Source organism: Delftia sp. WSY_22, from assembly GCF_043104185.1.
Taxonomy (GTDB): domain Bacteria; phylum Pseudomonadota; class Gammaproteobacteria; order Burkholderiales; family Burkholderiaceae_C; genus Comamonas; species Comamonas tsuruhatensis.
Map to the genome: position 1 here is coordinate 168,958 of NZ_JBICKN010000059.1, position 56,285 is coordinate 225,242.

At 69.3% G+C, this 56,285-nt stretch carries 48 protein-coding genes (2 of these 48 only partly in view); 23 read left to right on the forward strand and 25 right to left on the reverse strand.

The genetic code is table 11. The features are described from left to right. The 5 genes from ACF8NF_RS26465 to ACF8NF_RS26485 all read right to left on the reverse strand — a co-directional run. On the reverse strand, positions 1 to 150 hold the beginning of the coding sequence (locus ACF8NF_RS26465) for a PepSY-associated TM helix domain-containing protein (protein ID WP_392451581.1). Its footprint begins 1,524 nt before the window's first position; only the first 150 of its 1,674 coding nucleotides appear in the window; the start codon lies at positions 148 to 150; its stop codon lies off the left edge, out of view. Between the two features lie 17 nt (positions 151 to 167). Further along, complete coding sequence (locus ACF8NF_RS26470; RefSeq protein ID WP_013802944.1) at positions 168 to 446, reverse strand: hypothetical protein; 279 nt, start codon at positions 444 to 446, stop codon at positions 168 to 170. 88 nt (positions 447 to 534) lie between these two features. Continuing rightward, on the reverse strand, positions 535 to 2,253 hold the full coding sequence (locus ACF8NF_RS26475) for an FMN-binding glutamate synthase family protein (protein WP_392451582.1): 1,719 nt from the start codon (positions 2,251 to 2,253) through the stop codon (positions 535 to 537). 87 nt (positions 2,254 to 2,340) lie between these two features. Continuing rightward, complete coding sequence (locus ACF8NF_RS26480) at positions 2,341 to 3,846, reverse strand: HAMP domain-containing sensor histidine kinase (protein ID WP_074923442.1); 1,506 nt, start codon at positions 3,844 to 3,846, stop codon at positions 2,341 to 2,343. A 2-nt stretch (positions 3,847 to 3,848) separates the two neighbouring features. Next, complete coding sequence (locus ACF8NF_RS26485) at positions 3,849 to 4,565, reverse strand: response regulator transcription factor (RefSeq protein ID WP_016448168.1); 717 nt, start codon at positions 4,563 to 4,565, stop codon at positions 3,849 to 3,851. A 168-nt stretch (positions 4,566 to 4,733) separates the two neighbouring features. Between ACF8NF_RS26485 and msrB the strand changes: the two genes are divergently transcribed. The 7 genes from msrB to ACF8NF_RS26520 all read left to right on the forward strand — a co-directional run bounded on the left by msrB (position 4,734) and on the right by ACF8NF_RS26520 (position 13,393). Then, on the forward strand, positions 4,734 to 5,234 hold the full coding sequence (gene msrB / locus ACF8NF_RS26490; protein WP_016448169.1) for a peptide-methionine (R)-S-oxide reductase MsrB: 501 nt from the start codon (positions 4,734 to 4,736) through the stop codon (positions 5,232 to 5,234). A gap of 16 nt (positions 5,235 to 5,250) precedes the next feature. Then, positions 5,251 to 7,080 carry a cytochrome c biogenesis protein DipZ gene (locus ACF8NF_RS26495; RefSeq protein WP_392451583.1) on the forward strand — a complete coding sequence of 610 codons (1,830 nt, stop codon included), beginning with the start codon at positions 5,251 to 5,253 and terminating at the stop codon, positions 7,078 to 7,080. Between the two features lie 34 nt (positions 7,081 to 7,114). After that, positions 7,115 to 7,864: a peptide-methionine (S)-S-oxide reductase MsrA gene (msrA, locus tag ACF8NF_RS26500; RefSeq protein ID WP_209800427.1), complete on the forward strand. Its 750-nt coding sequence runs from the start codon at positions 7,115 to 7,117 to the stop codon at positions 7,862 to 7,864. 62 nt (positions 7,865 to 7,926) lie between these two features. Next, positions 7,927 to 9,300 (forward strand): chromate efflux transporter, encoded by a 1,374-nt coding sequence (gene chrA, locus ACF8NF_RS26505; protein WP_392451584.1) that lies wholly within the window; start codon positions 7,927 to 7,929, stop codon positions 9,298 to 9,300. Between the two features lie 13 nt (positions 9,301 to 9,313). After that, positions 9,314 to 10,141 (forward strand): AraC family transcriptional regulator, encoded by an 828-nt coding sequence (locus tag ACF8NF_RS26510; protein ID WP_392451585.1) that lies wholly within the window; start codon positions 9,314 to 9,316, stop codon positions 10,139 to 10,141. A gap of 84 nt (positions 10,142 to 10,225) precedes the next feature. Next, positions 10,226 to 10,912, forward strand: a complete 687-nt coding sequence (locus tag ACF8NF_RS26515) for a phenylalanine--tRNA ligase beta subunit-related protein (protein ID WP_338496640.1) — start codon at positions 10,226 to 10,228, stop codon at positions 10,910 to 10,912. 321 nt (positions 10,913 to 11,233) lie between these two features. Then, positions 11,234 to 13,393 (forward strand): TonB-dependent siderophore receptor, encoded by a 2,160-nt coding sequence (locus tag ACF8NF_RS26520; RefSeq protein ID WP_392451586.1) that lies wholly within the window; start codon positions 11,234 to 11,236, stop codon positions 13,391 to 13,393. 36 nt (positions 13,394 to 13,429) lie between these two features. Here the strand turns inward: ACF8NF_RS26520 and ACF8NF_RS26525 are convergent, their stop codons facing one another. Beyond that, positions 13,430 to 14,380 (reverse strand): transglutaminase family protein, encoded by a 951-nt coding sequence (locus tag ACF8NF_RS26525; protein WP_016448176.1) that lies wholly within the window; start codon positions 14,378 to 14,380, stop codon positions 13,430 to 13,432. Between the two features lie 228 nt (positions 14,381 to 14,608). On the opposite strand from ACF8NF_RS26525, the gene ACF8NF_RS26530 reads away from it, so the two are divergent. Continuing rightward, a complete protein-coding gene (locus ACF8NF_RS26530; protein WP_013802958.1) occupies positions 14,609 to 15,295 on the forward strand; it encodes a GntR family transcriptional regulator in 687 nt (228 codons plus the stop codon). A 12-nt stretch (positions 15,296 to 15,307) separates the two neighbouring features. Here ACF8NF_RS26530 and ACF8NF_RS26535 read toward each other — a convergent pair whose 3' ends face one another. Genes ACF8NF_RS26535 through ACF8NF_RS26545 form a run of 3 tightly spaced genes read right to left on the reverse strand, consistent with a single transcriptional unit; the run spans position 15,308 to position 19,572 of the window. Further along, positions 15,308 to 15,727, reverse strand: a complete 420-nt coding sequence (locus ACF8NF_RS26535) for a heme-binding protein (protein ID WP_133073030.1) — start codon at positions 15,725 to 15,727, stop codon at positions 15,308 to 15,310. Between the two features lie 60 nt (positions 15,728 to 15,787). Next, complete coding sequence (locus tag ACF8NF_RS26540) at positions 15,788 to 18,874, reverse strand: FAD-binding and (Fe-S)-binding domain-containing protein (RefSeq protein ID WP_392451587.1); 3,087 nt, start codon at positions 18,872 to 18,874, stop codon at positions 15,788 to 15,790. Positions 18,875 to 18,882: 8 nt separating this feature from the next. Further along, positions 18,883 to 19,572, reverse strand: a complete 690-nt coding sequence (locus tag ACF8NF_RS26545; protein WP_392451588.1) for a GntR family transcriptional regulator — start codon at positions 19,570 to 19,572, stop codon at positions 18,883 to 18,885. A 158-nt stretch (positions 19,573 to 19,730) separates the two neighbouring features. Between ACF8NF_RS26545 and ACF8NF_RS26550 the strand changes: the two genes are divergently transcribed. The 4 genes from ACF8NF_RS26550 to ACF8NF_RS26565 all read left to right on the forward strand — a co-directional run bounded on the left by ACF8NF_RS26550 (position 19,731) and on the right by ACF8NF_RS26565 (position 24,265). Further along, on the forward strand, positions 19,731 to 20,972 hold the full coding sequence (locus ACF8NF_RS26550) for an alanine--glyoxylate aminotransferase family protein (RefSeq protein WP_088165147.1): 1,242 nt from the start codon (positions 19,731 to 19,733) through the stop codon (positions 20,970 to 20,972). 105 nt (positions 20,973 to 21,077) lie between these two features. Further along, positions 21,078 to 22,115 carry a tripartite tricarboxylate transporter substrate binding protein gene (locus tag ACF8NF_RS26555; protein ID WP_071955152.1) on the forward strand — a complete coding sequence of 346 codons (1,038 nt, stop codon included), beginning with the start codon at positions 21,078 to 21,080 and terminating at the stop codon, positions 22,113 to 22,115. Positions 22,116 to 22,126: 11 nt separating this feature from the next. Beyond that, positions 22,127 to 22,723 carry a tripartite tricarboxylate transporter TctB family protein gene (locus tag ACF8NF_RS26560; RefSeq protein WP_392451589.1) on the forward strand — a complete coding sequence of 199 codons (597 nt, stop codon included), beginning with the start codon at positions 22,127 to 22,129 and terminating at the stop codon, positions 22,721 to 22,723. Between the two features lie 27 nt (positions 22,724 to 22,750). Further along, positions 22,751 to 24,265, forward strand: coding sequence for a tripartite tricarboxylate transporter permease (locus ACF8NF_RS26565; RefSeq protein WP_392451590.1), 1,515 nt, complete (start codon positions 22,751 to 22,753; stop codon positions 24,263 to 24,265). Positions 24,266 to 24,268: 3 nt separating this feature from the next. Here the strand turns inward: ACF8NF_RS26565 and ACF8NF_RS26570 are convergent, their stop codons facing one another. The 6 genes from ACF8NF_RS26570 to ACF8NF_RS26595 form a co-directional block, all read right to left on the reverse strand. Next, on the reverse strand, positions 24,269 to 25,312 hold the full coding sequence (locus ACF8NF_RS26570) for a transporter (RefSeq protein WP_016448182.1): 1,044 nt from the start codon (positions 25,310 to 25,312) through the stop codon (positions 24,269 to 24,271). Between the two features lie 178 nt (positions 25,313 to 25,490). Continuing rightward, positions 25,491 to 26,108, reverse strand: a complete 618-nt coding sequence (locus ACF8NF_RS26575; protein WP_016448183.1) for a hypothetical protein — start codon at positions 26,106 to 26,108, stop codon at positions 25,491 to 25,493. Positions 26,109 to 26,241: 133 nt separating this feature from the next. Then, positions 26,242 to 26,973: a ligase-associated DNA damage response endonuclease PdeM gene (gene pdeM, locus ACF8NF_RS26580; RefSeq protein ID WP_034347934.1), complete on the reverse strand. Its 732-nt coding sequence runs from the start codon at positions 26,971 to 26,973 to the stop codon at positions 26,242 to 26,244. 16 nt (positions 26,974 to 26,989) lie between these two features. Beyond that, on the reverse strand, positions 26,990 to 29,866 hold the full coding sequence (locus ACF8NF_RS26585) for a ligase-associated DNA damage response DEXH box helicase (RefSeq protein WP_279492736.1): 2,877 nt from the start codon (positions 29,864 to 29,866) through the stop codon (positions 26,990 to 26,992). A 22-nt stretch (positions 29,867 to 29,888) separates the two neighbouring features. Then, positions 29,889 to 31,580, reverse strand: a complete 1,692-nt coding sequence (locus ACF8NF_RS26590) for an ATP-dependent DNA ligase (RefSeq protein WP_047217255.1) — start codon at positions 31,578 to 31,580, stop codon at positions 29,889 to 29,891. Then, a complete protein-coding gene (locus ACF8NF_RS26595; RefSeq protein ID WP_392451591.1) occupies positions 31,577 to 32,617 on the reverse strand; it encodes a ligase-associated DNA damage response exonuclease in 1,041 nt (346 codons plus the stop codon). The genes ACF8NF_RS26590 and ACF8NF_RS26595 overlap by 4 nt, the downstream gene beginning before the upstream one ends. Before the next feature lie 189 nt (positions 32,618 to 32,806). On the opposite strand from ACF8NF_RS26595, the gene ACF8NF_RS26600 reads away from it, so the two are divergent. The 6 genes from ACF8NF_RS26600 to ACF8NF_RS26625 all read left to right on the forward strand — a co-directional run bounded on the left by ACF8NF_RS26600 (position 32,807) and on the right by ACF8NF_RS26625 (position 38,627). Beyond that, positions 32,807 to 33,070 carry a DUF2789 domain-containing protein gene (locus ACF8NF_RS26600; protein ID WP_017404395.1) on the forward strand — a complete coding sequence of 88 codons (264 nt, stop codon included), beginning with the start codon at positions 32,807 to 32,809 and terminating at the stop codon, positions 33,068 to 33,070. A 193-nt stretch (positions 33,071 to 33,263) separates the two neighbouring features. Further along, the gene (locus tag ACF8NF_RS26605) at positions 33,264 to 34,496 is read left to right on the forward strand and encodes a SpoIIE family protein phosphatase (protein ID WP_016448189.1); all 1,233 of its coding nucleotides are present in this window, start codon (positions 33,264 to 33,266) and stop codon (positions 34,494 to 34,496) included. 9 nt (positions 34,497 to 34,505) lie between these two features. Continuing rightward, on the forward strand, positions 34,506 to 35,078 hold the full coding sequence (locus tag ACF8NF_RS26610) for a SiaB family protein kinase (protein ID WP_016448190.1): 573 nt from the start codon (positions 34,506 to 34,508) through the stop codon (positions 35,076 to 35,078). A gap of 84 nt (positions 35,079 to 35,162) precedes the next feature. After that, entirely contained in the window at positions 35,163 to 35,564 is a 402-nt protein-coding gene (locus ACF8NF_RS26615) for a DUF1987 domain-containing protein (protein WP_016448191.1), read from the forward strand. Further along, complete coding sequence (locus ACF8NF_RS26620) at positions 35,564 to 36,322, forward strand: GGDEF domain-containing protein (RefSeq protein WP_047327234.1); 759 nt, start codon at positions 35,564 to 35,566, stop codon at positions 36,320 to 36,322. The genes ACF8NF_RS26615 and ACF8NF_RS26620 overlap by 1 nt, the downstream gene beginning before the upstream one ends. Before the next feature lie 28 nt (positions 36,323 to 36,350). After that, positions 36,351 to 38,627 carry a putative bifunctional diguanylate cyclase/phosphodiesterase gene (locus ACF8NF_RS26625; RefSeq protein WP_392451592.1) on the forward strand — a complete coding sequence of 759 codons (2,277 nt, stop codon included), beginning with the start codon at positions 36,351 to 36,353 and terminating at the stop codon, positions 38,625 to 38,627. A gap of 32 nt (positions 38,628 to 38,659) precedes the next feature. Here ACF8NF_RS26625 and ACF8NF_RS26630 read toward each other — a convergent pair whose 3' ends face one another. Both ACF8NF_RS26630 and ACF8NF_RS26635 read right to left on the reverse strand, forming a co-directional pair. Next, a complete protein-coding gene (locus ACF8NF_RS26630) occupies positions 38,660 to 39,832 on the reverse strand; it encodes an MFS transporter (protein ID WP_047327232.1) in 1,173 nt (390 codons plus the stop codon). Next, positions 39,829 to 41,070 (reverse strand): serine hydrolase, encoded by a 1,242-nt coding sequence (locus tag ACF8NF_RS26635; RefSeq protein ID WP_061287790.1) that lies wholly within the window; start codon positions 41,068 to 41,070, stop codon positions 39,829 to 39,831. The genes ACF8NF_RS26630 and ACF8NF_RS26635 overlap by 4 nt, the downstream gene beginning before the upstream one ends. 116 nt (positions 41,071 to 41,186) lie before the next feature. Between ACF8NF_RS26635 and ACF8NF_RS26640 the strand changes: the two genes are divergently transcribed. Both ACF8NF_RS26640 and ACF8NF_RS26645 read left to right on the forward strand, forming a co-directional pair. Further along, on the forward strand, positions 41,187 to 42,158 hold the full coding sequence (locus ACF8NF_RS26640; protein WP_280047780.1) for a LysR family transcriptional regulator: 972 nt from the start codon (positions 41,187 to 41,189) through the stop codon (positions 42,156 to 42,158). A 317-nt stretch (positions 42,159 to 42,475) separates the two neighbouring features. Beyond that, a complete protein-coding gene (locus ACF8NF_RS26645; protein WP_252651618.1) occupies positions 42,476 to 45,445 on the forward strand; it encodes a diguanylate cyclase in 2,970 nt (989 codons plus the stop codon). A gap of 67 nt (positions 45,446 to 45,512) precedes the next feature. Here the strand turns inward: ACF8NF_RS26645 and ACF8NF_RS26650 are convergent, their stop codons facing one another. The 7 genes from ACF8NF_RS26650 to ACF8NF_RS26680 all read right to left on the reverse strand — a co-directional run bounded on the left by ACF8NF_RS26650 (position 45,513) and on the right by ACF8NF_RS26680 (position 51,737). Next, positions 45,513 to 46,190: a DUF1028 domain-containing protein gene (locus ACF8NF_RS26650; RefSeq protein ID WP_017406790.1), complete on the reverse strand. Its 678-nt coding sequence runs from the start codon at positions 46,188 to 46,190 to the stop codon at positions 45,513 to 45,515. Positions 46,191 to 46,243: 53 nt separating this feature from the next. Beyond that, complete coding sequence (locus tag ACF8NF_RS26655) at positions 46,244 to 46,678, reverse strand: RidA family protein (RefSeq protein ID WP_012204875.1); 435 nt, start codon at positions 46,676 to 46,678, stop codon at positions 46,244 to 46,246. Positions 46,679 to 46,731: 53 nt separating this feature from the next. Further along, entirely contained in the window at positions 46,732 to 48,015 is a 1,284-nt protein-coding gene (locus tag ACF8NF_RS26660) for a flavin-containing monooxygenase (protein WP_392451593.1), read from the reverse strand. A 115-nt stretch (positions 48,016 to 48,130) separates the two neighbouring features. Further along, on the reverse strand, positions 48,131 to 48,829 hold the full coding sequence (locus ACF8NF_RS26665; protein WP_016448200.1) for an ABC transporter ATP-binding protein: 699 nt from the start codon (positions 48,827 to 48,829) through the stop codon (positions 48,131 to 48,133). After that, positions 48,822 to 49,649 carry an ABC transporter ATP-binding protein gene (locus tag ACF8NF_RS26670; RefSeq protein WP_034364433.1) on the reverse strand — a complete coding sequence of 276 codons (828 nt, stop codon included), beginning with the start codon at positions 49,647 to 49,649 and terminating at the stop codon, positions 48,822 to 48,824. Before ACF8NF_RS26670 ends, ACF8NF_RS26665 begins: the two co-directional genes overlap by 8 nt. Beyond that, the gene (locus ACF8NF_RS26675; RefSeq protein ID WP_016452302.1) at positions 49,639 to 50,820 is read right to left on the reverse strand and encodes a branched-chain amino acid ABC transporter permease; all 1,182 of its coding nucleotides are present in this window, start codon (positions 50,818 to 50,820) and stop codon (positions 49,639 to 49,641) included. The genes ACF8NF_RS26670 and ACF8NF_RS26675 overlap by 11 nt, the downstream gene beginning before the upstream one ends. Beyond that, positions 50,820 to 51,737: a branched-chain amino acid ABC transporter permease gene (locus tag ACF8NF_RS26680; protein ID WP_034364375.1), complete on the reverse strand. Its 918-nt coding sequence runs from the start codon at positions 51,735 to 51,737 to the stop codon at positions 50,820 to 50,822. Before ACF8NF_RS26680 ends, ACF8NF_RS26675 begins: the two co-directional genes overlap by 1 nt. 289 nt (positions 51,738 to 52,026) lie before the next feature. On the opposite strand from ACF8NF_RS26680, the gene ACF8NF_RS26685 reads away from it, so the two are divergent. The 3 genes from ACF8NF_RS26685 (at position 52,027) to ACF8NF_RS26695 (ending at position 55,773) form a co-directional block, all read left to right on the forward strand. After that, positions 52,027 to 53,175 carry a branched-chain amino acid ABC transporter substrate-binding protein gene (locus ACF8NF_RS26685; RefSeq protein WP_034364373.1) on the forward strand — a complete coding sequence of 383 codons (1,149 nt, stop codon included), beginning with the start codon at positions 52,027 to 52,029 and terminating at the stop codon, positions 53,173 to 53,175. Continuing rightward, positions 53,175 to 54,689, forward strand: a complete 1,515-nt coding sequence (locus ACF8NF_RS26690) for a 4-hydroxyphenylacetate 3-hydroxylase family protein (protein ID WP_034364430.1) — start codon at positions 53,175 to 53,177, stop codon at positions 54,687 to 54,689. Before ACF8NF_RS26685 ends, ACF8NF_RS26690 begins: the two co-directional genes overlap by 1 nt. A 133-nt stretch (positions 54,690 to 54,822) precedes the next feature. Further along, positions 54,823 to 55,773 (forward strand): LysR family transcriptional regulator, encoded by a 951-nt coding sequence (locus tag ACF8NF_RS26695; protein ID WP_244386300.1) that lies wholly within the window; start codon positions 54,823 to 54,825, stop codon positions 55,771 to 55,773. 29 nt (positions 55,774 to 55,802) lie between these two features. Here ACF8NF_RS26695 and ACF8NF_RS26700 read toward each other — a convergent pair whose 3' ends face one another. Continuing rightward, positions 55,803 to 56,285: the 3' portion of a dihydrofolate reductase family protein gene (locus ACF8NF_RS26700; RefSeq protein WP_034364371.1), read on the reverse strand. It continues 78 nt past the right edge of the window; 483 of the gene's 561 nt are visible here — the last part of the coding sequence; the start codon falls outside the window, past its right edge — the gene reads right to left on this strand; the stop codon is at positions 55,803 to 55,805.

Below are 56,285 nucleotides of genomic sequence, written 5' to 3' on the forward strand. Positions count from 1 at the left end.
GAAGCGCGAGGCCGGAATGGCCCAGCGGTCGATCTCGCGGTCGAACACCGACAGCGCGCCAAAGAAGAAGGCGGCCATGAGCACGAAGCCGAGCACCAGCCCGAACCAAGTGTGCAGCCAGGCCATGGAAAGGCGGAAATTCTGGAACATGGGAAGCGATCTCCGGATCAGGGCAGCAGCATCTGCTGGAGCAGCGATGCGCAGCCGGTCATGACAATGCCGCCACCGGCCAGCACGGCCCAGACGCGCGGGAGGCTCTGCGCCGCAAAGGCCCAGAGGAACACCGTCAGAAACACCAGGAAGCCGAGGATGTAGCCCAGATGCTCGGCATCGTGGAACTCCATTCCGGCAGCAAACATCAGCACCACGCCCAGGGCGATGAAGCCCCAGGTGAAGGCATAGCCGCCGAAGACCGCAGCTGCAATGCGAACCAAAATAGTTTTCATTTACAAAGAAAAATACAGTCGTGGACCAAAGGGCTCGGGGCGCATTATCCCCGAGCGCCGTCAAAACCCGTGATCGGCCGTGGTGTCCCTATGCGGGCTGGCCTGCCGCCTGCGCCTTGGCCTGCGGCGCAGAAGGCTTGAGCGTGGGCGGCGCGAACTGGAAGGTATCCGCGCGCGCCCCTGGCCAGTAGAGCTTGAACACGTTGTGCTGCTTGTCCAGCGGCCCCAGCAGAGCGCCGGGCTCCACGCGCAGGACCAGGTTGGCGAGCTGGCGCACCTCGGTGTCGGAGATGCGCCGCACGATGTGGTGGGCCGTGATGTCGCAGGGGTGCTCCAGGCCCGCCGCCTGCACCAGCTCCTGCAGCGCATGCAGGGTCTTGTCATGGAAGTTGGCCACGCGCGTGGCCTTGTCGGGCACGACCAGGGCCTTCTGGCGCGCCACGTCCTGCGTGGCCACGCCCGTGGGGCAGTGGCCGGTGTGGCAGTTCTGCGCCTGGATGCAGCCCAGGGCCATCATGAAGCCGCGCCCGGCGTTGCACCAGTCGGCGCCCAGCGCCATCATGCGCGCGATGTCGAAGGCCGTGATCACCTTGCCGGCCGCGCCGATCTTGATGCGGTGGCGCAGGCCCACGCCGATCAGCGTGTTGTGCACCAGCAGCAGGCCTTCCTGCAGCGGCACGCCCACGTGGTCGGTGAACTCCACGGGCGCCGCGCCCGTGCCGCCCTCGGCGCCATCGACCACGATGAAGTCCGGCGTGATGTCCGTCTCCTGCATGGCCTTGACGATGGCGAACCACTCCCAGGGATGGCCCACGCAGAACTTGAAGCCCGTGGGCTTGCCGCCCGACTTCTCGCGCAGGCGGGCGATGAAATGCATCATCTCCACCGGCGTCCTGAAGGCGCTGTGGCTGGAGGGGCTGATGCAGTCCACGCCCACGGGCACGCCGCGCGCGGCGGCGATCTCGGGGGTGACCTTGGCGCCCAGCAGCATGCCGCCGTGGCCGGGCTTGGCGCCCTGGCTGAGCTTGATCTCGATGAGCTTGACCTGCGGGTCGGTGGCATTGGCGATGAACTTCTCCTCGCTGAACGTGCCATCGTCGTTGCGGCAGCCGAAGTAGCCCGAGGCCACCTCCCAGATCAGGTCGCCGCCGTGCACGCGGTGGTGCTGGCTGATGGAGCCCTCGCCCGTGTCGTGCGCAAAGCCGCCCATCTTCGCGCCCTTGTTCAGCGCCAGGATGGCATTGGCCGACAGCGCGCCGAAGCTCATGGCCGAGATGTTGAAGATGCTGGCGCTGTAGGGCTGGGTGCAGGGCGAGGCACCTTCATCGGCGCAGCCGATGGTGATGCGGAAATCATGCGAGGCCAGCCTGGTGGGCTGCATGGAATGGTTCACCCATTCATAGCCCTGGGCCGTGACATTGAGCTGCGTGCCCAGCGGGCGGCTGTCCGGGTCGCCCTTGGCGCGCTGGTACACCAGGGAGCGCTGGGCGCGCGAGAACGGCAGCGCCTCATGGTCGGACTCGATGAAGTACTGCCGCATCTCGGGCCGGATGAACTCCAGCAGAAACCGCAGGTGGCCGATGATGGGGTAGTTGCGCAGCACCGAATGGCGCACCTGGGTCATGTCGCGCACGCCCAGCAGCGCCAGCGCGGCGCACACGCCAAAGCCCAGCCACCACCACATCCCTCCCCACACCAGCGCCGCCACCAGCAGCCCCGCGCTGCCGACCAGGCTCAGGCAGAACGTGGTGTAGCGCAGCGGCACCCATGCGGGCAGGCGATGAACGGGAGAGGCAGACGTTGACATGGCGTGGGTCCTCGGAACGAGTTGACGATCTTGTGCATGCCGCGCCTTCGAGGGCGCGCTGTGCACAAGGGTAACCCACGATCCGCGTCAGCCCTGGCGCGGCCGGGCGCCGGCGCCCGTTGCCTGCGCGGCCGCAGGCAGCACGAACCGGAAGCTCGCCCCCTGCCCCGGCGGGTCCACCAGCTCGATGCGGCAGCCGTGCAGCTCCAGCATGCGGTGGACGATGCGCAGGCCCAGGCCGCCGCCGCGGCGGGCGCCGCCCACGGTGAAGGGCCGCTCGAACAGGCCTTCGCGCAGATCGGCCGGGATGCCGGGGCCGGTGTCGGCCACGGTGACTTCGACGGCGTTGCCCGCCGCCGCCAGCGCCACCAGGATGCTGCCGCCTTCGGGGGTGTGGCGCAGCGCGTTGTCCAGCAGGTTGCCCAGCACGCGCTCGATCATCCCCAGGTCGGCCTGGACGACGGGCAGGCGGGCTGGGAAGTCGGCCCGCAGCGCCACCTGTCGCGCCTCGGCACGCAGCTCGAATTTCTGGAACACGTCCTGCACCAGGTCGGGCATGGAAAACGGCTCCGGCTCGGGCTGGACAAAGCCGTATTCCAGGCGCGCCAGCTCGAACAGGCTTTGCGCCAGCTCGCCCACCTTCTGGCTCTGTGCCAGGGCAATGCCCAGGTAGCGGCGGCGTTCGGTGGTGTCGAGCACGGCGTCCTTGAGCAGCAGCGTTTCCAGGTAGCCGTGCAGGGACGACAGCGGCGTGCGCAGGTCGTGCGAGACGTTGGCGATGAGCTCGCGCCGCTCCTGGTCCTGGCGCGTGAGGGCGCGCCACTGCTCGCCGATGCGCGCCACCATGCGGCGGTAGGCCGCGTCCAGCACGGCGATCTCGTCGCGGCTGTCCTGCGCGGCACCGGGCTGGGGGGCCGGCAGGTCCGGGGGGGTGCCATGGATGTCGAAGCCGGCCACCTCTTCGGTGAGCCGGCGCAGCGGCCGCGTGATCAGCGCAAAGGCCACCAGGCCGGCCACCAGGCACAGCAGCGCCACCAGGCCGATGGACCACAGCGCCGTGCTGAGCACCGAGTTGGCCGAGCCCTGCGCCACCAGTTGGTCATGCGCCTCGCCCTGCAGCACCACGTAGATGAAGCCCACTTCCTTGCCGTTGACGCGCAGCGGCGCCGCACTGAAGACCTTGCGCCCTTCGGTGCTGCGCGGGTCGTCACCCAGGATGGGCAGGGTGCCGCCTTCCAGCAGCCGGTGCACGGGCGCCAGGTCCACGCGCTCGCGGCGCACGCGGCCGTCGGGGGCGGCATGGCCGGCAATGCGGCCGTCGGCGTCCAGCAGGTAGACCTCCACGCTGGGGTTGACCAGCATGAGCTGGTTGAAGAAGCTGCGCACGGCGCCGGGCATGAGGCCGTTGGCGTCGGTCAGCTGGGCGTCGCGCGCAATGCTTTCGGCCACGTCGCGCGACAGGCCCTGCACCACTTCCAGCTCGTGCATGCGGCTGGCGCGCAGCTGCATCCAGGCCGAGGTGCCGCTGCACACCAGCAGCAGCACGGCAAAGACCAGGGAAAGGCGCTGGGTCAGTGTCAGGCGCAGTTTCATGGTCATGCGCCCTCGCCCGCTTCGGCGAACTTGTAGCCGCGCCCCCAGACGGTGAGGATGCGCGCGGGCTGGGCCGGGTCGGCCTCGATCTTGGCACGCAGGCGGTTGATGTGGGTGTTGACGGTGTGCTCGTAGCCTTCGTGCTGGTAGCCCCAGACGGCATTGAGCAGGTCCATGCGCGAGAACACCTTGCCGGGCTGGCGCGCAAAGAAGTACAGCAGGTCGAACTCGCGCGGGGTCAGGTCCAGCCGGGCACCATGAAGCCGGGCATCGCGCGCCACGGGGTCCATGGCCAGGCCGTCAATGGACAGGCTGCCGGACTCCAGCCGCGCGTTCTGGGCCAGCGCCTCCACGCGGCGCAGCAGCGCCTTGACGCGCGCCACCAGCTCCAGCACCGAAAACGGCTTGGCCAGGTAGTCGTCCGCGCCGATCTCCAGGCCCAGGATGCGCTGCACCTCGCTGGAGCGCGCGCTGATGATGATGATGGGCGTGTAGCGCGCCATGGCGCGGGCGCGGCGGCAGATCTCCAGGCCGTCCACGCCGGGCAGCATGATGTCCAGCACCAGCGCGTCCCAGCCGCCGCGCTCCAGTTGGCGCAGGCCGTCGTCGCCGCGCGCGCAGTGCATGACTTCCAGGCCCTCGTCGCGCAGGTGCAGCGTGAGCAGGTCGGCGATATGGGCGTCGTCCTCGACGAGAAGTACGCGGCGCGTGGCGGTCATCGGATGCGGTTTCCTGGAAGTGGCGGGAGTGGCTGCCATTGTGCGCAATACCGGGGCCGGGAGTTATCACGAATCTTTGAACTCTGCGTGAGGACTTCGGGAGGCCGGCGCCCTAACCTGACTGGCATCGCATCGTTTTCAGACGCACGCAACCTTCAGGAGCACACCATGACCACCAGACGCCATCTTCTGTGGACCGCAGGCGCCGGCACCACCGCCGTGCTGGCGGCCAGCCTGTTCCCGCGCCGCGCGCCAGCGGCCGCCTCCAGCGAGGTCTTCGAGGTCAGCTACACGGATGCCGAGTGGCGCGCCCGCCTCACGCCCGAGCAGTACCGGATCCTGCGCAAGGAAGGCACGGAGCGTGCAGGCTCCAGCCCGCTGAACAAGGAGCACCGCGCGGGCACCTTTGCCTGCGCAGGCTGCGCGCTGCCCCTGTTCTCGTCCAAGACCAAGTTCGACAGCGGCACGGGCTGGCCCAGCTTCTGGCAGCCGCTGGACAAGGCCGTGGCCACGCGCCAGGACCGCACCTACGGCATGCTGCGCACCGAGGTGCATTGCCGCCGCTGCGGCGGCCACCTGGGCCATGTCTTCGACGACGGCCCCAGGCCCACGGGCCTGCGCTACTGCATGAACGGGCTGTCCCTGACGTTCACGCCCCAGCCTGCCTGAACCCGGGAGCCACGCCATGCTGCTGATCGTCCTGGCCTATCTGGGCGGGGTGCTGACCATCGTCAGCCCCTGCATCCTGCCGGTGCTGCCCTTCGTCTTTGCACGCGCCGACCAGCCCTTCGCCAAAAGCGGCCTGCCGCTGCTGGCGGGCATGGCGCTGACCTTCGCCCTGGTGGCCTCGCTGGCGGCCGTAGGCGGCGGCTGGGTGGTGGCCGCCAATGAGTACGGCCGCTGGCTGGCCCTGGGCCTGGTCGCCGTGTTTGCGCTGACCCTGCTGTGGCCCGGCCTGTCCGAGCGGCTGACGCGGCCGCTGGTGGCGGCGGGCTCGCGCCTGTCCGAGCGTGCCCAGGGCACGGACGGCGGCGCCCGCCCCGGCGCCTCGCTGCTGCTGGGCGTGGCCACGGGCCTGCTGTGGGCGCCCTGCGCCGGCCCCATCCTGGGCCTGATCCTCACGGGCGCCGCACTGCAGGGCGCCAACACCACCTCCAGCCTGCTGCTGCTGGCCTATGCGGCCGGTGCGGCCACCTCCATGGCGGCGGCCCTGCTGCTGGGCGGCAAGGTGTTTGCGGCGCTCAAGCGCATGCTGGGCGCGGGCGAATGGGTGCGGCGCGGGCTGGGCGCGGCCATGCTGGCCGGCGTGGGCGCGATTGCGCTGGGGCTGGACACGGGCGTGCTGGCGCAAGTGTCCACGGCCTCCACCGGCGGCCTGGAGCAAAGGCTGGTGGACCGCCTGAGCGGCAGGCCCGAGGGTGGCGCCATGGCCATGCAGGCCGGTCCCGCAATGATGGCCGCCGTGGATACGGACTCCGGTGCTGGCCCGGCCATGATGGCCGCAGGCGGCGCCATGCGCATGGCCGGCGGCCCGTCCCGCGCCGCCCTGCCGGACGAAGGGCTGGCCCCTGCGCTGGACGGCGCCACCGACTGGCTCAACTCCACCCCGCTGACGGCCGAACAACTGCGCGGCAAGGTGGTGCTGGTGGATTTCTGGACCTACTCCTGCATCAACTGCCTGCGCACCCTGCCCTATGTGAAGGCCTGGGCCGAGAAGTACCGCGACCAGGGCCTGGTGGTGGTGGGCGTGCATGCGCCGGAGTTCGCCTTCGAGCGCAAGCTGTCCAACGTGGAAAAGGCCATCAAGGACCTGGGCATCAGCTACCCCGTGGCCGTGGACAACGGCTACAAGATCTGGCGCGCCTTCCACAACCAGTACTGGCCGGCGCACTACTTCATCGATGCCCAGGGCCGCATCCGGCACCACCACTTTGGCGAAGGCGGCTATGCCGAGTCCGAGCGCGTGATCCAGCAACTGCTGCAGGAAGCCGGATCGAAGCAGGTGGACCTGGGCCTGATCGACGTGCAGGCCCAGGGCGTGCAGCAGGCAGCCGACATGGCAGCCGTGCGCTCGCACGAGACCTACCTGGGCTATGAGCGCGCCGAGCAATTTGCCGCCACGCCTGCAGCCGTGCACGACCAGGCCACCGCCTATGCCACGCCCGAGCGCCTGCCGCTGAACGCCTGGGGCCTGAGCGGCCAATGGACGGTGGGCCCGGAAAGCGCCACGCTGGACGGCGCCACCGGCCGCATCACCTACCGCTTCCAGGCACGCGACCTGCACCTGGTGCTGGGCCCGGGCAGCGATGGCAAGCCCGTGCGCTTCAAGGTACTGATCGACGGCAAGGCGCCCGGCGCCTCGCGCGGCATGGACGTGGCCGCCGACGGCAGCGGCAGCGTGACCGCGCAGCGCCTGTACCAGCTGGTGCGCCAGGACGGCGGCGCAGCCGAACGCACCTTCAGCATCGAATTCCTGGACCCCGGCATCTCCGCCTATGCCTTCACCTTTGGCTGATCCCTGGCCGCTTCACTTTCACCGGAGAGACACCATGACCAACGATTCCCCCCTCGCCACCGCACCCCGCCGCCGCGGCCTTCTCCAACTGCTGACCGGCAGCGCCGTGCTGCTGGGCGGCGCCCTGCTGTGGCAGGGCAGCGACCTGCAGGCGGCCGAGCAGGCCGTGCGCATTCCGCCACCCGCGCAGGACATGCCGGCCACGGGCCAGGGGCCGCAGAAAGCCATCTTTGCGGGCGGCTGCTTCTGGGGCGTGCAAGGCGTGTTCCAGCATGTCAAGGGCGTGCAGCGCGCCGTCTCGGGCTACAGCGGCGGCACGGCGGCCCAGGCCTCGTATTCGGCGGTGAGCAGCGGCCGCACCGGGCATGCGGAGTCGGTCGAGATCACCTATGACCCGGCCCAGGTCAGCTACGGGCAACTGCTGCAGATCTACTTTTCCGTGGCCCATGACCCGACCCAGCTCAACCGCCAGGGGCCGGACACGGGCCCGCAGTACCGCTCGGCCATCTTCGCCACCGACGCCGCGCAGCTCAGGACCGCCCAGGCCTATGTGGCCCAGCTGGACGCGGCCAAGGTCTTCGGCAAGCCCATCGTGACCCGGCTGGAGGACAAGCCCAGCTTCTTCCCTGCCGAGAACTACCACCAGGACTTCATGACCGAGAACCCGCGCCATCCCTACATCGTCATCAACGACCTGCCCAAGGTGCAACAGCTCAAGCGCCTGTTCCCGGACAGCTACCGGGCCGAGCCGGTGCTGGTCAAGCAGGCCGCGCGGCAGATGTAGCGCCTGCGCAGCGCGGGTGCCTTCAGGCATCGGGGGCGGCTGCCGTATGAGACATTTGCGGCATGCCCTCCAGCCTGCAGACCACACCCAACCCGCCCGCGCCCCCGCCCCCTGTGGCCCCCACCCGCGCCGAAGCCCTGCGCTACTGGCTGAAGCTGGGCTGCATCAGCTTTGGCGGGCCGGCCGGGCAGATCGCCATCATGCATGAGGACCTGGTGGAGCGGCGGCGCTGGATATCCGAGGGCCGATTCCTGCATGCGCTCAACTACTGCATGCTGCTGCCCGGCCCCGAGGCGCAGCAGCTGGCCACCTATATCGGCTGGCTGCTGCACCGCACCTGGGGCGGCATCGTGGCCGGCGGGCTGTTCGTGCTGCCCTCGCTGGTGCTGCTGATCGGCCTGTCCTGGATCTATGTGGCCTTCGGCCATGTGCCGGCCATTGCCGGCATCTTCTACGGCATCAAGCCGGCCGTGACGGCGCTGGTGGTGCAGGCGGCCTGGCGCGTGGGCTCGCGCACCCTGCGCAACGGCTGGCTGTGGGGCATTGCCGCGGCGGCCTTCGTGGCCATCTTCGCGCTGAAGCTGCCGTTTCCGCTGATCGTGCTGGCGGCCGGCGCACTGGGCTACCTGGGGGGCAGGCTGGCGCCGCGCCACTTCGCCCCTGCAGGCGGGCACGGCCACGGCGGCGGCAGCCACGGCCCGGCCGTCATCGACGATGACACGCCCGTACCGGCCCATGCACGGTTCAGCTGGCGTTTTTTCAGCCAGGTGCTGGCGGCCAGCCTGGGGCTGTGGGCGCTGGCGCTGGGCCTGCTGACCGCCGCCTTCGGCTGGCAGGGCGCGCTCACCCAGATGGGCTGGTTCTTCACCAAGGCGGCACTGCTGACCTTTGGCGGCGCCTATGCCGTGCTGCCCTACCTCTACCAGGGCGCGGTGGACCACTACCACTGGCTCACGGCCATGCAGATGATGGACGGGCTGGCCCTGGGCGAGACCACGCCGGGGCCGCTGATCATGGTGGTGTCCTTCGTGGGCTTCCTGGGCGGCTGGAGCACGCAGGTGTTCGGCCCCGATGCGCTGCTGCCTGCCGGCGCCGCCGCCGCCCTGGTCGTGACCTTCTTCACCTTTTTGCCGTCCTTTGCCTTCATCCTGCTGGGCGGCCCCTTCATCGAGTCCACCCATGGCAGGCTGGGCTTCACCGCGCCGCTGACGGGCATCACGGCCGCCGTGGTGGGCGTCATCGCCAACCTGGCCGTGTTCTTTGCCTGGCATGTGCTGTGGCCCCTGGGCTGGGCGGGTCCCTTCGACTGGCCGTCCGCACTGCTGGGCCTGGCTGCGGCGGCCGCGCTGCTGCGCTGGAAGGTCGGCGTGATCCCCGTGGTGGTGGGCGCGGGGCTGGCCGGCCTGGCGATCACGCTGGCACGCCAGGGTGGGTAGGAAAGGCTGCGGCATGGTTTCGACCACGGATGGGCATTTCAGCTGGCTGCGCTGCCGCACCGCAGGCGTGGAGGCCGTGGCCGCCGACACGGCGAGGCACTTTGGGCGGCATACCCACGAGCAGTACGGCATCGGCCTGATCGAGCGTGGCGCGCAGAAGTCCGCCAGCGGGCGAGGTCTCTACGAGGCCGGGGCCGGCGACCTCATCATGGTCAACCCCGGCGAGCTGCATGACGGCATGCCCCTGGGCGATGGCGGTCGCGCCTGGCGCATGCTCTACCTGGAGCCCTGGGTCGTGGCCGGGCTCATGGCGGACATGGATGGCGCAGGGCCGGCGGCCGGCTTCGAGTTCCGCCAGCCCGCCATGCGCGACCCGCGCCTGGCCGCGTGTTTTCAGACCCTGTACCGCAGGATGACCGGCAGCGGCGAGCCAGCGGACGCCCTGGACCTGGACGAAGCCCTGCTGCAACTGCTGGGCGGCATGCTGCAGCGCCCTGCCCCTGCGCCCCGCGCACCGGCCCCCATCACCCTGGCCCGCGCCCGGATGGACGACGATCCCGGCGCGCCCCTGACCCTGGGCGCCCTGGCCCAAGAGGCGGGCCTGAGCCGCTACCAGTTCCTGCGCGCCTTTGCGCGCGCCACAGGCATGACGCCCCATGCCTATCTGCTGCAGCGGCGCCTGCACCAGGCGCGCGGGCTCATCGCCAGCGGCGTGCCGCTGGCCGAGGCCGCCGCGCACAGCGGCTTTGCCGACCAGAGCCATATGACGCGCCTGTTCGTGCGCAGCTTCGGCATGGCGCCCGGCTACTATGCCAGGGCAGCAAGCGCCTGCGCTGCGTGACGCGCTGCAATTTCCTTCAAGACCACGCAAACCGGCCTGGCGAGGATGGAGATCACATCCCCTCTCCAATCACAAGGCCCGATCTTGCCGTTCTCCTACGCACCCTCCATCCCCCGCGACTTTCCTGAACTGGCCACGCAGACCTTGCTGCTGCGCTGCCTGTCGCCCGACGTGCCCGCACACGCCGTGATCGCCCCCTTCATGGCACAGGCCAGGCAGAACCTGGCCTGCACCCCGGAAAGCGAGATGCCATCCATCCAGGCCTGGCGGCGCGGCTTTGCCAGGATGGGCCTCAAGCCCACGCAATACCGCTGCGCCGCCGAGGCCCTGCTGCGCCGCCTGCGCAAGGAGGGAGATCTGCCGGGCCTGCATCCGCTGGTGGACCTGTGCAATGCGGCCTCGGTGGCCTTTGCCATTCCCGTGGCCGTCTTCGACCTGGACCGCATCAGCGGCTGCCTGCAGGTGCGCCCCGCAACCGGCAGCGAGGTCTACGAGACCTTCTCAGGCGAGATCGAATATCCCGAGCCCGGCGAAATCATCTTTGCCGACACGGCTGGCCGCGCCCACGCCCGGCGCTGGTGCAACCGCCAAAGCGGCCACTCGGCAGTGCGCGAATCCACCGTCAACGCGCTGATCGTGACCGAAGCGCTGCACGCCACCGGCAAGACGGATACGCAGCAGTTGGTGCAAGCCTTGCAGGCGGCGGCCGGTCGGCTGTGGCCCGAGGCCGTTTCACACCCAGGCAACCCCTTGCAGGCCGCCCAGGCCTGAGGCGACCGGGGCCGCTGGCGCCCCGGCGCGAAGAGGGCTATCACGCTGCGCGGACTTCCCGCAAGCAAGACCGTACGCGTATCGCACCGCCCTGCACATCGACCTGCAGGTCGCTTCAAAACAAGCTTCTACGCTATCAAAATGATAACAATGCGTTGCATGCTACATACAAATGAAAAGAAAAAGAAATCATTCCCATTGTCATTCTAGAATCCGCACCCGCCATGACAGGCTGCGCTGCTGGCCCCAGGGCCGGCAGCAGCGCCGACGCACCCAGAGCACGCCCCACGGCACAGGTTTCCCAGCTCTCGACCATTGACCATGCTTACCCAAAGACTCTCGCGCACGGCAGTTGCGCATGCCGCCCTGCTTGCCCTGTGCGGCGCAGCCCACGCACAGGCCCAGCCTGACAAGGTCCCCGAGGCCACGCTCGCCCCGGTCACCGTGAACGCAGGCACCGAGAAGGAAAATCCCACCGGCCCTGTGGTGGGCTTCACCGCCAAGCGCGCCATCTCGGCCACCAAGACCGACACGCCGCTGATAGAGACGCCCCAGGCCATCAGCGTGGTCACGCGCGACCAGTTCGAGGCCCAGGGCGTGCAGACGCTGCGCCAGACCACCGCCTACAGCGCCGGCGTGGTGTCCAACTATTTCGACAGCCGGGTGGACAGCTTCTCGGCACGCGGCGGCAGCGTGAGCCAGTACCAGGACGGACTGCTGCGCACCTACGGCACCTACAACACCAGCCGGCCCGACCCCTACACGCTGGAACGCGTGGAATTCCTGCGCGGACCCTCTTCCGTGCTCTACGGCCAGGGCAGCGTGGGCGGGGTGCTCAACCTCACCAGCAAGCGCCCGCAGGCCGAGGCGCTGCGCGAGGTGCAGGTGCAGGTGGGCAGCTACGGGCGCAAGCAGATCGCCACCGACCTGACCGGCGCGGTCACCGAAGACGGCCAGTGGCTGTACCGCCTGGTGGCCGTGGGCCGGGAAAGCAGCACCCAGGTGGACCATGTGAACGACGACCGCCTGGTGATCGCGCCCAGCCTGACGTGGAGGCCCAGCGCCGATACCTCGCTCACGCTGCAGGCGCTCTACCAGAAGGACAAGAGCGGCTCGCTGATCGGCTTCTTCCCCTGGCAGGGCACGCGCCTGCCCAGCCCCTACGGCCAGATTCCCACCAGCACCTTCATCGGCGAGCCCGGCTGGGACTCGTTCGACACAGAGAACAAATCCTGGGGCTACCTGTTCAGCCACCGCCTGAATGCGGACTGGACCGTGCGCCAGAACCTGCGGCGCACCATCAGCGACGTGGACTACCGCTCCATCTACACCAGCTTCACCGCCATCCCCGGCCAGGGCCGCCCTGCGCGCCCGGTCTTCAACCCCGACAACCGCAGCGTCTACCGCGATGCCTCCTGGCAGGTCAACGGCGGGCGCATGCTGGTGATCGACACGCAGCTCGAAGGCAAGCTGCGCTGGGGCACGGCCGAGCACACCGTGCTGGCCGGCATGGATGCGCAGCGCAACAGCACCAGCCAGTCCACCTGGCGCGGACTGACCGCGCCGTTTGACGTCTACAACCCCGTCTACGGCAATTTCACGCCGCCCACGGCCTCGCAGCTGGTGCGCCAGCCGGGCGTGTCGCAAAAGCAATTGGGCTTCTACGCCCAGGACCAGATCAAGTGGGGCCGCTGGACCGCCACCCTGGGCCTGCGCCACGACAGCGCGCAGACGGACACCGAAGGCCGTCCCGCCTCCGCCGTGGACGAGAAGGCCTGGACCAAGCGCGCAGGCGCCACCTACCAGATGGAGGGTGGCTGGGCGCCCTACCTGGGCTACTCCGAGTCCTTCCAGCCGCTGGGCGGCGTGAACGTCTACGGCACGCCCTACAAGGCGCAGCGCGGCGAGCAATGGGAAGCCGGCGTGAAATGGCAGCCGCCGGGCCAGGGCCTGTCGGCCTTTGCCGCCGTCTACACGCTGCGCGAGAAGAACCGCAAGACCACCGACCCGGCCAACCCGCTCAACAGCCTGCAGATCGGCGAGGTCAAGGTCAACGGCTTCGAGGCCGAGCTCACCGCCAGCCTGGCCCGCCACTGGGACGCCACCCTGGCCTATGCGTACACCGACGCCGTCATCTCGCGCAGCAATGGCGGCGACCAGGGCCAGCGCGTGACCAGCGTGCCGCGCCACACGGCATCGGCCTGGCTGACGCACCGCTTTGCCAGCGAAGGGCGCGGCGGCTGGAGCCTGGGTGCGGGCGTGCGCTACACGGGTTCGCAGTGGACGGGCACCAGCCTGGTGGACACGCCTTCGGCCACCCTGCTGGACGCCATGGTGTCCTATGACGCCGGCCCCTGGCGCCTGGCCTTCAACGTGGTCAACCTGACCGACAAGGTGCAGATCACGCAGTGCCTGGCACGCGGCGACTGCTTCTACGGCCAGCGGCGCACCTTTGCGGTGACGGGAACGCACCGCTTCTGAGAGCCGCCGCCGCGCGCCTTTTACAGCGCAGGCAGCTCAGGCAGGCAGCTGCCTGAAGCTCCTACGGTCCGCCGTGCTGCCAAACGATGCGCAGCCCGACAGCACGGCGGGCGACGGCGCGGTGGTCGACAGCGCCTCGCTGCACAGCCGGGGCAGCTGGCTGTGCTCGTCTTCCAGGGCCTGTGTCTGGATCATGGGGGCCATGGCCACCACGTTGCCGAAGATGGTGGCAAAGGCCACGTCGGCCGCGTCACGGCCCGTGCCAAAGCGCATGAAGCCCATGGGAATGGCCGTGCCCGATGCATCGAACAGGTACCACCTGTCGCCCAGGTAGGCTTCCACGTAGGCATGGAAATCGGGCGGGCCCAGCGCAGGGTCGGCACCGTAGTCCGTGCCGGTGGCGATGCGGGCGGGAATGTTCAGCGCGCGGCACAGGGCGATCATCAGGTGCGTGAAGTCGCGGCACACGCCCACCTGCTCCACCAGGGTATCGACGGCCGAGGTGGACGAGTTGCTGGTGGCCGAAGCGAAGGTCACCAGCTCCTGCACCCACTGCTGTATGGCCAGCACGCGCGAATAGCCGGGCGCCAGGTGGCCGAAATTGCGGAAGGCCAGCTGCATCAGCCGGTCGGACTGGCAATAGCGGCTGGGGTAGATGTAGGGCAGGACCTCCAGCGGGATGCAGCGCACCGGAACCTCGCCCAGCGCCGCAGGATCCTCGCGGTGGTGCGCGATGCAGACGGTGGCCGTGTAGGTCAGGTGCAGGGGGCCGGGGTTGGCATGCAGGCGCATGAAGCGCGTGGAGGTGGCGGGCTCGGTGGCAATGTCGGGCTCCACCGGCTGGCTGAGCACCAGCCGCTCGTTCTCCACCGTCTGGTGCGAGGTGTGGGCCGCATGGATGTTGAACACGAAGTCGGCCCCGGCCGGATCGCGGATGTCATAGGCAAGATCCACCTGGATCTGCAGCCTGATTCCTGGTTGGGCCATTGTTTTTCCCTGGTTGGTCTGTCGGATCGGCATCCATGGTGGGATCAAGAGTCTCCGCCGGCCGTAGGCCCCTGCTGAAAAGCCTGTAGTGCTTGGCATGGACAGCGCGTGCGCCCGCCCGGCGGCCCGCAGGGGATGCAAACTCGGCTAACATCGGCGCCGCCCCGCATGGCGCAATGCCTGTGGCGGAGGCATCCACCAGCCAGGAACAGCCAAGGAGACCGCTAGATGGCGGAGATCATCGAGATATCGCGGGCGGCGCTGCACGAGCAGGTGGCGGACCGTTTGCGGTCCATGCTCATCGAGGGGCGCATCGCCCCGGGCGCCAAGCTCAACGAGCGCGAGCTGTGCGAGCAGCTCGGCGTCTCGCGCACGCCGCTGCGCGAGGCCATCAAGCTGCTGGCCGCCGAAGGCCTGGCCGACCTGCTGCCCAACCGCGGCGCCATCGCCGTCAAGCTGAGCGAGGCCGATGTCATGCACGCCTTCGAGGTGCTGGCCGGCATCGAGGGCCTGTCGGGCGAACTGGCCGCCCAGCGCATCACCGACCAGGAATTCGCCGAGATCCGCGCCCTGCACTACGAGATGATGGCCAGCGTGGCGCGCGCCGACGTGTCTGCCTACTACCGGCTCAACGCCGCCATCCACGCGGCCCTGAACAGCGCCGCCAAGAACCCCGTGCTGACGGAAACCTTCCAGCGCATCAACAACCGCGTGCAGTCGCTGCGCTTTCGCACCAACCTGGACACGGCCAAGTGGAAGCAGGCCGTCAAGGAGCACGAAGCCATGATCGAGGCCCTGGGCGCACGCGACGCCACGGCCCTGCGCGAGCTGCTGGTCACCCACCTGCACCACAAGCGCGATGCCGTGCTGGCCATGCTGCGCGCCGAGGCCCTGCAGCCGCGCAAGTCGCGCTGAAGCCCAGGGCCGCTAACGCTGCGGCGCGGCCCCCAGCGCCGCAATCCCCGCCCGCGCCACCTCCGCATCCTCGGCCGGCTTCACCCCGCTGACGCCCACGGCGCCCAGGCAGTGGCCCTCCCTGGCGATGGGCACGCCGCCTTCCAGCAGGCCCTGCAGCGCGGGCACGCTCAGGTAGGCGGTACGGCCGCCATTGATCATTTCCTCATAGAGCCGGCTTTCCTTGCGGCCCAGTGCTGCGGCGTGGGCCTTGGCCGGCGCGATGTGGGCCGAGGCCGGTGCCGCGCCGTCCAGGCGCTGCAGCCACAGCAGGTGGCCGCCGTCATCGGCGATGGCGATGCTGACGGCCCAGCCGTGCGCCGTGGCATGCGCCTCGGCGGCCTGGGCGATGGCCTTGATGTCCTGGAGGTCCAGGCAGGGCTTGTGCTTCATGGGAGTACCTTGGTCTTGTGCGGGATGGAGGATGGCGGTCAGCGGGCGGTCAGCGGGCAGTCAGCGGGCATCCAGCAGGCTTTCCAGCAGCCGCGCCACATGCACGGCTTCGCGCGCCGCGCCGTCGGCGATCTGGTGGCGGCAGCTGGTGCCGTCGGCCACGACGATGGCCTCGGGGCGCTGGCGTATGGCCGGCAGCAGGGCCGCCTCGGCCATGTCCATGGAGACCTGGTGGTGGCTGGCCTCGTAGCCGAAGCTGCCGGCCATGCCGCAGCAGGAGCTTTCGATGAGCTCGGGCTGGGCGCCGGGAATCAGCCGCAGCACGTCGAGGATGGGGCTGACGGCGCCAAAGGCCTTCTGGTGGCAATGGCCGTGCACGAGGATGGGCGCCTCGGCGGCGCGCAGCGGCAGCGCAAAGCGGCCGGCCTTGACTTCACGGGCAATGAATTCCTCGAACAGCAGGGCCTGGGCGGCAACGGCCTGTGCAGGCTCGCCAAGGCCCATGACCAGGGCTTCGTCGCGCAGGGTCAGCAGGCAGGAGGGCTCCAGGCCGACGATGGGGATGCCGGCGCGGGCCAGGGGCGCCAGGGCATTGATCAGCGCACCGGCGCTGGCCTTGGCCTGCTCGACCATGCCGGTGGCCAGGTAGGTGCGGCCGCAGCAGTGGTGGCCGCCGCCCTCTTTGGCGGACTTGCTGGCGGTGTGCAGCGCATAGCCGGCCGCCTGCAGCACGCGCGCGGCGGCCAGGGCGTTTTCGCTCTCGAAGGTGCCGTTGAAGGTGTCCACGAAGAGCACGGCCACGCGCTCGCCGGCCGCCGCGCGGGCCAGGGCCTGGTCGCGGTCAAGAAAGGTATGTGCTTCGGGCGCGCGCCAGAAGGTGTCGCTGCGCCAGGCCGGCAGCGAGCGCCTGGCGGACAGGCCCAGCAGTTTTTCGCCCAGTTGGCGCAGCACGGGCAGGCGGTTGCGCAGGTTCAGCAGCCAGGGCATGCGGCTGGCCGTGGCGGCGTAGCGCGGCAGATGGGCGACCAGCCGGTCCTTGAGCGTGTGGCCATGGCGGGCCTTGTAGTGGGCCAGGAATTCCACCTTCATGCGGGCCATGTCCACGCCCGTGGGGCAGTCGCGCCTGCAGCCCTTGCAGCCCACGCACAGGTCCATGGTGTCGTGCATGGCCTCGCTGGTGAAGGCGTCCGGCCCCAGCTGGCCCGAGATGGCCAGGCGCAGGGTGTTGGCCCGGCCGCGCGTCAGGTGCTGCTCGTCGCGCGTGACGCGGTAGCTGGGGCACATGGTGCCGGCGTCGAACTTGCGGCAGTGGCCGTTGTTGTTGCACATCTCCACGGCCTTGGCAAAGCCGCCGGTGACGTCGCCGCCCGTGCCGGGCGCCGTGGTGACTTCGGTGACCGGGTCGGCCTGCACGTTCCAGGCGGACCAGTCGAGCACGGGCGTGATGGGAATGCGCCGGTAGGGCCGGGGCGCATCGGCGGGCGCAAAGCGGAACAGCCGGCCATCGTCCATCTTCGGCGTATCGATGATCTTGCCGGGGTTGAAGAGGCTGTCCGGGTCGAAGTGCTGCTTGATGGCGCGCAGGGCCTCGGTGATGGCGGGCCCGAACTGCCAGGCAATCCACTCGCCGCGGCACAGCCCGTCGCCGTGCTCGCCGCTGAAGGCGCCCTTGTATTTGCGCACCAGTTCGGCCGCTTCCTCGGCAATGGCGCGCATGCGCGCCGCGCCGTCGGTGCGCATGTCCAGGATGGGCCGCACATGCAGCGTGCCCACGGAGGCATGGGCGTACCAGGTGCCCCGGCTGCCATGGCGCGCGAACACTTCGGTGAGCGCGTCGGTGTACTCGGCCAGGTGCTGCAGCGGCACGGCGCAGTCCTCGATGAAGCTCACGGGCTTGCCGTCGCCCTTGAGGCTCATCATGATGTTCAGCCCCGCCTTGCGCACTTCCCAGAGGTTTTTCTGGGCCGCTTCCTCGGGCATTTCCACCACGCTGCCGGGCAGGCCCAGCTCGCCCATGAGTTCCACCAGCTGGCGCAGCCGCGCCAGCAGCGCGGCGCGGTCGTCGCCGGCGAATTCCACCAGCAAGATGGCAGCCGGGCGGCCGATGAGCGCGGTCTCTATGGTGGGCTTGAAGGCCGGGTTGGCCAGGCCCAGCTCGATCATGGTGCGGTCCACCAGCTCCACGGCCGTGGGTCCCAGCTTCACGATGTGCTGGGCCGAGTCCATGGCCGCGTGGAAGGTGGGAAAGTTCACCACGCCCAGCACCTTGGCGCGCGGCAGCGCGCTCAGCTGCAGGGTGAGCGAGCGCGTGTAGGCCAGCGTGCCCTCGGCGCCTATCAGCAGATGGGCCAGGTTGACGCTGCCGTCGGCCGTGTAGGGCCGCTCGCTCTGGTTGTCGAAGATGTCGAGGTTGTAGCCCGCCACGCGGCGCATGACCTTGGGCCAGTGGGCATGAATGTCCTCGCGGTGCTGTTGCGCCAGCCCGTGCACGAACTGCGCAATGCGCGCTGTGCGGCCCGTGGCCTGGGCGACGGGGCCGAAGTCCAGCAGCTCGCCATCGGCCATCCAGGCGCGGGCGCCGCGCACGTTGTGCACCATGTTGCCGTAGGCAATCGAGCGCGAGCCGCAGGAATTGTTGCCCGCCATGCCGCCCAGCGTGGCCTGGGCGCTGGTCGATACGTCCACCGGATACCACAGGCCGAGCTTCTTGAGCCGGGCGTTGAGGTGGTCCAGCACCAGGCCGGGCTCGACCTCGGCCGTGCCTGCATCGGGGTCCACCGAGAGGATGTTGCGCAAATGCTTGCTGTTGTCGATCACCAGGGCCGCGCCCGTGGTCTGCCCGCACTGGCTGGTGCCGCCGCCGCGCGGCAGCACGGGCACCTTCAGCTCGCGGGCGATCTGCAGGGCCGTGGCGATGTCCTGCTCGCAGGTGGGCACGAAGACGCCCACCGGCATGATCTGGTAGATGGAGGCATCGGTGGCATAGCGCCCGCGCGAGGCGGCGTCGAACAGGACCTGGCCGCGCGTGTCCGAGCGCAGGCGGCGCGCCAGCATCTGGCTGACATCGTCGGGCGGCAGCACGGTGCCGGGGGCGGGCACGGTGTCGTCGGCGGAAGCGGCAAGGCGGTGCGTGGATTCCATCAGCATGGCGGCTCTCATTCGTTCATGGTTCGTGGGTAGATCTGGCCTGCCTTGAGCAGGGCGATGACGGTGTCGCGCTTGTGCTCCAGGTGGGCCACCAGCACCTGGCGCAGCGCGGCGGCGTCGCGCGCCTGCAGCGCCTCCAGCATGCGTTCGTGCTCCTGGACGGCGCGCTTCCACTTGGCCGCGTCCTGGTTGGTGCGAAAGCGCAGCGACTGCACGCGGGCGTTGATGCGGCCATAGGTCTCGGCCAGCACGGGGTTGGCGGCGGCGCGGTTGATGGCCGAGTGGATCAGCGCATTGAGCCGGTAGTAGCCGGACAGGTCCTGGCGCGCATGGCTGGCCAGCATCTCGAAGTGCAGGGCCCGCACCTCGGCCAGTTGCTGCTGGCTGATGCGCTGCGCGGCCAGCTCGCCCGACATGCCCTCCAGCCCCGCCAGCACCTCGAAGGTCTGCAGCACATCGGCCTCGCCCAGGCGCACGGCCACGGCGCCGCGGTTGGGCACCAGGTCCACCAGCCCTTCGGAGGCCAGCAGCTTGATGGCCTCGCGCAGCGGCGTGCGCGAGACGCGCAACTGCTCGCACAGCGCGCGCTCGTTGAGCTTGGCGCCGGGCGGTATGCGCCCTTCCACCAGCCAGGTGCGCAGCCGCACCGCCACCTGGTCATGCAGGGCAAGCCGCGAAATCTCGATGATCTCCGCCATGGATTCTCCTGGTCGAATGAATTTTGCATTCATTCTTACGCAAGCATTTCTCAAGGTATTCATGGTTATCACCAAGGCATTTATGAATTTTGAATGCAAAAATTCGCAAACACCCTCCCCCGCAGACCGACCTGGCATTTCCTTGAAAAGGACGCACCATGCTCACGCTCGACAGCCATCCCACGGGCCGCCACTTCCTCCAGATTCCCGGCCCCAGCCCGGTTCCCGACCGCATCCTGCGGGCCATGAGCCTGCCCACCATCGACCACCGGGGGCCGGAGTTCGGCCAGCTCGGCCTGAAGGTGCTGGCCGGCATCCAGCAGGTCTTCAAGACCCGGCATCCGGTGGTGATCTATCCGGCCTCCGGCACGGGCGCCTGGGAGGCTGCCCTGATCAACACGCTCAGCCCTGGCGACCATGTGCTGATGTTCGAAACCGGCCACTTCGCCTCGCTGTGGCAGAAGATGGCCACGCGCCTGGGCCTGTCCACCGAGTTCCTGTCCTATGGCGGCTCCGACGAGCACCTGCCCCAGGCGCCGGGCTGGCGCCATGGCGTGCAGGCCGGGCTGATCGAGGCGCGGCTGCGCAAGGACACGGAGCGCCGGATCCGCGCCGTGTGCGTGGTGCACAACGAGACCTCCACGGGGGTGACCTCGGACATCGCCGCCGTGCGCCGGGCCATCGACGCGGCGGGCCACCCGGCCCTGCTGCTGGTGGACACCATCTCGGGCCTGGCCAGTGCCGACTACCGCCATGACGAATGGGGCGTGGACGTGACCATCAGCGGCTCGCAAAAGGGCCTGATGCTGCCGCCCGGCATCAGCTTCAACGCGCTGTCGCCACGCGCGCTGGAGGCCGCCAAAAGCGCGAAGCTGCCCAAGTCGTTCTGGGCCTGGGACGAGATCGTGGAGATGAACCAGACCGGCTACTGGCCCTACACGCCCAACACCAACCTGCTGTACGCCCTGTCCGAATCGCTGGACATGCTGCTGGCCGAAGGGCTGGACACGGTGTTTGCGCGCCACCAGCGCTGGGCGGCCGGCGTGCGTGCCGCCGTGCAGGCCTGGGGCCTGCCCATCCAGTGCGCCGATCCGCAGGTCTACTCGCCCGTGCTCACCGGCGTGATCACGCCCGAAGGCGTGGATGCCGATGCCCTGCGCCGCCTGATCCACACGCGCTTCGACCTGTCGCTGGGCGCGGGCCTGGGCAAGCTCAAGGGCCGCATGTTCCGCATGGGCCACCTGGGCGACAGCAACGACCTGACGCTGCTGGCCATGGTGGCGGGCGTGGAGATGGGCCTGAAGCTGTCCGGCATCCGGCTGGCCGGCAGCGGCGTGCAGGCGTCCATGGACTACTTCGCTGCCCACGCCGCAGCCGGGGCGCTGCGCAAGGCCGCCTGAACCCACCGGCCCCGCGCCGAAACCCCTTGGCAGAGCCGGAGCACATGGCTCGCCCCCTTGATCGTGGATTGCACCAATACCAGGAAATAACAGGAGACAAGAGACATGACATCGCCCCGCAACCGCCTGGCGGCAACTGCCGTCGCCACCCTCGCCGCCACCGCCGCCATCACCCTGGCCGCCCCTGCCGCCTGGGCGCAGTGGAAGCCCGCCAAGTCCGTCGAACTCGTCGTGCCGTTCTCGGCCGGCGGCGCCTCGGACCAGATGGCACGCGTGATCCAGGCCATCGTCACCAAGCACAAGCTGATCGAGCAGCCCGTGGTCATCCTCAACAAGGCAGGTGCCTCCGGCGCCGAGGGCATTCTGGATGTCAAGGCCTCGGCGCGCGACCCGCACAAGCTGCTGGTGGCCTCCACGGCCATCTTCACCCTGCCCATGGCCACGGCCCTGCCCTTCCAGTGGCGCGACCTGAATCCCGTGGCCATGATTGCCCAGGACCAGTTCGTGCTCTGGGTCAATGCCGAGACCGGCTACCAGACGCCCGCCGACTACCTGGCCGCCGCGCGGCAGGCCGGCGGCAAGTTCAAGATGGGCGGCACCAGTTCCAAGCGCGAGGACCAGATCATCACCGCCAACATGGAACAGGCCGCCGGCGTGAAGTTCACCTACATCCCCTACAAGGGCGGCGGCGAGGCCAGCACCCAGCTGGTGGGCAAGCACATCGACTCCAACGTCAACAACCCCAGCGAGTCCATGGCGCAGTGGCGCGCGGGCCAGGTGCGGGCGCTGTGCGTGTTCGACACGCAGCGCATCGAGTACACGGCCAAGGTCACGGGCAGCCAGGCGCTGTCGGACATCCCCACCTGCAGGGAGCAGGGCCTGGATGTGCAATACACCATGCTGCGCGGCTTCTTCCTGCCGCCCGGCACCACGCCCGAGCAGGCGCAGTTCTATGCGGGCGTGATGCACAAGGTGGTGGCCACGCCCGAGTGGAAGGAGTACCTGGAGAAAAACGCGCTCAAGCCCGAGTACATGACGGGGCAGGCCTTCGTGGACTTCCTGGCCAAGGACGAGACGCGCCACCTCGACATCATGAAGAAGGCCGGCTTCCTGTCGGCCAGCGTGGCCGCCGCCGCCAAGTGAGGAGCCGCGCCATGGACACCGCCATCCACCTTGCCCCGCCCTCCTCCAATTCAGCAGCAGCAGCAGCAGCAGCAGCCCCGGCCCAGCCCTCCAGCGCGGCCACCGAATCCATCCCCGCCACCGAAGCCCAGGCCCCCGGCCTGTCCCGCCGCCATGTGGAGTACGGAGTGGCCGCCGTGCTGCTGGCGCTGGCCGTGCTCGTGGTCTGGGACAACCAGCGCATTGGCGCGGGCTGGGGCGACACCGGCCCGCAGGCCGGCTACTTCCCGCTGCGCGTGGGCGCCGTGCTGGGCATCTGCGCCATCGCCGTCTTCGTGCAGGCGCTGCGCAGCCGCAGCCAGGAGCAATTCGCCAGCTGGCTGCAGCTCAGGCGCGTGGCGCAGGTGCTGCTGCCGCTGACGGCCTACATCGCCGTGATCGCGCCGCTGGGCATCTACGCGGCCTCGGTGCTGTTCATCACGGGCTTCATGGTGTTTGCGGGCCGTTATCCCTGGTGGAAGGCCGTGGCGCTGTCGGGCTTCACCAGCGTGCTGCTGTTCTACGTCTTCGAGATCCAGTTCAAGGTGCCCCTGCCCAAGGGTCCGCTTGAAGCCTGGCTCGGCTATTGACCCCTGTCGCCGCCACGGAGCAACACCATGGACGAACTCCAATACCTTGCGCACGGCTTCGCGGCCGTCACCACCTGGCAGAACACGGGGCTGATGCTCACGGGCATCCTGCTGGGCATCGTGGTCGGCGTGCTGCCGGGCCTGGGCGGCCCCAACGGCGTGGCCATCCTGCTGCCGCTGACCTTCGGCATGTCGCCCACCTCGGCCATCATCCTGCTGTCGTGCATCTACTGGGGGGCGCTGTTCGGCGGCGCCATCACCTCGGTGCTGTTCAACATCCCGGGCGAGGCCTGGTCGGTGGCCACCACCTTCGACGGCTACCCCATGGCCCAGCAGGGGCACGCGGGGGCCGCGCTGACCACGGCCTTCACGGGCTCGTTCATCGGCGCCATCTCGGGCGTGATGCTGATCACCTTCCTGGCGCCGGTCGTGGCCTCGTTCGCGCTGCAGTTCGGGCCGCCGGAGTTCTTTGCGGTCTTCTTCCTGACGTTCTGCTCCTTCATCGGCATGGGCAAGGAGCCCAAGGCCAAGATCGTGGCCGCCATGGCCGTGGGCCTGCTGCTGGCAGCCGTGGGCATGGACACCATCTCGGGCGACCTGCGCATGACCTTCGGCTCCACCGAGCTGCTGCGCGGCTTTGATTTCCTGGTGGTGGTGATCGGCCTGTTCGGCATCAGCGAGATCCTGATGACCATCGAGGAAGGCCTGGCCTTCAAGGGCAAGAAGGCCTCCATCGACCTCAAGGCGGTGTTCAGGACCTGGGCCCGGCTGCCGCGCTACTGGCTGACCATGCTGCGCTCGGCCCTGGTGGGCTGCTGGATGGGCGTGACGCCCGGCGGCGCCGTGGCGGCCAGCTTCATGGGCTACGGGCTGGCCAAGAAGTTCTCGCGCGACCCCGACAGCTTCGGCAAGGGCAACCCCGAAGGCGTGCTCGCCCCCGAGACCGCCGCCCACGCGGCCGGCACCTCGGCCCTGCTGCCCATGCTGGCCCTGGGCATTCCGGGCTCGGCCACGGCGGCCGTGCTGCTGGGCGGGCTGATGATCTGGGGGCTGCAGCCCGGCCCGCTGCTGTTCACAGAGCAAAAGGACTTCGTCTGGGGCCTGATCGCCAGCATGTACCTGGGCAACATCGCCGGCCTGGTCATCGTCATGGCCACCGTGCCGCTGTTCGCCGCCATCCTGCGCGTGCCGTTTTCCATCGTCGCGCCCATGATCCTCATGGTCTGCGCCATCGGCGCCTTCACCGTGCACGGCAATGCCACGGACATCTGGCTCATGCTGGTCTTCGGCGTGGTCGGCTACGTGTTCAAGAAGCTCGACTATCCACTGGCGCCCATGGTGCTGGCCATCGTGCTGGGCGACCGCATGGAAGACGCCTTCCGCCAGAGCATGCTCTCCAGCCAGGGCGAGCTGGGCATCTTCTGGCACAACGGCCTGTCGGGCACCATCACCACGCTGGCCCTGCTGATGCTGGTGTGGCCGCTGCTGGGCAAGTTGCGGGCGATGGCGTTCGGGGCGAGGGCAAGGGCTGTGGCGGCCTGAGCCCTAATCCCTGTACCGCTTCTTGCGAAACGCCAGCCAGGCGGCGATGACGGTGAAGGCGACGACGATGGACACCACGATCCAGAAGCCGTGCTCGTGCTCGGCCAGCGGTATGCCGCCCACGTTCATGCCGAACAGGCCGGCCAGGATGTTGATGGGCAGGGCCAGCACGGTGACCACGGTCAGCACGAAGAGGCTGTTGCTGTTGTCCTCGTTCACGGCGGCGGCCACCTCTTCCTGCAGCAGCTTGATGCGGTCCTGCAGGGTCTGCATGTCGCGCAGCATGAGCGAGAACTCCTCGCTCGCTGCGGCCAGGCCGCGCCGGTCTTCCTCGCCCATCCAGCCGGGGGGCTGCTGCAGCAGGCGGAACAGCGCGGCGGGCTCGGGCGCCAGCAGGCGCTGAAGGCGCACCAGCAGGCGGCGCAGCCGGCCCAGGTGGGCGCGCGGATGGTGGTAGCGCTGGGCCAGGATGGCGTCCTCGATATCGTCCACGCGCGCCGTGGTCTCGCGCACCACCTTGACCAGCACATCGGCCTGGGTGCGCATCAGGTGCTCCAGCAGCTCGGCCGTGCTGGCGGGGCTGTCGCCGCGGCGCACGGCGTCGCGCAGGGCATCGACAGAGCGCAGCGGCTGGGTGCGCGCGGTGATGACCAGGCGCTCGTCCAGGCAGATCCACAGCGTGGCGATGTCGGCCGAATCGAAGTTGAACTCGAAGTTCACATCGTTGAGCACGGCGACCAGGCTGTCGTCGGCGCGCTCGATGCGCGTGGAGGTCAGGCCCTCGCGCAGGGCGGCATAGAACACGTCGGGCAGGCCCGCATGGCGCTGCAGCCAGCGCAGGGACTGGGTGTGGGTCAGGTTGAAGTGCAGCCACAGGAAATCGCGCCGGCCCGCATCGGACCGGGCTGCGGCATCGGCCAGCCACTGCGCGGCGGATGGCGCCGTCACGGCCTGCACGCACTGCCGTGTGTCACTGAAGAAGCGCCAGCCGCAGATCAGGCCTGCGTCTTCGTGGGCCTGTGCCAGGGGGGAGGCTGCATCGGTCATGGGGAGGAGGAAGCACCTGCGGAAGTGGCCTGCGCGGGCCGGGCAAGTGCGGGATTCTTGGCTGCGTCCATGACAGGGATGTGACAGCCGTCATCAGACCGTCATGCACAGGCCCTTGCGTCCCCTCACCGCCCCCTCACGGCCCCTGCTCCTCCCCTCCCCTTGCCGCGACCCTGCATCAGCACATCACGACGTTCTCCAGCGAGAACGAGAAGGGGCGGGAATTCGCCCCCGAGCCGCCGCCGCGCATCACGATGTCGGCACGGGAGATGCCCAGCAGGGAGATTTCGGTGTTCATCTGGGAGACGATGGCCGAGTTCATGATCTGGCCCTGCTGGATGTGCGAGGCCACGCCGATCCAGATGCTGGGCTTGAATTCGAAGACGGCCTTTTGCCGGGGGGCAATCGCGGTCTTGACGGCCAGCAGCCTGCCGTCCTTGTAGCAGCTGGCGTTGATGGCGCCTTGGGGCAGCGCGTTGAGCACCTGCACTTCCTTGGAGCTGGCGCCGTAGCCTGCGGGCGCCAGGCGATCGCCGGCGGTGGACGGCGCCATCTGGAACTGCTGGCCGTACTGCGCCTCCAGCTGCGGCGTGCAGTTGCCATGGCTGTCGCTGGCGCCGACCTGCAGGCCCAGCGGAAAGGTGAACGGATGGTTGTCGCCCTGTCCGCAGTACTTGATGACGCGCCAGGCCACGGCAGGCGCATCGAGGTCGCTGGCGACGTTCTTCTGGAAGATGACGATCTGCGGGTGGTTCGCGTCGTTCGATTGGTTGAAGAAATTGAGTTGAACGCCCATGCATTCCTCCTGGTGGAACGAAAAGCGCTGCGGCATCCCCGGGCACTGCCTGCTGTCCCGCCACGCTTGCTGCGGGAGTCACTGTAGGGAACAACGGCCTTGCGGAGAATTACGCCCGATTACATCCCTGGGCTCACCCAGGCACGGCCCAGACCCGGTCCGCGCCCACGGCAAAGAGCTGGCGGCCTGGCTCGGGCGGCAGGCTGGCCATGCCGGTGAACAGGCCGAAGGCGGGCAGCAGGGTAAAGCCCGCGTGCACGGCAAAGCACGGCAGGCGCAGGGCGTCGCGGCCGGTGCCGCGCAGCACGATGGCGGGATGGACATGGCCGGCCAGCACATGCCAGGGCCGGGCCTGCTGCGCCTGCAGGTCCTGCGTTGGCGGCGGGGGGTGATGGCAGGCGGCGAACGGCCCCAGGTGCCAGGGCTCGTCCACGATGGCAAAGCCCAGCGCGGGCGGCGGATCGCCTGCGTGGCTGTCATGGTTGCCACGCACCAGCACCAGTTCCACGGCCGCATGGCGGCTGCGCCAGCGGGCCAGTGCAGCCAGTACGGCAGGATTGCGTGCCTCGGCCGCGTGCAGGAAGTCGCCCAGCACCACGAGCCGCCGCACGGGCAGGCCCAGAAGAAGGGCCGACAGCCGCTCCAGGTTGCCCTGCGTGGTGCCCGCCGGCACGGGAATGCCGCGCGCGCGGAAGGTGGCGGCCTTGCCCAGGTGCAGGTCGGCGATGAACAGCGTGCCCTGGGCGGGCCACCACAGCGCATGCTGGGCCAGCAGGTGCACGGGCTCGCCGGCCAGGAACATGCCCAGGCTGCCGGCCAGGGCGTCGGGGGAAACAGGACTTGGCAACGGTGCGTGGCCTTTCATCAGCGGTGCAATGGTTCTACAGCAGCGGCAAGGGCCGCGAGGGCTTGCGCACGCGGCGCGGGCGGCGGCTGGCGGCATCGGCCTCGGGGCCGTCGGTGGCCTGCAGCGAGAAATCCAGCGTGCGGCGCACGGCGGCCGTATCCTCGTCCACGGCGGGGGGCTGGTCTGCCTTGGGCTTTTTCCGTGGACGCAGCGGTGGATCGGGCGGGACCAGGTCCTGCGTGCGCGGCTCGCTGGCTGCACCGCCGGCATCTGCCGCCTCGTGCAGCTGGGCCAGCATGCGCGCGATGCGGTCGGCCAGATGCTCGTTGGTGAGCTTTTCGCGAAAGCGCTCCACCATCAGCGGAAAGGCAAACGGGCTGGGACGGCGCAGCGCGCTCACCACCAGCGTCTGCGCCTGCATGCGGCGCAACGCGGCCAGCAGCTGGGCCACGTCCAGCTCCTGGCTCAGGACTTCCTCATCGGCCTGGCGCAGCAGCAGGTTCATGTCGTCGTACTTGCGAAAGACCTCGAAGAACAGTTGGGCCGAGGCCTGCAGCTGGCGCGCGCTGCGGCGCTCGCCCGGGTGGCTCTGGAAGATCAGGCCCGAGACGCGGGCGATCTCGCGGAAGCGCCGCCTTGCCATCTCGGTGGCGTTGAGGCTGGCCAGCACTTCGTGCAGCAGGGCGTGGCGCGCGTCATCGCTCGCCAGGTGGGCGTCGTCGGCGGCCTGGTCCCAGTGGCGGTCCGCATTGGCGGTGTTGCGCGTGGCGACCGCCTGGCTGGCGGACACGCGCCCGGGCACTGCCACGGCCTGGGCAGGCTCGGCGCGCAGCAGCTCGGGCAGCATGGCGGCCCAGTCACGCTCGGTGGCGCTCAGCAGCTCCAGCCCGTAGTCGTTGACGGCGATGGAGAAGGTGCCCGTCTCGCCCTGCGCGGCGCGCCAGGCCAGCAGGCTGGCCAGGCCCATATGGGCATGGCGGCCTGCAAACGGATAGAGAAACAGGTGCCAGCCCTCGCGCGTGCGCAGGGTTTCGGCCAGCAGCGTGGCGGGCGTGGGCAGGGCCGACCAGCGCTGCTGCACTTCCAGCAGGGGGCGCACGCAGCGCAGTTCGGGCGAGTGGTAGTCGCCCGCTGCCGCCAGCGCCAATTGCTGCACCACGAAGTCGGCCAGCACGGTGGACAGCGGCATGCGCGCGCCGGCCCAGCGCGGCACGGTGGGCCGCGTTCTCGCGGCGCGGCGCACGTAGGCGGTCATGTCCTCGATGCGCACCAGCTCCAGCACCTGGCCCGCGAAGACAAAGGCATCGCCGGGAGACAGGCGCGACAGAAAGCTCTCTTCCATGCTGCCCAGCCGCGCGCCGTGCAGGATCTGCACGCTCATGCTGGCGTCGCTGACGATGGTGCCGATGTTGGCGCGGTGCCTGCGCGCCAGCCGCGCGTCGGGCATGCGCCAGATGCCCTGTTCATCGGGCCGCACGCGCTGGTAGTCGGGATAGGCGGCCAGCGAGGGGCCGCCGCGGTGCACGAAGTCCAGGCACCACTGCCAGACCGCAGGCGCCAGCCCGGCGTAGGCGATGGTGCGGCGCACTTCGGCATACAGCTCATCGGGCACGAAGCCGCCGCCCAGGGCCACGGTGGCCAGGTGCTGCACCAGCACGTCGGCGGGCTGGCGGGGGCTGGCGCGCATTTCCACCTGCTGCGCGCGCACGGCGGCGCGGGCGGCGGCGGCCTCCACCAGCTCCAGGCTGTGCGTGGGCACCAGGGTGATGCGCGAGGGCCGGCCCGGCGCATGGCCCGAGCGGCCCGCGCGCTGCAGCAGGCGCGCGATGCCCTTGGCCGAGCCGATCTGCAGCACGCGCTCCACGGGCAGGAAGTCCACGCCCAGGTCCAGGCTGCTGGTGCAGACCACGGCCTTGAGCGTGCCGGCCTTGAGCCCGGCCTCCACCCATTCGCGCACACCCCGGTCCAGCGATCCATGGTGGATGGCCAGCAGGCCGGCCCAGTCGGGCCGGGCCTCCAGCAGCGCCTTGTACCAAAGCTCGGCCTGCGAGCGCACATTCACAAAGACCAGGGTGGAGCCGGCCGTCGCCTCCAGCTCGCGCACCACCGCCGGCAGCATGGCCAGGCCCAGGTGGCCGGCCCAGGAAAAGCGCTCGGGCCGGTCGGGCAGCAGGGTGTCCACCACCAGGCGCTTGTCCACCTGGCCCTGGACCAATACGCCGGGCCGCGGCTGGCCATGGTCGTCCAGGCCCAGCAGGGTCTGCATGGCCTCGTCCAGATTGCCCAGCGTGGCCGACATGCCCCAGACGCACAGCTGCGGGCTCCAGCCGCGCAGCCGCGCCAGGGCCAGCTGCAGTTGCACGCCGCGCTTGTTGCCCAGCAGCTCGTGCCATTCATCGGCCACCACCAGGCGCACGGAGCCCAGCAGTTCGCGCGCATCGGCGCGCGCCAGCAGCAGGGACAGGCTCTCGGGCGTGGTGACCAGCACGGTGGGCAGCTGGCGCGACTGCGCGCTGCGCTCGGCGCTTCCCGTATCGCCCGTGCGTGCGCCCACGGTCCAGCGCGCCAGCGCGGGATGGCCCTGGGCCAGCGCCTGCAAGGGCGTCTGCAGGGCCTTGAGCGTGTCGGCCGCCAGGGCGCGCATGGGCGTGATCCACAGCACGGTGAGCGGTGCGGAGGCCGGTTTTCGTTTTCCGGTGTGCGCCGGCATCGGGGTTTGCGGCGGACCCGCAAGGGCCTGCAGCGCGCCCAGCCAGACCGCATAGGTCTTGCCCGCGCCCGTGGTGGCATGCAGCAGGCCGCTGTGGCCCTGGGCCAGCGCCTTCCACACGGCGCGCTGGAAGGCAAAGGGCTTCCAGCCCCGTGCGGCAAGCCAGGCGGTGGCGAGGGGATGGGGGGAACGGGTGGCCATGGCGCGGTGCGTCAAGGGTGGGTCACGGGTCGGAGTGCGGCAGCAGGGCCGCCAGCGTATCGATGGAGTCGGCCTCCTGCACAGGCTTGTCCTCGCGCCAGCGCAGCATGCGCGGAAAGCGCACGGCGATGCCGCTCTTGTGGCGTGCGCTGCGTGCAATGCCCTCGAAGCCCAGCTCGAACACCAGGGTGGGCCGCACGCTGCGCACGGGGCCGAAGCTCTCCACCGTGGTCTTGCGGATGATGGCGTCCACGCGCGCCATTTCTGCATCGGTCAGGCCCGAATAGGCCTTGGCGAAGGGCACGAGGGCCCGGCCCTCGGTGCCGGGCGGCGCGTTCCAGACAGCAAAGGTGTAGTCGCTGTAGAGGCTGGCGCGACGGCCATGGCCGCGCTGTGCGTAGATGAGCACGGCGTCCACGCTCAGCGGATCGATCTTCCACTTCCACCACACGCCGCTGTCCTTGGTGCGGCCCACGCCGTAGGCGGCGTCGCGGGCCTTGAGCATCATGCCCTCCACACCCAGGGAGCGGGCCTGCTCGCGAAGTTCGGCCAGGGCCTGCCAGCTGTCGCCTGCCAGCACGGGGCTGGGCAGCAGCGCCGGGTGCGCCACCAGGGCCACCAGCCGTTCCAGCCGCGCGCGCCGTTCATGCTGGGGCAAGGCGCGCAGGTCCTGGCCGCCCTCCTCCAGCAGGTCATAGGCCAGCAACACCACGGGCAGCTCGCGCAGCAGCTTGGGGCCCAGGGTCTTGCGGCCTATGCGCTTTTGCAGGTCGGCAAAGGGGCGCACATGGGCGGGCGCCTCGCCCTGCTGCGCGGCCCAGACGACGATCTCGCCGTCGATCACGGTGCCCGCAGGCAAGGCATCGCCCATGGCCTGCAGCTCGGGGAAGCGCTCGCTCACCAGTTCCTCGCCGCGCGACCAGATCCAGGTGCCCAGCGCGTCACCGCTGCCGCGCCGCACGATCTGGGCGCGTATGCCGTCCCATTTCCACTCCACCACCCATTGGGACGGCGGGCCGAGCACGGCGTCGAACTGCTCCAGCGGCAACTGCAGCGGATGGGCCAGGAAGAAGGGATAGGGGTGGCCACGGGCTTCGCCCGAATGCGCGTCATCGCCCTCTTCCTCGCCTGCCACCAGCCGCAGGTAGTCGGCCGCCCCGGGCCGCGCGCCGATGTGGGTGTAGCCCATGAGCCGCTGGGCGATGCGCTTGGCATCCACGCCGCTGACGGCCGCCAGCGCCTGCGTGACCTGCAGCCGCGACACGCCGACCCGGAAGGCGCCGGTGATCAGCTTGAAGTAGACCAGCCGCTCATCGGCCGCCAGCCGCGCCCATTGCATGCGCAGCGTGTCCGCCAGCGCCTCGGGCGCCATGCCGCGCAGCGGCAGCAGGTGGTCCGTGACCCAGGCGGCCAGGCCCAGGTCGTGCGCGTCACCGGGTGGCGGCAGCAGCAGCGCAATGGTTTCGGCCAGGTCGCCCACGGCCTCGTAGCTTTCGTCGAACAGCCATTCGGGCAGGCCGGCCGCCTCGCGCGCCAGCTCCTTCAAGACCTTGGTGGGCACCAGCTGGCGCGGCTTGCCGCCGGCCAGGAAATAGACGGCCCAGGCCGCATCGGCAGGCGCGGCGGCGCGCAGATAGGCCTGCAGCGCGGCCTGCTTGTCGCGGCTGGCGGTGCTGGCGTCCAGCGCGCGGTAGAGGGCGGCGAAGTCCTTCATGGGGCGGGCGCCTCATCCGGTGCAGCCTGGGCGGCGGCAGCCTCGTCCTCATCGCCGTATTCGGTCTGGAAGGCTTGGGCGTCCAGGCCCTGCTCGCGCAGCCAGCGCACCAGCACGGCCACGCTGCCGTGGGTGACGAAGACCCGCTCGGCGCCCGTGGCGCCAATGGCGTACTGCAGGCCGGGCCAGTCGGCATGGTCGGACATGACGAAGCCCCGGTCCACGCCACGGCGGCGGCGCGTGCCGCGCAGCTGCATCCAGCCGCTGGCAAAGGCATCGGCATGGCCGGGAAAGCGGCGCATCCACGGCGTGCCCTGCGCCGAGGGCGGCGCCAGCACCAGGGCCGTCTTGAGTAGTCGTGCATCCACGCCGGGGTCGGTCACGCGCAGCGTGGGCGGCAGGTCCACGCCCGCCGCGCGGTACACGGCATTGAGCGGCTCCACCGCGCCGTGCACGACGATGGGGCCGATGCCGCTGTCCACCCCATGCAGGATGCGCTGGGCCTTGCCGAAGGCATAGCACAGCAGCACCGAGGGCCTGCCCTGGGCGGCGTTGGCCTGCCACCAGGCGTTGATGTCGGCCATCAACTCAGGCTGGCGGGGCCAGCGGTAGATGGGCAGGCCGAAGGTGGATTCGGTGATGAAGGTGTCGCAGCGCACGGGCTCGAAGGGGGTGCAGGTGCCGTCGGCCTCGGTCTTGTAGTCGCCCGAGGCCACCCAGACCTGGCCGCCATGCTCCAGCCGCACCTGGGCCGATCCCAGCACATGGCCGGCCGGGTGCAGGGAGATGCGCACGCCGTGGTGATCGATGGCTTCGCCATACGGCAGGGTCTGCAGCGTGATGTCCGCGCCCAGCCGTGCGCGCAGCACGCCTGCGCTGTCGTCATGGGCCAGGTAATGGGCGTGGCCGGCGCGCGCATGGTCGGAGTGGCCATGCGTGATCACGGCCCGGTCCACGGGCCGCCAGGGGTCGATGTAGAAGTCGCCGGCCGCGCAGTACAGGCCTTCGGGGCGGGCCACGATCAGGTCGGCGGGCATGCGGGATCGGGGAAAGCAGTGCTCATGTCCCCATGCTAGTGGGGCAGTCGATGGGCGCGCGCTGGCCCGGAGCGCGGCAGGCTGTCAGCCTGCACCTACCCGCGCAACGAACGACAGCAACCGGTCCGCAGGGCCGGTCAAATCGGGGAAGATAGCGCCCTCTCATCCCACACACATCCACACGCCTTCATGAACAACTCCGTCGTCCGCATGTCCAATCTCTTCCTGCAACTGGGCCTGGATGCCAGCGACCAGGCCATTGCCGATTTCATCCGCGCCCACCAGCTGGCCGCCGATGTGGATGTGGTGGATGCGCCCTACTGGAGCGATGCGCAGCGCCAGTTCCTGGCCGAGCAGCTCAAGGCCGATGCGTCGTGGTCCATCGTGGTCGACCAGCTCAGCGAGTCGCTGCACGAGGACGCCGTCAGGCGGCGCGCCGAAGGCCTGAGCTGAAGCGAGGCAGCCTGTCCACCCCGATGGCCTGCATGGACGGCAGCCCCAGGCCGCGAACGGCCATGCCGCGCCAGGACGAAGGCTGTCGGCTCACAGTCCTCCAAAGAGGTGCCTGCCCCTCAGGCCCATCCGCGTCACAAAACTGAAACAGGGAAATCGTAACATTCCCTAACAATTTTGCGATGTGCATTCCATGGATGAGTCCCGCGCCTACCTGAGCGATTCCCGGCCCCGTTTCCGCCCACCCAGCGCCGCGGACCTGTGCACCCCCGTCCCCTGCATGACCGCCGACGAGACCAACGAGAAGGTGCTCGAGGTCTTCACGCGCCACCGCGATCTGGCCAGCCTGCCCGTGGTGGAGGGCGACCGCCCCATCGGCCTGATCAACCGCAGCATCTTCCTGTCGCAGTTCAGCAAGCCGTTTCGCATGGAGCTGTACGGCAAGAAGAGCTGCATCGCCTTCATGGACAAGGAGCCGCTGGTGGTCGATGCCTCCACCGACATCGACACCCTGACCGTGAAGACCGTGGAGTACGGTGAAAAGGCGCTGACCGACGGCTTCATCATCACGCGCGGCGGCCTGTTCGCGGGCGTGGGCCACGGCCTGCAGCTGATGCGTGCGGTGGCGGACATGCAGGTGGCGCGCAACCGCCAGATCATGCACAGCATCGAATACGCCAGCGTGATCCAGCAGTCGCTGCTGCGCAGCTCGCGCGAGGCCCTGGCACGCGCCTGCCCCGGCGCCGACCTGGTCTGGGAGCCGCGCGACGTGGTCGGCGGCGACTTCTACCAGTTCAGCCAGGACGGCGATGGCTGGTTTGCCACCGTGGCCGATTGCACGGGCCACGGCGTGCCCGGCGCCTTCATGACGCTGATCGCCACCAGCAGCCTGGGCCAGGCCATCAAGGAACACGGCCCGCGCGACCCGGCCGCGCTGCTGGGCCATGTGAACCGCAGCGTCAAGCAGATGCTGGGCCAGCTCGACGGCAAGGACGGCACGCCGGGCTCGGACGACGGGCTGGACGCGGCCTGCTTCTGGTTCGAGCCCGCGCACCGGCGCCTGCGCTTTGCAGGCGCGCGCCTGTCGCTGTTCCTGCTGCGCCCCGGCGCCGAGGCGGTGGAGGTGGTGGACGGCCAGCGCAAGGGCGTGGGCTATGTGGACAGCGAGTTCGACTTCGCCTGGAACAACATCGACCTGGAGCTGCCCGCAGGCACCCTGGTCTTCACCACCACCGACGGCCTGATCGACCAGGTCGGCGGCCCGCGCGGCATCACCTTCGGCAAGAAGCGCCTGCGCGAGCTGCTGCTGGAGCAGGCCGGCCGCACGCCCGCCGAGATCAACCGCGCCCTGCTGGACGCCCTGCAGGCCTGGCAAGGCGAGCACCACCGCCGTGACGACCTGACCTTCTTCTGCTTCAGAACCTGAATGCCTCCCATGCCCCAAGCACAGATCGCCGACAAGTACGGCAGCTTCTTCCACCTGGCGCGCCAGCACCAGGTGATCTTCTACTACGTGGGCTACTTCTCGCAGAACATCGTCGCGGCCATGGCCGAGGCCGTGCGGCTGCAGCTGGAAGTGGCCGGCGTGCCCGGCCCCACGCGGCGCAAGCTGTTCTCGTCCTTCGTGGAGATGGCGCAGAACATCATCCATTACTCGGCCGATGCCCTGACCCCGCCCCACCAGGACGATGGCGAGCTGCGCCACGGCGCGGTCTGCATCCGCCGCGAGGACGACGGCAGCTTCGTGCTGCTGTGCGCCAACCCCATCGAGCCCGGCATGGGCGAGGCCCTGCGCGCCAAGCTCGACGCCCTGCGCAGCATGACCCTGGACGAGATCAAGAAGGCCTGCCGCCAGTCGCTGCGCGACGACGCGCCCGAAGGCAGCAAGGGCGCGGGCATGGGTTTCCTGACCCTGGCCCGCGATGCGCGCGAGCCGCTGCAGTTCGACTTCGATCCCGCCCAGACCGTGGACGGTCGTCCCGTCTTCTACCTGAAAGCCACGCTCTGAGCCGCACCGGCCAGCCAGGAACGCTCCGGCACCGGACCTGGACAGGCCGGGCGCGCAGGCACGGACAACGCACCGAGATCACGCATGGACAACCTCTACATCGCTCCGACCCCCAGCTCCCCGGAAGTGGACTTCCGGTTCGACACGCACACGCTGCACCTGCGTGGCGAGTCCTATCCGGAGAACGCCGCCGCCTTCTATGGCGGCATCCTCACCCGCCTGCAGGACTACCTGGCCCTGGCGCAGCCCGCGCAGCAGCAGGCACCGATCCAGGTGCACATCGCGCTGGCCTACTTCAACAGCTCCAGCACCAAGATGCTGTTCAACCTCATCGAGGCGCTGAGCGAGGCCGCCGAGGCCGGCCGCACCGTGGCCCTGCACTGGTACTACGACGAGGAAGACGACACCATCTGCGAATTCGGCGAGGAGCTGCGCGACGACTTTGCCGCCATTGCCTTCACCGGCCATCCCGTGAAGGCCGCGTGATGGACACCGTGGCAGCACCCGCCGCCTGCGCCGCTCCTGCAGATCTTTTCGATGCCGAGCACCGGGCCCTGCTGGCGGCCCGCGCGGCCCACGAGCTGGGCGAGGAGGCCGGCGCCCGGGCCTGCCACCAGGCCCTGGGCGCGCTGCTGGCCGCCTATGACCGCCTGCTGCGCGAAACGCGCCGGCTGGTGCGCCGCAGCGACCGCGCCGAGCTGGAGATGACCCAGCTCAACCAGCGCCTGCAGGAGCTGGCCGGCGAGCTGGAGTACCGCGCCACGCACGACCCGCTGACCGGCGTGCTCAACCGCGCGGCCATCATCGAGCGCGTGAACCGCCACTTCACCCAGCAGGGCCTGGCCCTGATCGTGCTGGACATAGACCACTTCAAGCGCGTGAACGACAGCTTCGGCCACCCCGTGGGCGACAGCGTGATCCTGGGCGTGGTGCGCTGCCTCAAGGCCGCCGTGCCGGACACGGCCCACATCGGCCGCGTGGGCGGCGAGGAATTCACCGTGCTGCTGCCCCAGCACGACAGCGACGGCGCCGTGTGCGTGGCCGAGCAGGTGCGCGCCGCCATCGAGGCCCATCCCTTCGGCCTGCCCGACGCCAGCTGCATCACGGCCAGCTTCGGCGTGAGCTGGCGCCCGAGCGGCGGCCGCTTCGACGAGGCCTACAGCCTGGCCGACGAGGCGCTGTACGCCGCCAAGCGCAGCGGGCGCAACCAGGTCGTGCGCGCGGCAGACCATGCCACGGCCTGAGCGGCGCGGACACAGACAGGGCTGAGGCATGAGTTTCGTGATGCGCGCACGGGCGCCCAGGGCGCCCGCCCCTGCTTCCGCCCTCCTGCAGCCGGCTCTGCAGCCGCCCCCGCCATCGCCCGTGCCCGGGCCTGAATGGCGGGTACTGATCGTGGACAGCGACCCCGACGTACACGCCGCCTTCCGCCTGGCGCTGGAAGGCCACAGCCTGTTCGGCCGGCCGCTGGTGTTCCTCTACGCCCGCTCCGGCACGCAGGCGCGCAATCTGCTGCGCAGCGAGCAGGACCTGGCCGTGGTGGTGCTCGACGCCGTGACCGACGGCACGGGCGCCGGGCTGGATCTGGTGGATTTCATCCGCTACACGGCCGGCCTGCGCAACAGCCGCATCGTGCTGCGCACCGGCCGCCCGGGCCAGGCGCCCGATCTGGAAACCCTGCTGCGCTACGACATCAACGACTGCCGCACCAAGACCGAACTCACGCCCGACCGGCTGCTGGCCATCGTGGTGACCGCCGTGCGCTCCTACGAGCAGCTGTGCGCCATCGAGGCCAACCGCCGCAGCCTGGAGCTGATGGTGCGCTCCAGCGCCTCGCTGCTGGAGGAAACCAACCTGCACGCCTTCGCACGCGGCGTGATCACCCAGCTGGCCACCTTGCTGGGCGTGGCCAGCGAAGGCCTGGTCTGCTCGGAGGGCACGCACCCGGCCGAGCCCTACCGCGTGCTCGCGGCCACGGGGCCGTTCGCCCGGCTCATCGACCAGCCCATCGCCACCGTGCTGGCCTCGCGCGGGCTGCGCCTGCTGCGCCAGGCGCTGCAGACCCGCCGCAACATCTATGGCGTGCAGCGCGGCGTGGCCCTGTACATAGGCCGTGGCGACGAGCAGGACATGGCCGTCTTCATCGACGCGCCGGCCTCGCACAGCGCACTGGACCGCCAGCTGCTCGAAGTCTTCTGCGCCAACCTGCGCACGCTGCTGCACAACCGCGGCCTGCTGGAGCGCCTGCACCAGTCCGCCTATTTCGACCCCCTGGTCTGCCTGCCCAACCGCGCCCACTTCGTGGAAAAAGTGGACGAATGCGTGTGGCGCGGCACGCAGGACCATGTGCTGGCCCTGGTGGACATCGACGACTTCAGCGCCACCAACGACGTGATGGGCCACCGCTTCGGCGACCGCCTGCTCGAAGCCATGGCCCGCCGCCTGGCCGGCGCCCTGCCCGCCGGCGTGCTGCTGGCGCGCGTGGGCTCGGACACCTTCGGCATCCTGGGCCCCACAAGGGAAGTGGCCCTGGGCCAGTTGCTGGACTGCGCGCGCCAGCCCCTGGCCGTGGACGGCGTGCCGCACAAGGTCTCGCTGACCTGCGGCTACGTGCACCTGCCCCGTGAACGCCAGGCCGGCACCGACCTGGTCAAGGACGCCACCATCGCCCTCAAGCGCGCCAAGCGCGACCACCGGGGCCAGCTGCTGGAGTACTCCGCGCACATGGGCATGGAGGCACGCGACCGCGCCCTGCTGCTGTCCGACCTGCGCGCGGCCATCGACGGCGCCCAGCTCTTCCTGGTCTACCAGCCCCAGGTGGACCTGGAAACCCATGCCCTGGTCGGCCTGGAGGCCCTGCTGCGCTGGCCACGGCAGGACGGCAGCTTCGTGCCGCCCGACCGCTTCATTCCCGTGGCCGAGCATTCGGGCCTCATCGTGCCGCTGGGCCAATGGGTGCTGGCCACGGCCTGCCGTACCATGCGCGAACTGCTGGACGCCGGCCGCGCGCCCCGGCGCATGGCCGTCAACGTCTCCACCGTGCAGCTGCAGGACCCGGGCTTCCTGCAGACGGTGCGCCATGCCCTGGCCGAGCACGGCCTGCAGGGCGCGCAGCTGGAGCTGGAGATCACCGAGTCGGTGGCCGTGCTGCCCACCCAGCTGCTGCAGGCCACGCTCAGCGCCCTGCGCGCCCTGGGCGTGACCATTGCCATCGACGACTTCGGCACCGGCTACTCCTCGCTGAGCTACCTGGAGCGCCTGCCGCTGGACCGCATCAAGATCGACCGCAGCTTCGTGCGCCAGCTTGGCGAATCACAGGAAGCGCGCATCGCCGAAATGATCGCCCAGCTGGGCCGCAAGCTCGGCCTGCAGGTACTGGCCGAAGGCATAGAGGACGCCAGCGCCTGGCAGGCCCTGCGCGCCATGGGCTGCCAGGAGGGACAGGGCTATCACATTGCACGGCCGATGGACAAGGGCCAGTTGCTGGGCTGGCTGGGCCAGCGCAATGAAGCGCTTCAGCGGCAGCCTGGCACCTCTGAGTTCCCCTGAGGCGGGCAGGCCGCGCCCTGCTCCCTCCCTACCTACCTGCACACCGCAGGAAACCCATGCCGCCTGGCCGCCCACACCACGGCCAGCGATGCGCCCAGCAGCGCCAGCAGCACGGGCGTGAAGGCGCCCACGCCCATGCGCGCCAGCAGCAGGCCGCCCACGATGCCGCCGCCGGCAATCGCCAGGTTCCAGGCCGTGACCAGCATGGACTGCGCCACGTCGGCGGCCTCGCCCGCCGTGTGGGCAATGGCAGTCTGCAGCAGCGTGGCGGCGCCGCCAAAGGCCAGGCCCCAGACGGCCACCGCCGCATACACCAGGGCCGGCGCATCTGCGGCCACGCCCAGCATCAGCGTGGACAAGGCGAACAGCGCAATGCTGGCCAGCGTGAGCGCACGCAGGTGGCGGTCGATCAGCACGCCGGTGATCCAGATGCCCAGCACGGAGGTGGCGCCGAACACCAGCAGCACCAGGTCCGTGCGCGCGGCCATGCCCGCCACCGCCAGGAAGGGCGCGATGTAGGTGTAGAGAATGTTGTGCGCCAGCACGAAGGCCAGCACCACGAACAGCACGGGGCGCACGCCCGCCAGGGTGAACACGCGCCGCAGCGGCAGGTGGCGGCCTGCCGCCTGCCCCGCGAAGTCGGGCAGGCGGGCGCGCACCCAGACCATGAGCGCCAGCGCCAGCACGCTCATGAGGCCGAAGCACAGCCGCCAGCCCACCCACTGGCCCAGCACGGTGCCGGCCGGCACGCCCAGCGACAGCGCCAGCGGCGTGCCCACCATGGCAATGGCGATGGCGCGGCCCTTGAGATGGCCGGGCACCATGCGTGCCGCGTAGCCGGCCAGCAGCGCCCAAAGCAGCCCGGCGGAGACCCCCGCCAGAAAGCGCGCCACCAGGGTCAGCGCAAAGTGCGTGGACAGAGCCGTGACCGTGTTGGCGACGACAAAGCCCGCGATCGCCGCCAGCAGCAGGGGGCGGCGGCGCATGCCCTGCGTGGCGGCCGTCAGCGGTATGGCGGCCACCAGGGAACCTATGGCGTAGAGGGTGACGGTCTGGCCTACCCAGGCCTCGGTCACGGCCAGGCCCTGGGCCATCTGCGGCAGCAGGCCGGCCGGCAGCGCCTCCGTCAATATGGTGATGAAGGCTGCCATGGCCAGCGCCAGCAGGGAGGCAACGGGCAGGCGGTCCTGGCTTGTTCCGTTCATTGCGGCTCTCCCGAAGCCCCGTGGACCTCACAAACCCCGTAGACCGCGTCGCGCAAATCGTTGACGAAGCGCCCCGACATGCCCTCGTACAAGGTGTTGGTGAAGGCCACGACGCTGAGTTCCTGTGCCCGGTCCACGAACCAGGAATGCCCGTAGGCCCCGCCCCAGCGCCAGGTGCCCGCCGACTCGGGCGACGCGGCCAGCGCCGGATCGCGCAGCACGGAAAAGCCCAGTCCGAAGCCGAACCCGGGCGCATCGGGCAGCTCCAGCCCGCCCGTCTGGTCGCGCGCCATCTCGGCGACCAGCGCGTCGGGCAGGAGCGTGCCACCGCCCTGGCGCAGGGCCTCCAGCAGGCGCAGGAAGTCGCCGGCCGTGCCGGCCATGCCCGCGCCGCCCGAGGCAAAGGCCCGCGCATTGAAGATGCGGGCCGGGCTGAACGGGATGCCGATGGCGCCCTCGAAGGGCGACACGGTCTCGCCCTCGGCCAGCGGATGGGGCTGCGGCACATCGCTGACATAGGCCGTGGCCACGCGCCGTGCGGCCAGTGCATCGGTCACCGCAAAGCCGGTATCGGCCATGCCCAGCGGCCCGGCCACAAGGTCGCGCACGGCCTGCTCCAGCGGCCTGCCGTGCACCTGTTCGATGAGGGCGCCCAGCACATCGGTGGCCAGCGAGTAGCCCCAGGCCGTGCCGGGCTCGTACCGCAGCGGCACGCTGGCGATGCGGCGCAGGTTCTCCGCCAGGCTGATGCCCGAGCCATCCATGCCGTCCGATACACCGGCCAGCGCATAAGGGCCCTGTGCGTCGGCCTCGAAGAAGCGGTAGCCCAGCCCCGCCGTGTGGCTGAGAAGCTGCCGCGCGGTGATGCGCGCCGGCCGGCCATCGGCCAGCCGGGGCCGGAACTGCGGCAGCCAGCGGTCCACGCCCTCATCCAGACCGAGCCGGCCCTGCGCCACCAGCACCAGGGCCGCCGCCGAAACAATGGGCTTGCTCGCCGAGGCCAGGCGGAACACCGTGTCCACGGCCATGGGCAGGCCGCGCTCGCGGTCAGCCCAGCCGGCAGCCTGGCGGTGGACCAGGGCGCCGCCACGCGCCACCAGCACCACGGCGCCGACCAGGCGCTGCGCCTCAAGCGCCTGCCGGACCACGGCCTGGATGCGGTCGGACAGGGGCGAGTTCAACGGGGCTGCAGGCAGCGCAGCGGGTGCAGCAGATGCCGCAGAAAGAGCAATCGTCATGGGAATTCCCGGGATCAATGAACAGGGTCCTGACGATAGAAAGCCCTCGATTAAAGAAAAAGTGGGGTAGATTTCCGGGTTATGCGGAGCTTTCTGTCCGCAATGAAGGAGTGGCCTTGGACAGCCTCAACGGTTTCCTGGTGTTCGTGCAGGTCGCCGAGACCCGCAGCTTCGTGGCGGCAGGCCGGCTGATGGGAGTCTCGGCATCGGCCATCGGCAAGAGCGTGGCAAGGCTGGAGGACCGGCTGGGCGTGCGCCTGTTCCACCGCAGCACGCGCAGCATCACGCTGACGGCCGAGGGCACGCTGTTCCTGGAGCGCAGCCGGCGCATCCTGGCCGAGATCGAGGCCGCACAGCTGGAGCTGTCGCAGGCCAGCGCCGCGCCGCGTGGCCGGCTGCGGGTCAGCCTGCCCCTGGTCAGCTCGCTGGTGCTGCCGGTGCTGGGAGAGTTCATGCGCGCCTATCCCGAGATCGAGCTGGACCTGGACTTCACCGACCAGCTGGTCGATGTGATCGAGGACGGCTTCGACGCCGTGGTGCGCACGGGCGCGCCCGCCGACTCCCGGCTGTCCGCGCGCCGACTGGGCGCCTTCGGCTACCTGCTGGTGGCCTCGCCCGGCTATCTGGCGCAGCGCGGCACGCCCCGGGTGCCCGAGGATCTGCTGCAACACAGCTGCCTGCACTACCGCTACCCCCACAGCGGCAAGCTGGAGCCCTGGGTGCTGCGGCGCGCAGCGGGCGCGCCCGAGCTGCAACTGCCCACCTCCATGATCTGCAACAACATCGAAACCCGGCTGTGCTTTGCGCTGCAGGGCTTGGGCATCGCCTACCTGCCGGATTTTTCCATCCGCGAGCCGCTGGCCGACGGCCGGCTGCAGCCCGTGCTGGCGGACTGCATGGAGCACACCAATGTCTTCCACGTGCTGTGGCCCGCCAGCAAGCACCCCTCGCCCAAGCTGCGGGCGCTGGTGGACTTCCTGTGCGCGCGGGTGTTTCCGCAGGCGCAGCCCGGGCAGGTCCAGGACGCTGCCAGGACCGGGGCGCCCAAGACACCCAAGACACCCCAGACATCCGGGACGCGCGGATAGGCTGCGCGCCGGCTGCTGCCCTGACTTGCTGGCTATCGCGCAGGCCCCCATCTGAGTTAGCATGCTTATAGAGCGACGTATTCACAGAGTCATATCGGTTGCTCTGGCCCACCGGCAGGCAGGACCTGCGTCTCGAGCGCTGTGGCGTGCGGGGCGCTGTATCGGTGGGCCATTGCGGTTGACAGCTGGCGTTGCAGATCTTTTTTCTTGTCTCGCTGCGTTGCATGTCTTCTCGTTCCACCGCTATCCATCGTCCCGCCCTTTCCTCGCGCTCGCACGCAAGAACATCGTTGGCCGTCATTGCAGGCGTCTGCTTGATGGCGCTCGCAGCGGGGCTGTACTGGGCCGCGTTGCTGGCCAGCCACCAGTACATGCAGCGCTACACACAGGATCAGGCTTGGCTGCGCGTCTCGCAGATGTCCCAGGCGGTTTCCGCGCAGGCCGGGACCATGCTGTCGGGCCTGAACTATTCCCTGCGGGACCTGGCCCAGGACTACGAGTCGGGTGACTCCGAGGCGTTCGGGCGGGCCGTCGCCAGCGTCCAGGAGGCCTATCCGCCCGGCACCATCGTCCAGGTGGCCGTGGCCGATGCGAAGGGCCAGGTGGTGTATTCGAGCCTGGCAGCCTCGGAGCCGCCTGCGCAGGGCGTGTCCATTTTCGACCGCGAACATTTCCAGGCGCATCTGAAGGGCCTGACGCAGGGAACCTTCATTGGCCGTCCGGTACAGGGACGGGTCTCCGGGCAATGGGGTATCCAGCTGAGCCGCGCCCTGCACCACCGTGGCGCGTTTGCGGGCGTGCTGGTGGTGTCGCTGTCGCCGCAGTACCTGTCGCGGCAGTTGCAGGCCATCTTCGACAGCCCGCGCGACGTGATCTTGCTGCTGCGCGAGGACGGCACCTATCTTGCACGCTCGCAGAACCAGGATCGGGTGCTCGGGCGCCAGTTGCCCGCGAAGCGGGTGGCGCTGTTTGCCCCCGATGTCACGCATGGCACCTACGAGGTGCTGGCGAGCACCGACGGAATACAGCGCATGTATGCCTGGAGCCGCGTCAGCGGCTTTCCGATACTGGTGAGCACGGGGCTGGACCACGAGGCCGTGTTCGGCCCGCTCAACGAGACCATACGGCAGAGCCTGTGGCGCAACGGCATAGGCACGCTGCTGATTTTTCTGGGCGGGATGCTGACGGCCTGGCTGGCGTTCCAGCGCTGGCGGGAGGAGGACCAGCGGGTCCAGTCCGAAGAGCGCTTTCATCTCCTGTCGCAGGAAGTGCCGGGCGGCCTGTTCCAGTACAGCTGGGACCCTGCCGGCCACTATGCCCTGTCGTTTGCCAACCCCGGCTTTTATGCCATGCACTGCATCGATCCGGATACGGCAGACCCTGCCTTGCAGGACCTGGCACAGCGGGTTCATCCGGAAGATATCTCCGCGCTCAGGCGGTCCATCGACGAAGCGATGCGCAGCCAGGGGGACTGGGCCTGCAAGTACCGCGTACAGTCCGCCGATGGCTCCGTGCGCTGGCTGCAGGGCCATGCACGCCCGCAACGCACTGACGACGCAACCGTGCTCTGGCATGGCTACATCCTCGATGTCACCCAGGACGAAAGCCTGCGCAAGGCGCTTCACGAAAGCGAGGAGCGGCTGCGGCTGACCATCGGCGCCGTGCGTGACGGACTTTGGCAGTGGGACCGCGAACACGACCAGGTGCTGTGGGATGCCCGCTGCTACCAGATGCTGGGCATGCCGGACCAGGCACTCGGTTCGTTCACCGTGGCCGGCTTCATGCATCTGCTGCACCCACTGGACCAGCCTCGCGTCCAGGAACGGCTCAGGCGCCACCTCGAACACGGCGACCCATTCCGTGTCGAGATGCGCATAAGGCAGGCCGATGGCTCCTGGCGATGGATCGAATCGCGCGGGGAAGTGACCCTGCGCGATGCCGACAACAAGGCACTGCGCATGCTGGGAATGCACACCGATATCCAGGAACGGGTGGAGCAGACCCATATGGTGAGCGCCCTGCTGGAGCGCGGAAGCGCCCTGGTGCTTGTCGCCAGCCATCGCCGCAGCATCGTCTACGCCAATGCCCGGGCAGCCGAGTGCTTCGGCCTTGCCGCGGGCGCGCTCGAGCCGCAGTGCTCATTCCAGCAGCTGCATCCGTCCAGCGACAGTTTCGACAGCTTCGCATCGCTGTACGAGCGCCTGAGCCTGAAGGGCACGGTGCGTACCGAGTGGGCACTGAAGGTCAAGGGCGGCCACATGCGCTGGTTCGACATGCAGGGGGCACTGCTGGATCCCGAAGACCCCCAGGGCAATGTGATCTGGACACTGTTCGACGTAGATGCCCGCCATCAGGCGGAAAGCGCATTGCACCAGGTACAGCAGCGGCTGGAGGCCATCATCGAGAAATTTCCGTCGGGCATCCTGGTGACCGACGATGCGGGGCAGTGCATCAGGGCAAGCAACGCAATGCTGGTGGACCTGTTCGAGCTGCCGCTGTCCGCCACGGACCTTGTGGGGAAAAGCCTGCAGACCTTGCTGTCCTATTTGCCCCCGGCCATGGCAACGGCCTTGCAGCCTGCACCGCAACCGGGGGGAGGTGCCCTGTCGCAACGAACGATCTTTGCCCTGTCCAACGGCCGCCATATAGAAACGGAGCTGCTGCCGCTTCGCAGGCAGGAGCGGCTGCTTGGCTACTGCTGGGTATTCCACGACGTGACCGACTACAAGAGGCGCGAAACGCAGCTCGAAGCCCTGGCATTGACCGATGCGCTCACGGGTGCCAGCAACCGGCGGGCCTTCATCACGCGCATGGAGTCGGAGCTGGAGCACCTGCGCCTGGGACTGAGCCATCCGTCGGCACTGATCATGCTGGATATCGACCATTTCAAGCGCGTCAACGACAGCTTCGGCCATGGCGTGGGCGACGAGGTGCTCAGGCATCTGGTGATCGCGGTGTCCAAGCAGCTGCGCCAGGGCGACATGCTGGGCCGCCTGGGCGGCGAGGAATTCGCCGTCTTGCTGACGGACGTGGACGCCCCGACCGCACTGCGGCGCGCGGAGAACCTGCGTGAGGCCGTGGCGGCGCTGGCCGTGTCCGTACAGGGCCAGGACAGCCCGATCCGCTTCACCGTGAGCCTGGGCGTATGCCTCATGGACGAGGGCGAGGCATCGGTCGAGCGCTGCCTGGAGCGGGCCGACGCCGCCATGTATTTCTCCAAGCGCAATGGCCGCAACCGCACCACATGCTGGACGCCCGATACCCCCGTGATTTCAGACGCCAAGTGAACGCGATGCCAGTGCCGCGACACGCCCGTGCGACCGGGCAAGGCGATGTGTCAGCTACCCGGCCGCCTCATTCATCTCCCGGCACTCCGTAGCTGGGCGCGGCCGTGGGATCGATGGCGCGCGTCTGGTAGTCCTGCATCTGCGGCGCGTAGGCGGCCCAGAGGCCTTGCAGCGCGCCGATGGGATCGTGCTCCGACCAGTCCACGCGCAGGTCCGCCATGGGCCAGCTGTGCTCGCCCGCCACCTTGAGCGCGGCCGAATGCACGGGCCCGGCCTCGCCGCCCGCGGCCATGGCGGCCTGCATGGCGGCCAGCAGGCGCTCGGCCAGCGGCAGCGCCGCGCTGCGCTCGAAGGCCGGCACCATGGCCTCGATGGTGCGTTCGCTGGCCAGCAGGTTGCCGGCCGCCACGCACTGCCGCCCCACGGCGCTGGTGAAGATGCCCAGGGCCTGGCTGCCGCTGAAGACGCCGGTGCGGCCCTGCGCGTCCACCACGGTGACCTGGCGGTACTGCGGCCAACTGCCGTCGTCCAGCGCCTGGCGCAGCGCGGCCTGGGGGTCGGCGCCCTGCTCCAGCAGGTCCAGCACGCGCGGGCCCAGGGCGGGCAGCGTGATGTTCTGCGTGGACACCACGCCCACGCCCGCGCGCACCCAGGGGCAGCGCGCGCCCACCGCAATGCTGGACGAGCTGATGGCCACGCCCAGCTGCCCGGTGCGCTCGCAGCGCCCCACAATCGAAAAAGTCATGGTTTCTTCCTCCTGCCGATGCGGCTGTACCAGGTGCTTGCTGTGGTCGACGCTCAGGCGCTGGCCGGCGGCTGCCAGTCATCGGGGATGACCGCGATCACGTCGATCTCCATCAGCCACTGCGGCTGCCCCAGGGCCGAGATGCACAGCCCCGTGGAGATGGGAAACACGCCCTTGAGCCACTTGCCCACTTCCCGGTAGACGGGCTCGCGGTAGCGCGGGTCGATGATGTAGGTGGTGGTCTTGACGATGTGCGACAGGTCGCTGCCCGCTTCCTCCAGCAGCTGCTTGACGTTCTTCATCGCCTGCTCGGCCTGCTTTTGCGGATCGCCCAGGCCGACCAGGTTGCCCTCGAAATCGGTGCCGATCTGGCCGCGCACATAGACGGTGTTGCCGGCGCGCACGGCCTGGCACAGGTCGTTGTCCAGCGACTGGTTGGGATAGGTGTCCTTGGTGTTGAACATGCGGATGCGGGTATGGGTGGGCATGGTCTGGCTCCTGCAGGGGGTGGATGGGAAGGTGTCTCAGAGCGCGCTACCTGCTACCTGCTGCGGGCGGCGGCGTCGTAGTCGCTGTAGCGGCGCTGCTTGGCGATGTGGTCGGCCACGAACTTGGAGTCATGCCACACGCCCCAGATGAAGGACGAGCCACGGCGCGACAGCCAGGGCAGGCCCAGGAAGTAGATGCCCGGCTCATGGCCCACGCCGCGGTGGTGGCGTGGCTTGCCGCCGGGCTCGAAGCTGTCCACCTGCAGCCAGCTGAAGTCCACCCTGTAGCCCGTGGCCCAGATGATGGAGGTGATGCCTGCGGCGGCCAGGTCGAGTTCGCGCAGCGGATGGGTCACGCACTCCGGATCGGGCAGGCGCCTGCGCGCCTCGGGCTCCTCGGGCAGGTCCAGGCCGTTGCGGCGGATGTAGTCGTCGGCCGCATCGAGCATGGCCAGGTAGTTGGCGTCGCCGTTGGCGATGTTCTCGGCCAGGTCGTCCCTGAAGCGCACCCTGCCATCGGCGAAGGACTCGGTCAGCCCCACCAGGGTGATGCCCTGGTGTCCCAGCGCGCGAAAGTCCACGGTGTGGCCGCCGCGCGCGCCGCTGACGGCAATGGTCACATGCTCGCGGCCGGGCTTGGCAATGGCCGCATCCCATTCGCCCAGCACGCCCAGCCACCAGCAGAAATCACGGCCGCGATAGGCGCGCGGCGGCCGGTCATGGGCGCCCACCGACAGGAACACCTTGCGGCCCGCGCGATGCAGTTCATCGGCAATCTGCACGCCCGAGGAGCCTGCGCCCACCACCAGCACGGCGCCTTCGGGCAGTTGCGCGGGGCGGTGGTAGTGCGCGGAATGGATCTGCAGCAGGCGGCCATCGGCGGGCGCAGCCGGCGCAGCCGGCGCTATCGGCGGGATCACCGGCACCTGGAACGGCCCCGTGGCCGCGATCACGTTGCGGGCCTCGATCACGCCCTCGGACGTTTCCACCGTGAAGCCCGGCCGGCCCTGGTTGCGCGTGACCCGCCTGACCTCCACACCGGTGCGCACGGGCGCCTTGATCTGGCGGACATAGTCCTCGAAGTAGTCGGCCACCTCGTCCTTGCCGGGAAAGCCGTCGCGGTCGCCCTTGAACTCCAGGCCCGGAAAGCGGTCATGCCAGGCCGGCCCGTTGGCCACCAGCGAGTCCCAGCGCCCCGTGCGCCAGGCCTGGGCGATGCGCTGGCGCTCCAGCACCAGGTGCTCTACGCCAAGCTGGCTCAGGTGTTCGCTGGCCGCGATGCCGGCCTGCCCGGCGCCGACCACGAGCGTGTTGATGGTTTGGATGTCAGCTGTCATGGTGTGGGTCTCTCAGGAAAAAAAGGCGCAGGCCGTCCCGCATCGGCGCGGTGCCGACTGCCTTGGTGTGGTCCGCAACAAAAAAGGAAAGAAGGTGAAGGCCGCCCGTGCGGCGCTACAGGTACAGGTGCTTCACCACGTCGTTGGCCAGCAGCTCGCTGGCCGTGCCCGAGGCCACCAGCTGGCCCTTGAGCAGCAGATAGCCGGTGTGGGCGATGGACAGCGCCGCCTCGGCGTTCTGCTCGATGAGCAGCACGGTGATGCCTTGGCTGTGGATGCGCTGCACCGTCTCGAAGTACTCCTCGATGAGCTTGGGCGACAGGCCCAGCGTGGGCTCGTCCATCACCACCAGGCGCGGCTCGCCCATGAGTACGCGGCCCAGCGCCACCATGGCCTGCTCGCCGCCGGACAGGGTTCCCGCCGCCTGCGACAGGCGCTCGCCCACCCGGGGGAACAGGGCCACCACGCGCTCCAGCGCCTGGGCAAAGCCCTGCTGCGGGCGCAGCGCGTCGTGGCCGATCTTCAGGTTCTCCTGCACGGTCAGCTCGGCAAACAGGCGCCGCCCTTCGGGCACGAAGCCCACGCCCAGGCCGGCCAGGTCCTCGGTGCGCATGCGCGCCAGCGGCTGGCCCATGACACGGATGGCGCCGTGGTGCACGGGCAGCAGGCCCGCGATCGCCTTGAAGGTGGTGGTCTTGCCCGCGCCGTTGGGGCCCAGCAGGCAGACGATGCTGTGCTCGGGCACCTGCAGCGAGACCTGGTTGAGCATGTTCACCACGCCATAGCGCGTGCTGATGGAGTCCAGTTCAAGCATGGCTGGCCTTTCTGCCCAGATAGGCTTCCTGCACGCGCGGCAGCCGGCGCACCGCCTCGAAGCTGTCGTCGCCGATCTTGCGTCCGTAGTCCAGCACCATCACGCGGTGCGGCAAGGTGGCGATGAGCCGCATGTCGTGCTCGATGATGATGAAGCCCAGCGCCGGATTGCCTTCGCGCAGGCGCTGGATGTCGGCGATCAGCGCATCGGTGTCGCGGTCGTCCATGCCGCTGGAGGGCTCGTCCAGCAGCACGATGCGGGGCTCGGAGGCCAGGGCGCGCGCAATCTCCAGGCGGCGGCGGTCGGCCTGCGGCAGGCTGCTGGCCAGCACGTTGCGGCGCTGGTGCAGGTCGCTGGACACGCTTTGCAGCAGCGCGCAGGCGCGCTCGGCGCAGCGCTTCATCTCGGCGCGCGAGACGGCCGGGCGCAGCAGCGCGGTGAGCACGCCGCAGCGGGTGCGCGCGTGCATGCCGATGATCACGTTGTCCAGCACGCTCAGCGAGCCGAACAGCCGGCTGGTCTGGAAGGTGCGCGCAATGCCGGCGCCCGCGATGTCGTGCGCGGCCATGCCCTTGAGCGAGCGGCCTTGCAGCAGCACCTCGCCCTCGGTGGGCTGGTAGATGCCGGTCAGCAGGTTCAGCAAGGTGGACTTGCCCGCGCCGTTGGGCCCGATGATGCCCAGCACCTCGCCCGCCGCCAGGTGGATGTCCACGCCCTGCACCGCCGTCAGGCCGCCGAAGCGCATGGTCAGGCCACGCCCCTCAAGGACCAGCGGGCCTGCGGGCGCGGCATGGTGGGTGGGATGGGAATCAATGCTCATGGTTGCGCACCCGTTGGGGGAAGATGCCGCGCGGGCGGATGATGAGGAAGGCGATCACCACCAGGCCGTAGAACAGGATGCGGTAGTCGGAAAACGCCCGCAGCTTCTCCGGCAGCATGGTCAGCAGGAAGGCGCCGACGATCACGCCCAGCGTGTTGTCCATGCCGCCTGCGATCACCAGCGTCATGATGGTCACCGACACCAGGAAGGTGAAGTTGTCCGGCGAGATGAAGCTCACATAGAACGCATACACCGTGCCCGCAAAGCCCGCCAGGAAGGCGTCCACCGCAAAGGCCTTGACCTTGAACCAGGTGACGTTGATGCCGCATGCGCGTGCGGCGATCTCGTCGTCGCGCAGGGCATTCCAGGCCAGTCCCACGCGCGAGCTGTGCAGGCGCTGCGCCGAGACGATGGCCAGCCCCAGCAGGGCGACGGCCACGTAGTAGAAGTTGGCCTGTCCCGGCAGGCTGTGGCCCCACAGCGTGATGGGGTCGTTGAACGAATGCCCGAACAATGTGGGCGAAGGAATGCCCACCAGGCCGTTGGCGCCGCCCGTCCACTCCAGGTTCATCAGCAGCTGGTGCACGACGATGCCGAAGGCGATCGTCACCAGCGCCTGGTAGCTGTCGCGGGTGCGCATGGACGGCAGGCCCAGCAAAAAGCCGAAGACCGTGGCCACGGCGGCGGCCACCAGCAGGCAGATCCAGAAGCTCACGCCGAAGTGGATGGCCAGCAGGGCTGACGCATAGGCGCCGATGCCGTAGGACGCGCCAGTGGCGAAGTTCGGTATGTTGGCGCTGCCCAGCTGGAAGTTCAGCGCCAGCGCCAGCACCGCGTACAGGCAGGCGATGATCATCAGGTGCATGGCGTAGCTGTCACCGCCCAGCACCCACGGAAACACCAGGGCCAGCACCACGCCCGTGCCCACGGCCAGCGGCCTGCACTGGCCGAAGGCAGCCACGATGCGGTCTTCCACCACCGGGCGTTTCTGCACCGCGACCAGGGCCACGGCAAAGCAGGCCAGCAGCGCCAGCACCGTGATCCAGCTTTCGGCCAGCAGGAACTGGCGCAGCAGCACGGCGCCCGCCAGGGCCACGCCCAGCACGATGGCGGCCGAGCCCGCACTCCGTGGTGCCGCCTGCGGCGGCGCCTGTATCGTCGTTGTCTGCATCACACCTTCTCCATTTTCTGAACGCCGAACAGGCCGGCGGGGCGAAAGATCAGCACCAGGATCACCAGGGCGAACACGAACACCAGGCGGTACGAGGTGCCGTTGGGCACATAGCCCTGCACGATGGTCTCGATGGCCGCAATCAGCAGGCTGCCGACAATGGCGCCCCCCAGCCGGCCCAGGCCGCCGACCACTGCGGCGGAAAAGCCGATCAGCCCCGCCTGCACGCCGAAGTCAAAGCGCACCACGCCCGCATAGCTGGCCAGGAAGATGCCGCCCACCGCGCCGGTGGCCGAGGCAATGAAGAAGGTGTTGCGAAACACCGGCCCCGGCGCAATCGAGAACAGCCGCGCGGTTTCGCGGTCCTGCGACACGGCGCGTATGCGCATGCCCATGGGCGTGTGGTGCAGCACATAGAGCAGCACGCCCACCAGCGCCACCGCCACCAGCACCGAGACCACGCTGATCAGGGGCAGCGGCCCGAACGGGGTGGGAACGGCCCCCTGCGCAATCGCCGGGAACGCGTGCGGATTGCTGCCCTGCGGGTACAGGTGGCGGATCAGCTCGCGGATCACGATGCCCAGCGCCACCGTGGCCACCAGTGGCATCATGGCCGGCGCATTGCGAAAGCGGCCGATCACCAGCCGGTCCAGGGCAACGCCCAGCCCTCCCACCGCCGCAATGGCCACCAGGCAGGCCAGGCCCAGCACCAGCCAGGGGGCCGAGCCGCCCAGCGCGGTGGCCAGGGCCTGCACGGCCGCCAGGGCGATGAAGGGGGCGACCATGGCCACGTCGCCATGGGAAAAGTGAATCACCTGCAGCACGCCAAACAACAGGCTGAAACCCAGGGCAAGCAGGCTGTAGATGCAGCCCAGGGTCAGCCAGTTGATGAGTTGCTGGAACAGCGCGTCATGCATCGATAGGGTTCCTCTTGTGTCGGGTTCGGCCGGGTTGGCGGGGCTTCGCTTGTCTCCATGTCACGCAACCATTGAAGCAAGAAACCGCGCAAAACCTGCGTCGCTTTTGCCGAGGCGCTGCTTCGGAAAACGCGATCCAGTCCCGGGCCGGTGCGGCGATACATTGATCCGGCGGCGTTGCCAGACAGCGCCGGCCAGCCCGCCATGCACCGTGGCGCCCCGCCGCCCCGGGCCCCGCCCGGGCCGCCATGGCTGCCCTTCGTCTTCACCCGAACAGGACCGACCGACCATGCAAGCCTTCACGACATCCACCGCCCTCCTGCCATCGCGCCGGCGCCTTGCCGCATCCGCCCTGGCGCTGGCCGCCGCCACGCTGGCCTGCGGCGCGGCCTGGTCCCAGTCCACCGTGAAGCTGGGCTTCATCGGCCCCGTCAGCGGCGGCAACGCACAGCAGGGCCTGGGCGCGAAGAACGGCTTCCTGCTGGCCATAGACCAGTGGAATGCCACGGCCGGCGTGCCGTTCAAGGTGGAGGGCGTGGTGCTGGACGATGCCTCCGACCCGCAGACCGGCGTGTCCGCCGCGCTCAAGCTGGTCAACGACCGCGACGTGGTGGGCGCCATAGGCCACTGGAACAGCCCCGTGGCCCTGGCCACGCTGCCGGTGTTCAACCGCGTGCAGATGCCCTTCATCGTCTGGGGCGCCATCGGCCCCAAGATCACCGACCAGAACTTCGCCAACACCACGCGCGTGACGCCCACCCTGGTCAACGAGAACAAGCCCCTGGCCGCCTGGGCCGCCACGGGCCTGGGCGCAAGAAAGATCGCCATCATTGCCGACACCAGCGACTACGGGCGCGCCAACCTGGCCTCGTTCGGCAGCTTCTACAAGGCAGAAAAAGGCAGCGTGGTGGCCGAGGAAAGCTATCCCGTGGGCACCACGGATTTCCGCTCCATCCTCACCAAGATCAAGAGCCTGAACCCCGACGCGGTCTACTTCGGCGGCGTGATCACCGAGGCCGGCATCGTGCGCAAGCAGATGGCCGAGCTGGGCATGAAGCAGCCCATGCTGGGCATCAGCGGCATCTTCGATCCGCAGCTCATCCAGATCGCCGGCCCGGCCGCGGACGGCACCATCGTCGGCACGCCCAAATCGCAGACCAACCCCCGTCTGGACGCCATGAGCCGCGCCTATGCCGCCAAGGGCTATGCCGACTCCGAGAGCCCGTACACCAAGTACGCCTACGACGCCACCGGCATCCTTTTGCAATCGCTCAAGACGGCAGGCACCAAGGACCGGCAGGCCGTGGCCAAGGCCATCCGCGCCATACGCTACGACGGCGTGACCGGTACCGTGACCTTCGACGCCAACGGCCAGACGCAGGTGCCCGTGGAGCTGCAGCTGCACGAGGTCAAAGACGGCAAGTGGGCCAGCCGCTGATGATCAGGACAGGCAGCCAGTACCGCGACTCCATCCGCGATGGCCGGCGGGTCTGGATGAACGGCGAGCGCGTCAAAGACGTGACCACCCACCCCATGTTCAAGCCGCTGGTGGACATCCGCGCGCGCATGTACGACCTGCAGCACGAGGCCACGCTGCGCGACGCGCTCACCTACGACGAAGGCGACGGCGAGCGCCACCCCATCGCCCACAAGCTGCCGCTGACGCGCCAGGACTGGTGGGACAAGCGCCGCGCCACCGACCTGCTGCTGGAGGACATGGGCGGCGTGGTCATGCGCGTGGGCGACGAGAGCGTGGGCGAGATGTGGTCGCTGTTCGATGGCCAGGACGTGCTCAACGAGCTGGACCCGCGCTTTTCCGCCAACATCCGCACCCACATCCGCCGAGTGGTGCGTGGCGACCTGTTCCACGTATCGGCCAACACCGACCCCAAGGGCGACCGCTCGCGCCTGCCGCAGGACCAGGACCCCGACGTGCTGCTGCATGTGGTCAAGGAGACCGATGCAGGCGTCATCGTGCGCGGCGCCAAGTACGAGACCGCCGCCGCCTATGCCAACCAGGCCTTCACCAAGCCGGGGCTGGCGCACTGGGGCGACGCTGCGCAGTCCGAATACGCCATAGGCTTCATCTGCGACCTGGGCGCGCCCGGCCTGCGCTTCATCTGCCGCCCGGGCCTGGCCGCCCGCGCATCGGCCCAGGACCACCCGCTGAGCCATCGCTTCGACGAAGTGGATGCCATCGTGGTCTTCGACGACGTGCTGGTTCCCTGGGAGAACGTGCTGTTCTACCGCCACACCCGGGCCGCCCATTTCCTGCGCGAGACGCTGCACCGCTACTCGGCCTTCACCTTCCTGCAGCGCAGCCTCAAGCTGGCCGACATGCTGATAGGCACGGCCCTGCACAACGCGCGCCAGACCGGCGTGGAGAAGCTGCAGGCCGTGCAGGACAGGCTGGCCGGCCTGGCCTGCTACCGCGAAGGCATCAATGCCCACCTCACGGCCGCCATCGCGCTGGCCGAGCGCAGCCCGGCCGGGCTGATGATGCCCAACCAGTCCCTGCTGTTCACGGGACGGTCGCTGGCCACCGGCCAGCTGCACCACATGATGAACACCGTGCGCGAGCTGTGCGGCGGCCAGGTCTGCCTGACGCCGGACCACGCCAGCTTCGAGAACGAGGAAACCGGCCCCTGGCTGCGCAAGTTCTACACGCTCGGCCCGCAATCGCAGGCCGACGACCGCCGCAGGCTGCTGGCCTATGCGCGCGACCTGCTCGACTCGGACCACGCCGGCCACCGGCTCAGCTTCCAGCTGTTTGCGCAATGCCCGCCCTACGCCCAGACGGCGGCCGTGTACCGGCACTTCAACTGGGATGCGCCGCTGGACTTCGTGGGCAAGTCCGCCGGGCTGACGGACCGCGTGAAGGCCACGCAGGCGCCGGCCCAGGGCGACGGTGCGGTGGCGCAATGGTTTCGCAATCACAACGCCAGCGACTGAAGGCTGCCGGGTCCCGACCGCCGCACAATGCAGGCGCCTTGCGGGAAGGGCCTCTTGCAGCGCGGTCCGCCGCTTGGTCAACTACGCGGCGGATCACCCTGGCCGCCCTCCCCCTCTCCACCTCTTGCACACCGTGCTGACACGACTGACCTTCAGACAATTGGAATACTGCGTGGCAGCGGGCGAGTTCGGCAGCATTGCCGAGGCCGCCAACCGCATCCACGTCTCGCCCTCGTCCATCTCCTCGGCCATCACCCAGGTGGAGGCGGAGCTGCAGGTGCCGCTGTTCGTGCGCCACCATGCGCAAGGCCTGTCCGTCACGCCCGCAGGCGCCGAAGTCCTGCGGGAGATCCGCAGCCTGCTCGACCAGGCCATGGCCTTGTACGACGTGGCCAGCAGCGCGCAAAGCCAGGTGCGCGGCCCCGTGCGCGTGGGCTGCTTCACCACGCTGGCGGCCATGGTCGCCCCCGAGCTGTGCCAGGGATTCGCGCGCGCCCAGCCCAAGGCCACGGTCACGCAGATCGAGGACCACCAGGAAGGCCTGATCCACAAGCTGCGCACCGCGCAGATCGATGTCGCCATCACCTACGACCTGCTGGTGGCCGAATCGGACATCTGCTTCGAGCCCCTGGCCCAGCTGCCGCCCATGGTCATCGTCAGCGAACTCAATCCGCTGGCCAACCACCGCTCCACCACGCTGGAGGCGCTGGCCCAGCTGCCCATGGTCCTGCTGGACCTGCCCCTGAGCCGTGAATACTTCATGTCGCTGTTCCGCGAAGCCGGCGTCTCGCCCCTGATCGCGGCCCGCAGCGCCAGCCCCGACGTGGTGCGCTCCCTGGTCGCCAACGACGTGGGCTACTCCCTGGTCAACGTGCGCCCGCGCAACTCCCACGCGCTGGACGGCAAGAAGATCGTCAACCTGCACCTGAACGGCAACCACCGCCCCATGAAACTGGGCCTGGCCTGGGCCCGCGAACAAAAGCCCCGCCATGTGGTGGAAGCCTTCATGCACCGCTGCCGCAGCTTCATCTCCAATGAATACATTCCGGGGATGACGGCGCCTGGGCGCGGGGAGGCGAACTGAGCGGCGCGCAGACCGAATCAGGGAGCCCGTCAGCTCGTGCTCTTGCGCACCTCGTAATGCAGCACCGCCATGCCCTCGCCGATCTGCCGCACGGACAACAAACGCAACACCGGATGCAGCACCCGGCGCGGGAACAGCGGCTTGCCCCGGCCCAGCGTGGCCGAGCCCACGCTCAGGATCATCTCGTCCAGCAGGCCTGCGTCATAAAACTGCCCCGCCAGGTCCCCGCCTCCCATGATCCAAAGGTTGCGCCCGCCTGCCGCAGCCTGCATCTGCGCATGCACGGCACGCACATCACCGCTGACAAACCGGACATCGGCACCCGGAATACCAGGCAGCGCACGGCTGGAAAACACCCAGGCAGGCTGCGTATAGGGCCACGCCGCCCCGGTCTCCCTGGCCACCGTCTCCGCGTGGCGCAGCATCCATTCGTAGGTGGCCGACCCCATGGCCAGCGCGCCCACGCCGGCAATGAACTCCGGGTAGCCCGTGGCCTGCATGTCGCCCAGCGG

Bases quoted from the DNA above. Each gene is read 5' to 3' on its own strand.
- ACF8NF_RS26660 (WP_392451593.1), bottom strand. From the start codon at position 48,015: ATGACAGCTGACATCCAAACCATCAACACGCTCGTGGTCGGCGCCGGG.
- ACF8NF_RS26570 (WP_016448182.1), bottom strand. From the start codon at position 25,312: ATGACCGATGCAGCCTCCCCCCTGGCACAGGCCCACGAAGACGCAGGC.
- ACF8NF_RS26475 (WP_392451582.1), bottom strand. From the start codon at position 2,253: ATGTCAACGTCTGCCTCTCCCGTTCATCGCCTGCCCGCATGGGTGCCG.
- ACF8NF_RS26520 (WP_392451586.1), top strand. From the start codon at position 11,234: ATGCTTACCCAAAGACTCTCGCGCACGGCAGTTGCGCATGCCGCCCTG.
- ACF8NF_RS26565 (WP_392451590.1), top strand. From the start codon at position 22,751: ATGGACGAACTCCAATACCTTGCGCACGGCTTCGCGGCCGTCACCACC.
- ACF8NF_RS26545 (WP_392451588.1), bottom strand. From the start codon at position 19,572: ATGGCGGAGATCATCGAGATTTCGCGGCTTGCCCTGCATGACCAGGTG.
- ACF8NF_RS26575 (WP_016448183.1), bottom strand. From the start codon at position 26,108: ATGGGCGTTCAACTCAATTTCTTCAACCAATCGAACGACGCGAACCAC.
- msrA (WP_209800427.1), top strand. From the start codon at position 7,115: ATGACCAACGATTCCCCCCTCGCCACCGCACCCCGCCGCCGCGGCCTT.
- ACF8NF_RS26605 (WP_016448189.1), top strand. From the start codon at position 33,264: ATGGATGAGTCCCGCGCCTACCTGAGCGATTCCCGGCCCCGTTTCCGC.
- ACF8NF_RS26510 (WP_392451585.1), top strand. From the start codon at position 9,314: ATGGTTTCGACCACGGATGGGCATTTCAGCTGGCTGCGCTGCCGCACC.
- ACF8NF_RS26670 (WP_034364433.1), bottom strand. From the start codon at position 49,649: ATGAGCATTGATTCCCATCCCACCCACCATGCCGCGCCCGCAGGCCCG.
- ACF8NF_RS26630 (WP_047327232.1), bottom strand. From the start codon at position 39,832: ATGAACGGAACAAGCCAGGACCGCCTGCCCGTTGCCTCCCTGCTGGCG.
- ACF8NF_RS26620 (WP_047327234.1), top strand. From the start codon at position 35,564: ATGGACACCGTGGCAGCACCCGCCGCCTGCGCCGCTCCTGCAGATCTT.
- ACF8NF_RS26680 (WP_034364375.1), bottom strand. From the start codon at position 51,737: ATGCATGACGCGCTGTTCCAGCAACTCATCAACTGGCTGACCCTGGGC.
- ACF8NF_RS26585 (WP_279492736.1), bottom strand. From the start codon at position 29,866: ATGGCCACCCGTTCCCCCCATCCCCTCGCCACCGCCTGGCTTGCCGCA.
- ACF8NF_RS26590 (WP_047217255.1), bottom strand. From the start codon at position 31,580: ATGAAGGACTTCGCCGCCCTCTACCGCGCGCTGGACGCCAGCACCGCC.
- ACF8NF_RS26530 (WP_013802958.1), top strand. From the start codon at position 14,609: ATGGCGGAGATCATCGAGATATCGCGGGCGGCGCTGCACGAGCAGGTG.
- ACF8NF_RS26540 (WP_392451587.1), bottom strand. From the start codon at position 18,874: ATGCTGATGGAATCCACGCACCGCCTTGCCGCTTCCGCCGACGACACC.
- ACF8NF_RS26600 (WP_017404395.1), top strand. From the start codon at position 32,807: ATGAACAACTCCGTCGTCCGCATGTCCAATCTCTTCCTGCAACTGGGC.
- chrA (WP_392451584.1), top strand. From the start codon at position 7,927: ATGCCCTCCAGCCTGCAGACCACACCCAACCCGCCCGCGCCCCCGCCC.
- ACF8NF_RS26625 (WP_392451592.1), top strand. From the start codon at position 36,351: ATGAGTTTCGTGATGCGCGCACGGGCGCCCAGGGCGCCCGCCCCTGCT.
- ACF8NF_RS26495 (WP_392451583.1), top strand. From the start codon at position 5,251: ATGCTGCTGATCGTCCTGGCCTATCTGGGCGGGGTGCTGACCATCGTC.
- ACF8NF_RS26470 (WP_013802944.1), bottom strand. From the start codon at position 446: ATGAAAACTATTTTGGTTCGCATTGCAGCTGCGGTCTTCGGCGGCTAT.
- ACF8NF_RS26645 (WP_252651618.1), top strand. From the start codon at position 42,476: ATGGCGCTCGCAGCGGGGCTGTACTGGGCCGCGTTGCTGGCCAGCCAC.
- ACF8NF_RS26480 (WP_074923442.1), bottom strand. From the start codon at position 3,846: ATGAAACTGCGCCTGACACTGACCCAGCGCCTTTCCCTGGTCTTTGCC.
- ACF8NF_RS26655 (WP_012204875.1), bottom strand. From the start codon at position 46,678: ATGCCCACCCATACCCGCATCCGCATGTTCAACACCAAGGACACCTAT.
- ACF8NF_RS26650 (WP_017406790.1), bottom strand. From the start codon at position 46,190: ATGACTTTTTCGATTGTGGGGCGCTGCGAGCGCACCGGGCAGCTGGGC.
- ACF8NF_RS26690 (WP_034364430.1), top strand. From the start codon at position 53,175: ATGATCAGGACAGGCAGCCAGTACCGCGACTCCATCCGCGATGGCCGG.
- ACF8NF_RS26595 (WP_392451591.1), bottom strand. From the start codon at position 32,617: ATGCCCGCCGACCTGATCGTGGCCCGCCCCGAAGGCCTGTACTGCGCG.
- ACF8NF_RS26555 (WP_071955152.1), top strand. From the start codon at position 21,078: ATGACATCGCCCCGCAACCGCCTGGCGGCAACTGCCGTCGCCACCCTC.
- ACF8NF_RS26560 (WP_392451589.1), top strand. From the start codon at position 22,127: ATGGACACCGCCATCCACCTTGCCCCGCCCTCCTCCAATTCAGCAGCA.
- ACF8NF_RS26550 (WP_088165147.1), top strand. From the start codon at position 19,731: ATGCTCACGCTCGACAGCCATCCCACGGGCCGCCACTTCCTCCAGATT.
- ACF8NF_RS26615 (WP_016448191.1), top strand. From the start codon at position 35,163: ATGGACAACCTCTACATCGCTCCGACCCCCAGCTCCCCGGAAGTGGAC.
- ACF8NF_RS26535 (WP_133073030.1), bottom strand. From the start codon at position 15,727: ATGAAGCACAAGCCCTGCCTGGACCTCCAGGACATCAAGGCCATCGCC.
- ACF8NF_RS26525 (WP_016448176.1), bottom strand. From the start codon at position 14,380: ATGGCCCAACCAGGAATCAGGCTGCAGATCCAGGTGGATCTTGCCTAT.
- ACF8NF_RS26685 (WP_034364373.1), top strand. From the start codon at position 52,027: ATGCAAGCCTTCACGACATCCACCGCCCTCCTGCCATCGCGCCGGCGC.
- ACF8NF_RS26635 (WP_061287790.1), bottom strand. From the start codon at position 41,070: ATGACGATTGCTCTTTCTGCGGCATCTGCTGCACCCGCTGCGCTGCCT.
- msrB (WP_016448169.1), top strand. From the start codon at position 4,734: ATGACCACCAGACGCCATCTTCTGTGGACCGCAGGCGCCGGCACCACC.
- ACF8NF_RS26485 (WP_016448168.1), bottom strand. From the start codon at position 4,565: ATGACCGCCACGCGCCGCGTACTTCTCGTCGAGGACGACGCCCATATC.
- ACF8NF_RS26665 (WP_016448200.1), bottom strand. From the start codon at position 48,829: ATGCTTGAACTGGACTCCATCAGCACGCGCTATGGCGTGGTGAACATG.
- ACF8NF_RS26675 (WP_016452302.1), bottom strand. From the start codon at position 50,820: ATGCAGACAACGACGATACAGGCGCCGCCGCAGGCGGCACCACGGAGT.
- pdeM (WP_034347934.1), bottom strand. From the start codon at position 26,973: ATGAAAGGCCACGCACCGTTGCCAAGTCCTGTTTCCCCCGACGCCCTG.
- ACF8NF_RS26610 (WP_016448190.1), top strand. From the start codon at position 34,506: ATGCCCCAAGCACAGATCGCCGACAAGTACGGCAGCTTCTTCCACCTG.